This window comes from Streptomyces sp. NPDC028907, from assembly GCF_055564995.1.
The window spans coordinates 281344-336637 of sequence record NZ_JBVHVE010000011.1 but is presented as its reverse complement, the minus strand read 5'-3'; the positions used below and the strand labels follow the sequence as shown (position 1 = coordinate 336637).

Here is a 55294-nt window from a genome sequence, read left to right as displayed (position 1 = left end):
CGACGGGGTTTCACTTGCGCATCGACAGGCGACTCGAAAACGAGTAATGCATCCACCGAGGGCACATACGACGATCGCAGGTGACTTTGATGGACGACTGGCGAGACCACGCCGCCTGCCGCCATGAGGACCCCGACCTCTTCTACCCGATCGGCACGTCCGGACCGACCGTGTTGCAGACGGAGCAGGCGAAGGCCGTCTGCCGGCGCTGCTCGGTCCGGGAGCAGTGTCTGCGCTGGGCACTGGACATGGACCAGTTCATCGGGATCTGGGGCGGCACGAGCGAGACCGAGCGAAGGGCCCTGCGGCAGCGCGCCGGCTGAGCGGCCGGAACCGGCGCGGCCCCCGTCACTCGGGCGCCGCGCCGGCCGGCAGCCGCAGCGTGAACACGGCACCGGCACCGGGCTCGCTCGCCGCGTCGGCCGTACCCCCGTGCGCGGCTACGAGGTGCCGGACGATCGGCAGACCGAGCCCACTGCCTCCGGTACGCCGACTGCGGGACTTCTCGGCACGCCAGAACCTGTCGAAGACGTACGGCAGTTCCTCGGCGGCGATCCCGCTCCCGGTGTCGATGACCTCCAGGACGACGTCGTCGCCGTCGCGTCGGGCGGCGAGCGTGACGGTGCCGTCGTCAGGGGTGTGCCGCAGGGCGTTGGAGACGAGGTTGCCGAGCGCCTGGCGCATCCGGACGGGGTCGGCGTCGAGCCAGCAGGTGCCGACCGCCGTGGTGTCGAGGGTGACGCCGGCGGTGTCGGCGGCGACGCGGTGGGCGGCGGCGACCTGGTCGAGGAGTTCGTCGGCGCGGACGGGCTCGCGATGCAGACGCAGCGTGCCGGCGTCGGCGGCGGCGAGGTCCTGGAGGTCGTCGATGACGCGCTGGAGGACGAGCGCCTCCTCGTGCAGGGCGGCGAGCAGGGTCGGGTCGGGGTCGACGACACCGTCGCGGGTGACCTCCAGCCAGCCGCGGATGTTGGTGAGCGGGCTGCGCAGTTCGTGGGCCACGTCGCTGACCATCGCCTTGCGCTGCGCCTCCAGCCGTTCCCGGCGCTCGGCGAGTTCGTTGAAGGCCGCGGCGAGGATGCCGGTCTCGTCCCGGGTGGTGACGGGGACCCGGGCGTGCAGCTCGGGCGGCTGCTGGGCCGCCTCCGTCAGCGCCCGCAAGGGCCGTACCAGCCGGGTGGCGACCACGGCGGTCACGGCCACGGTGACGGCCAGCACGAGCCCCGCGGCGCCGACGACCTTGGCCTTGTTGGCAGGCGACATGTCGAACCGGACGGCGGTGGTGTCGCCGACGCCGAGGAACAGCTCGGCCACGGGGGCGACGTACGGGTCGAGTTGGGCATGGCGTGCCGCGTCGACGCACCGGTGCGCCTCCCGCACGGCAGCGCGGTCGCCGGGCCCGGCGAGCTTGCCCATGAGGTAACGGGTGCCGAGCCGTTGCTCGGTCACGTCGACCGCGACGAAGTTCTGCGACCGGGGGCTCAGCCCGCGCCGGTCGAGACACTTCCGAGCTCGCTCGGACAGGTCGGACAGGGCCTTGTCCTCGGTCGGTGTCGGTGTGTTGAGCAGGCCGTCGGCGCACTCGTCGGGCACGACCCCGCCCGCCACGGGCCCGTCGTGGTCGGTGACGACCGGCCGGCCGCTCGGCGTCTGGACGACGGTGGTCTCGTAGCCGTTGCGGGCGAAGCACCTCCGCCGCGTCTCGGCGAGCTTCTCCAGCTTGGCCCGCTCCTCGTCGGTCACCCGGTACGGGCCCACCACCCGTGGGTCGACACCACCGCGCTGCGCGCCGCGCTCGGTGAAGGTGTCGACGTGCAGCGGGTCGACGGTGGCGGCGGCGCGCGGCGGCAGGGAGGAGCCGGGCGGGGCGGAGTCGGCGATGGTCCGACGGTCCGTGGTGGTGAGGGCGATACGGCGGCCGGTGCGCGCGGACAGCTCGCGGACCGTCCCGTGGACGCCCTTCCAGTCCGGGTGGGTCGCGGCGTATCCGCTGAGCCGGGCCAGGACGTCCATGTCCTCCGCGAGGACCTGTCCCTGCTCCTCCCGCAGCGCCCGGGTGGTCGTCTCCACGGCCAGCCAGGCCGTCGCCGCCACCGAGCACACGGCGATCAGCACCGAGGCGATGAGCAGCCGTACCGACAGGCGCTTGCGCAGCGGTACCCGCCGGCTCACGCGCGGCCGCCGCTGAGCTTGTAGCCGACGCCGAACACGGTCAGCAGCCGCACCGGCCGGCGCGGGTCGGGCTCGATCTTCCGGCGCAGGTTCATGATGTGGACGTCGACGGCCCGCTCGGTGGAGGCCCGGTCGATGCCCCGGGTGCACTCCAGCAACTGCCGCCGGGAGAAGACCCGTTCGGGTTCGGTGACCATCGCCAGCAGGATCTCGAACTCGGCCGGCGTGCACTCCACCGCCGCCCCGTCGCACCGCACCTCGTGCCGTACGGGGTCGACGGCGAGCCCGGCGGCGCGTACGACGGGCTCCTCCCGCCGGCCGCCGGTCCGCCCGCTGCGTCGCAGCACGGTCCGGATGCGGGCCATCAGCTCGCGTGGGCTGTACGGCTTGGTCATGTAGTCGTCGGCGCCGAGTTCGAGTCCGAGCAGGACGTCGTCCTCCGCCGAGCGGGCCGTGAGCATCAGCACCGGGATGTCGTCGTCCCGGCGCAGCACCCGGCACACCCCGAAGCCGTCGATCACCGGCAGCATCAGGTCCAGGACGACGAGGTCGGGCCTGAGCTGCCGGGCGGCGTCGAGGGCGGCCGGACCGTCGTGGACGACGGTCGCGGTGTGCCCCTCCGACAGCAGGGAGCGGCGTATGAGTTCGGCCTGCATCTCGTCGTCCTCGGCTACCAGCACATGTGCGCACACGCGGCGGATCCTAAGCGGTCGGGGGCGGTGTCAGCGGGCCAGGGAGTCGGCGTCGCCCATGACGACGACGGGATGCCGGTCGGGGTCGAGCGCCAGCAGCAGTTCCCGCATGTGCTCGCGCGCGATGCTGACGCAGCCCTGTGTGGGGCCGCCGTGGTCGACGTGCAGCCATATGCCGCCTCCGCGTCCGGCGCCGAGCGGGCGGGTCCAGTCGAGGGGGGTGGTGCCCGGCTGTCGGTTGTAGTCGATGGCGATGACGTAGTCGAAGGAACCGGCGAGGGGCTCGCCCTCGAAGCCGGTGCCGGTGGCGGTGAAGCCGACACCATGGTCGTACGGCAGCCTGGTGCCGGGGTCGCGGAGCAGACCCCCGGCGTCCGTGAGCGTGAAGACCCCGATGGGCGAACGCAGGTCACCGGCCCGGTGGTGGTCGGTCCAGCCGCGCCGCGCGTTGTGCGCGGGCCACTCGGCGCCGGCCTCCCAGCCGATGTCGCCGCGCTCGTACAGAACGACGGTGGACCGCGATGAGTTCCTGCCATTCCCGGTGACGACGACGGCCTGCCGGGCCTGCGCGGGCACGTCGCCCCAGGTCTTCGGGCCGAGGCCGGGCAGTTGCCGCGGGGCCGCCTCAAGCGCGACGTCGGGCATCGGGGTGGCGGTCGTGGCCGCGCCGGCCGTGGGCCCGCCGGTGTCCGGCGCGTGGTCCGGCATCGCCGTGGCGCCGCCGGCGCACCCGGTCAGCAGCAGGGCGGTGGCGAGCAGGGCGACACGGGACTTGTACGTGATCATGCGTCGACCTTGACCGACACTTGTGAGGAACTCGTCAGCTCCACCGGAAAGGCCCGGCCATGAGCGTCCGTATCCGTCGCGTCTACGAAGCACCCGAGCCCGAGGACGGCGTCCGTGTCCTCGTCGACCGGCTCTGGCCACGCGGTCTGTCGAAGGACACGGCCCGCGTGGACGAGTGGCCGAAGGGGCTCACCCCCTCCACGGAGCTGCGGCGCTGGTACCACGCGGGCGAGGGGTCGTACGAGGAGTTCGCCGAGCGTTACGAGGCGGAGCTGGCCGCCCCCGAGGCGGCCGAACTCGTCGATCGTGTGCGGGAGTTGGCGGGCAAGGGCACGGTGACCCTGCTGACCGCTTCGAAGTCCCCCGACGACAGCCACGCCGCGGTGCTGGCCCGTCTCCTGCAACCCTGAGGCGACGGGCCGTGCACTGGTCTCAGCCGGTCTGCCGTGCCGCGGCCCGTCCCGCCGTGCGGCCCGAGAAGAGGCAGCCGCCGAGGAAGGTGCCCTCCAGCGCGTTGTAGCCATGGACGCCTCCGCCGCCGAAGCCGGCGACCTCGCCGGCCGCGTACAGGCCGTCGATCGGCGTGCCGTCGGCGCCGAGCGCGCGGGAGTCGAGGTCGGTCTGGATGCCGCCGAGGGTCTTGCGGGTCAGGATGTGCAGCTTGACGCCGATGAGAGGGCCGGACGCGGGGTCGAGGATGCGGTGCGGGGTGGCGACGCGTCCGAGGCGGTCGCCGATGTAGCGGCGGGCGTTGCGGATGCCCTGGACCTGCGCGTCCTTGCTGTAGGGGTTGGCGATCTGGAGGTCGCGGGCCTCGATCTGGCGTCGGACCGCCTCGGCGTCGAGGAGCGGCTTGTCCGTCAACTGGTTCATCTTCTCGACCAGTTGCTCCAGGTTCGGGGCGGTCACGAAGTCGGCGCCGTTGCGCAGGAAGGCCGCCACCGGTCCCGGGGCGCCCTTGCCGAGCACCCGCTCCTTGAGGAAGCCGGTGCGGTCCTTGGCGGTGATGTCGGGGTTCTGCTCGGAGCCCGACAGCGCGAACTCCTTCTCGATGATCTTCTGGCTGAGGATGAACCAGGAGTGGTCGTACCCGGCGATGTCGGTGTCGGTGCGCAGGTGCCTGAGGGTGCCGAGGGTGTCGTAGCCGGGCAGGCAGGGGTCGGGCAGTCGGCGGCCGAGGGCGTCGAACCACATGGAGGACGGTCCGGGCAGGATGCGGATGCCGTGGCCGGGCCAGATCGGGTCCCAGTTCTGCAGGCCCTCGGTGTAGTGCCACATTCGGTCACGGTTGACCAGGCGTACGCCCGCCTCCGCGCTGATGTCGAGCATGCGGCCGTCGACGTAGGCGGGGACGCCGGTGACCATCTCGGTGGGCGGGGTGCCGAGCCGTTCGGGCCAGTAGCGGCGGACGATGTCGTGGTTGGCGCCGATGCCGCCGGTGGTGACGACGACGGCCTGGGCGGTCAGTTCGAACTCGCCGACGTGGTCGCGGTTGGAGGCGACGCCCCGGGCCGAGTGGTCGTCGGCCAGGACCGTGCCGCGTACACCGCGCGCCGCGCCCCCCTCGATGACGAGCTCGTCGACCTGGTGCCGGTGGTAGAAGGTGAGCAGCCCGTCGCGCGCGGCCTCCTTGGCGTACCTCACGAACGGTTCCACGACGCCGGTGCCGGTGCCCCAGGCGATGTGGAAGCGGGGGACGGAGTTGCCGTGGCCGTGGGCGCGCAGGTCGCCGCGCTCGGCCCAGCCGACCGTGGGCAGGAACTTGATGCCGTGGCCGTCGAGCCAGGCCCGCTTCTCGCCGGCCGCGAACTCGACGTAGGCGCGCGCCCAGCGCACCGCCCAGGAGTCCTCGTCGTCCACCCGGTCGAACTGCGCGCTGCCCTGCCAGTCGTTCCAGGCCAGGTCGAGGGAGTCCTTGATGCCCAGGCGCCGCTGCTCCGGGGAGTCGACGAGGAAGAGCCCGCCGAAGGACCAGAACGCCTGCCCGCCGAGGTTGGCGGCGTTCTCCTGGTCGACCAGTGCGACCCTGCGGCCCCGGCTGGTCAGTTCGCTCGCGGCGACCAGGCCCGCGAGTCCCGCTCCGACGACGATGACGTCGGCATCCATGGCGACCGTCCCTTCCTCATGTCCTCATGTGCGCTGATGCGGTGGTACCGCTGCCGTCGGTGAGCAGCGCGGTGAGCAGTTGCCCCAGCCAGGCCCGGGCGTGCTCGCCGTCCCGGTCCAGCAGCAGTTGGGTGGTGACGCCGTCGTAGGCGGCGACCACGGCGTGGGCGGCGCCGTCGATGTCGCCGAGCACGGCGGGCAGTGCGGTGTGTCCCCGTGCCCTGGCCAGCCGGTCGGCGATGGCGCCGCGCAGCCGGGCGCGGTGTTCCAGCAGGGCCTGTGCGACGGCGGGGTGGCGCGCGGCGTGCACCAGGAAGTCCGTCTTCACCAGCAGCCAGTCCCGGTCCAGCAGCAGCACCTCGGTGACCCGGTCCACGGCGGCGGGCACGTCCAGGTCCGGCCCGTCGAGGGCGAGGGCGCCGGCCACCTGCTCCGCGATCAGGTCGGCGCGCTGCCGGTAGAGGGCGAAGAACAGCTCGTCCAGGCTGTCGAAGTTGGAGTAGAAGGCGCCCCTGCTGTAGCCGGCGGCCTCGCAGACCTCCTCGATGGAGACGCGGCCGAACCCCTTGGCGGCGAACACGGCGAACGCGGCGTCGAGCAGGTTGGCGCGCGTGCGGACGCGGCGCTTGGTGACGCGCCCGGTCGTTTCCTTCACCGCCATGTCCCGCCTCCGTTCGATACGTGAATGTATCCGATACAGGAATGCATCCAAAGAGCCGGCCGGAAACCGGCGAGACGCCGACCGACAATCGGATAGGAACAGATTTTCGATTCTGGAGTACGCTGGGACCATGGCCACGCACCTCCAGGGCTCCCTGTTCGACCAGACGGACGAGCTGCGGCTCGGTGACCTCGCCGGGATGCGCCGTACACGGCTGGCCCACGGCGCCTGGATCGACGTGCTGCCCGGCTGGCTGAGCGGCGCCGACGTCCTGTTCGAACAGCTCGCCGCCGAGGTGTCCTGGCGTGCCGAGCGGCGCACGATGTACGACCACGTCGTCGACGTACCTCGACTGCTGTCCTTCTACGGCGCCGGCGACGCGCTCCCGCATCCCGTGCTCGCCGAGGCCCGCGACGCGCTGTCCACGCACTACGCCGAGGAACTCGGCGAGCCGTTCACGACGGCCGGGCTCTGCTACTACCGCGACGGCCGGGACAGTGTCGCCTGGCACGGGGACCGGATCGGGCGGGGCGCGCGGGAGGACACGATGGTCGCCATCCTCTCCGTGGGCGCGCCGCGGGATCTGCTGCTGCGCCCGGCGCGGGGCGGCGGCGAGACGGTGCGCCGCCCGCTGGGCCACGGCGACCTCATCGTGATGGGCGGCTCCTGCCAACGGACTTGGGAGCACTCGATCCCGAAGACCACACGCGCCACGGGACCACGCATCAGCGTGCAGTTCCGGCCGCACGGCGTGCACTGAGGCGGAGAGGCGGCCGCTTCGGGCGCGCGGGGGGCCTGCCTCCGGTGGACGGTGCCGGAGGCGGCCCTTCCTCTGGGCGAAGCCCTGCCCGGCGGCCACACTGTCCGCGTGAGCGTCGACACGCAGGTACCGGCCACCGCTCCCCGGCGTGGCGAACTGGACGCGCTGCGGGTCTTCGTCGTCCTGGGGCTGGTGTTCTTCCACTCCGCGCTGGTCTTCTCGCCGGACGACGACTTCTACGTCAAGGACGCGCGGACGACCGAGGCCGTCACCGTGCTCGCCGGGTTCGGGGTCGTGTGGGCGATGCCGATGCTGTTCCTCGTCGCCGGGCTGGGTTCCCGCTACTCGATCCGCCGCCGCGGTCCCGCCCGCTTCACCCGTGAACGGCTGCTGCGGCTGGGCGTTCCGCTGGTCTTCGCGACCGTCGTCCTGTGCCCGCTCCCCCAGTGGCTGCGGCTGCGGGCCGCCGACCCCGGCTACGACGAGTCGTACGGGCGTTTCTGGATGCGCTTCCTCACCGTCCGGCCGGACCCGGCCGACTTCCCGTTCGTCCTGGACGGGGAGCACTTCGAGACCGGTCATCTGTGGTTCGTCGTGCTGCTGCTCACCTTCAGCCTGCTGCTCGCCCCGGTCGCGGCACCGCTCGCGGCCTGTTCGGAGCGGCTGGGGCAGGCGGTGCGGCGGCGTCCTTCCCTGCTCCTCGCACCCCTCCTGCCGCTGGCCGCGATCAACGCGTTCCTGGGCATGGAGGAGGGCTTCGCGGGCTGGAACCGCTGGGCGTACCTGGTGTTCTTCGTCCTCGGGTACGTCCTCGCCGACGACGTACGTGTCCGCGATGCGTTGCGCCGGGTCGCCGTTCCCGTGGGTGTGGCCGGGCTGGTCCTGTTCGCGGGGTCCGCGCCCGGGTTCATGTCACTGGACGACCCGTTCACCGACGCAAGTCCGCTGGGCCTGGTGACGCGGGCCGTGTTCGGGGCGGCCGGGTGGTGCTGGGTCGCCGCGATCCTGGGGTTGCTGGACCGGCCGCGCGCAGGGCGCGAACGCCAGGACCAGCAGGGCGCGGGGCGGTCGCCGTCGCGCGCCATGGTGTACCTGGGGATCGCCGCCCTGCCCGTGTACGTGCTGCACCAGCCGGTCGTGGTCGCCCTCGCGTACGGCGTCGTCGGCTGGTCGGCGCCGATCGTGATCAAGTACGCCGCGATCGTGGCCGGTTCGCTGGTGGTGATCGTCGTCCTGTACGAGTGCCTGGTGCGCAGAACTCGGCTGACGCGGTTCCTGTTCGGGATGCGTCCCGACCCGCCGGTCACGCGCTTTCGGTGATCTGCTTTGCTGTGTCCGTCGGGCACGGACCTCACCACGCGGGACGATCATGCAAGCAGATGTGCGGCAAGTCGCGGACGGCACCTATCTGGTGCACGGCAGCAACACCAACTGGGTGATCCTGTCCGAGGGGGACTCGGTCACGCTGATCGACACCGGCTACCCCGGGGACCGGCCGAGGCTCCTCGCCTCGCTCGCCGAGGTGGGCAGTTCACCGGAGGCCGTCACGGCCGTGCTGATCACGCACGCGCACACGGACCACCTGGGCAACGCCGAGTACCTGAACGCCACGCACGGCACGCCGATATACCTGCACGAGGCCGAAGTGCCGCATGCGCGCCGGGAGTTCCTGCACCAGGTGAACGTCGGGACGGTCCTGAGGAACGGCTGGCGGCCCGGCGTCCTGCCCTGGGCGATCCACGCGATCCGCTCGGGCGGCACCGCGCACGTCCCGGTCACCGCGCCCGAGCCGTTCCCCTCGGCGGGCCCGCTGGACCTGCCCGGCCGTCCCGTCCCCGTGCACACCCCCGGCCACACCAACGGGCACTGCGCCTACCACCTGCCCGACGCCGGGGTGGTGATCGCGGGAGACGCCCTGGTGAGCGGGCATCCCACCTCGCGGATCAAGGGACCGCAGCTGCTGCCCGACATGTTCCACCGCGAGCGCGCACAGGCCGTGGCCTCGCTGGACGTACTCGAAGGCCTCAAGGGGGACGTACTGCTGCCCGGCCACGGTCCCCTGCACCGGGGATCCGTGCAGGAAGCTGCTCTTCAGGCGCGGGAGCGCGCACTTTAGGGTGAGGTGACGATCACCGGCGAGGCGAGGACGAACGGCCCATGGCACTGCAGATCAGCGCGACGAACCCGGAGCACCCCGCGCTCCTGCTGGAGCTGCCCTGGCAGCTGCCGCTGGAGCAGTGGCCGGACGACGTCCTCGTCCCGCTGCCGCGCGGTATATCCCGGCACGTGGTGCGCTACGCCCGGGCCGGCGACGAGGTGATCGCCGTCAAGGAGCTCGCCGAACGCCCGGCACTGCGCGAGTACGAGCTCCTGCGCGACCTGGACCGCATCGGCATCCCGTCGGTGGATCCGCTGGCCGTGGTCACCGGACGCGTCGACGGCGACGGCGGGCCGCTGGAGTCGGTCCTGGTGACCCGGCATCTGGGCGGCTCGATGCCGTACCGCTCGATGTTCGAGACGACGATGCGTCCCGCGACCATGCACCGGCTGATGGACGCGCTGGCCGTGCTGCTGGTCCGGCTCCACCTCGCCGGGTTCGCCTGGGGCGACTGCTCGCTGTCCAACACGCTGTTCCGGCGCGACGCGGGCGCCTACGCCGCGTATCTGGTGGACGCCGAGACGGGCGATCTGCACCCGCAGCTCAGCAACGGCCAGCGCGACTACGACCTGGACCTGGCCCGGGTGAACATCAGCGGCGAGCTGCTGGACCTGGAGGCGTCCGGGGCGCTGCACCCCTCGGTGGACCCGATCGAGTTCGGCACCGAGATCTGTGCCCGCTACCGGAGTCTGTGGGAGGAGCTGACCCGCACCTCGGTGTATCCGGCGGGCAAGTACCACTACATCGAGCGCCGGATCCGCCGGCTGAACGACCTCGGGTTCGACGTGGCCGAGATGCAGATCGAGCACGCCACCAACGGCGACACGGTCACGTTCGTGCCCAAGGTCGTGGACGCCGGGCACCACCAGCGTCAACTGCTGCGTCTGACGGGCCTGGACACCGAGGAGAACCAGGCCCGACGGCTGCTGAACGACCTGGAGAGCTGGATGGCCACCCAGGACGACTACGCCCCGGGTGACCCCCTCGGAGCCCGCCCCGAGGTCCTCGCCCACCGCTGGGTGCGGGACGTCTTCCGACCCACGGTGCGGGCCGTACCGCTGGAACTGCGCGGTTCGATGGACGCGGCCGAGATCTACCACGAGCTGCTCGAACACCGCTGGTACCTGTCCGAGCGGGCGCAGCACGACATCGACCTGGACACGGTGGTCGAGGACTACATCGAGAACATCCTGCCCAAGGCCCGGGAGACGCTTCAGCCGACGGCCGACTGAGCCGGCGGACCGGCTCGGTCGACCAGGCTCAGACCGGCGGTACGACCGCCACCGGGCAGGGCGCGTGGTGCAGGACGCCGTGCGCGACCGAACCGATCCGGGCGCCGACGGCCGTACGGCGGGCGCGCCGCCCGACGACCATCAGCTGGGCCCGTCCGACGACCGACAGCAGCACCTGCCCGGCGCTGCCCATCTCGACGTGCTCGACCACCTGGACGTCGGGGAAGCGCTCGCGCCACGGTCGCAGCGCCTCGCCCAGGGACCTCTTCTCGTAGGGCTCCAGCCCGCCGGCGTCGTCGAGGAGTTTCAGGGAGGCCGGGCTGTAGGCGAACAGCGGCGGCAGCGTCCAGGCCCGTACGGCGCGCACGGTCGCGCCGCGTGCCGCCGCCGTCTCGAACGCGAACCGCAGCGCGGCGGCGCTGTCGTCCGCGTCCCCGTGCTGGCCCACGACGATCTCGCGTCCGGCGGCCTCCGCGGACGCCTGGTCCCCGGCCCGGACCAGTACGACCGGACACCCCGCCCCGGCGATCACCTGCTGTCCGACGGAGCCCAGCAGGAACCCGACGACCGCGGCCTGGCCCCGCGACCCGAGCACCAGCATCTCGGCGTCCGCCCCGGCCGCGACCAGTGTGTCCACGGAGCCGTCGTCGATGACGTCGGTCGTCACCTCCATGCCCGGGTGCCGCTCGGTGACGGAGCGGACGGCCTCCGCGAGGCCCTCCCGCACCCACTGGACCTGGGTGTCCGGGTCCCCCGCGTCGATCGCCTCGTGCGACTGGAACCGCCAGGCGTGCACCACCCGCAGGGCCAGCCCCCGCCGGACCGCCTCCCGGGCCGCCCAGCCGAGAGCGGCGAGGCTCTCCTCGGAGCCGTCCACCCCTGCCGTGATCGGGCGCGTCATTCCGGCTGCCTCCTAGTGTCGTGGTCACGTCGTTCGGGCCCAGTCTTCACTACGCTGCGGCCATGGCTTTGCAGTGGGAGCAGGTGGTCGTCGACTCGGCCGACCCGGTGGCCCTGGGACGCTGGTGGGCCGAGGCGCTGGGCTGGGTCGTGCTGAACGACTCGGCCGAGGAATTCGAGATCCGGCCGGAACCGGACCGCCTGCCCGGCCTGATCTTCGGGCCGGTCCCGGAGGGCAAGACCGTGAAGAACCGCCTCCACCTCGACTTCCGCCCCGACGACCAGAACGCCGAGGTCACCCGCCTTCTCGCGCTCGGCGCGCACCACACCGACATCGGGCAGAGCGGCGACGAGCCGTGGGTGACGCTGACGGATCCCGAAGGCAACGAGTTCTGCGTGCTCGCCCCGCGTCGCGGCTGAAAGGCGTCGCCTCCCACGTACCCGAGCGAAGCGGGCGGATCGAACATACGATGGGCCGGAGTCGGCGCGGCGACGTGGAGACGCCGTGCCCTGGTACCGACCCCGGGGTGGGAGACGTATGGCACAGGCCGCCGACGCAGCGCGGACCGTCATCCTGACCGTGGACGACGACCCGGGCGTGTCCCGGGCGGTCGCCCGCGATCTGCGGCGGCGCTACGGCGCGTCCCACCGGATCGTGCGGGCGGAGTCCGGCGAGTCCGCGCTGGAGGCACTGCGCGAGCTGAAGCTGCGCGGCGATCTCGTGGCCGTGATCCTGGCCGACTACCGCATGCCGCAGATGAACGGCATCGAGTTCCTCGAACAGGCCCTGGACGTCTACCCGGGCGCGCGGCGGGTGCTGCTGACCGCGTACGCGGACACGAGCGCGGCGATCGACGCGATCAACGTCGTCGATCTCGATCATTATCTGCTCAAGCCGTGGGACCCGCCCGAGGAGAAGCTGTATCCGGTCCTGGACGATCTGCTGGAGGCGTGGCGGCGCAGCGACTACCGGCCGGTGCCCAGCACCAAGGTGGTCGGGCACCGGTGGTCGGCGCGGTCGTCGGAGGTGCGGGAGTTCCTCGCCCGCAACCAGGTGCCGTACCGCTGGTACTCGGCCGACGAACCCGAGGGTCAGCGGCTGCTGGCCGCCGCCGAGCAGGACGGAGAGCGGCTGCCGCTGGTGATCACGCCGGACGGCACACCCCTGGTGGCGCCCGAGGCACCCGAGCTGGCCGCGCAGGTCGGGCTCGCCACGACGCCGACGGCGGAGTTCTACGACCTCGTCGTCATCGGCGGCGGACCCGCGGGGCTCGGCGCGGCGGTGTACGGGGCGTCGGAGGGGCTGCGGACCGTGCTGGTGGAGCGGTCGGCGACGGGCGGGCAGGCCGGGCAGAGCTCCCGGATCGAGAACTACCTCGGCTTCCCGGACGGCGTGTCGGGCGCCCAGCTCACCGACCGGGCCCGCCGGCAGGCGGCGAAGTTCGGCGCCGAGATCCTCACCGCGCGCGAGGTGACGGCGCTGGAGGTCAGCGGCGCCGCCCGGGTCGTACGGTTCTCGGACGGCTCGGCGGTCGCCGCGCACAGCGTGATCCTGGCGACCGGCGTGTCGTACCGGCAGCTGGCCGCGCCCGGCTGCGACGACCTGACCGGCTGCGGGGTGTACTACGGGTCGGCGCTGACGGAGGCGCCCGCCTGCCAGGGGCAGGACGTGTACATCGTCGGCGGCGCCAACTCGGCGGGGCAGGCGGCGATGTATCTGTCGCGGGGCGCGAAGTCGGTGACGCTGCTGGTGCGCGGTGAGTCGCTGTCGGCGTCCATGTCGCACTACCTGATCCAGCAGATCGAGGAGGCGCCGAACATCTCGGTGCGCACCCGCACGGTCGTGGAGTCCGCCCACGGCTCCGGCCACCTGGAGCAGCTGACGCTGCGTGACGTGGACAGCGGGCGGACCGAACTGGTCGACGCGCAGTGGATGTTCGTGTTCATCGGCGCGGCCCCGCTGACCGACTGGCTGGACGCGACGGTGCTGCGGGACGAGCGCGGGTTCATCCTGGCCGGGCCCGACCTGACGGCCGACGGGCGGCCACCGGCCGGCTGGGAGCTGGACCGGCCGCCGTACCACCTGGAGACCAACGTCCCCGGCGTGTTCGTGGCGGGGGACGCGCGCGCCGAGTCCGCGAAGCGGGTCGCGTCCGCCGTAGGAGAGGGAGCCATGGCCGTGATGCTCGTCCACCGCTATCTGGAGCAGTCATGAGCGGGCAGTTGATGCCGTGCGACCCGCAGGAGATCGGAGCCCTGTTCCTGTTCGAGAAGCTCACGCCCGAGCAGCTCGGCAGGCTGTGCAGCGCGGGGCGGGTGGAGATGTTCGAGCCCGGCCCCGTGTACACCGAGGGTGATCCCGCGACCTGTTTCTATGTGATGGTCGAGGGCACCGTCGTGTTGTCCCGGCGGGTCGGCGGCGACGACGTGGAGGTCAACCGGACCTCCCAGCGCGGGGTGTACTCCGGGGCCTGGCAGGCCTATCTCGGGGACCGGGTTCCGCAGGTCTACAACAGCTCGATGCGGGTCACGGAGCCGACGCGGTTCTTCGTGCTGCCCGCCGAGACCTTCGCGGAGGTGATCCGCGAGTGGTTCCCGATGGCCCTGCATCTGCTGGAAGGTCTCTTCTTCGGTCAGAAGAGCACCGAGCTGGCCGTCAACCAGCGCGAACGGCTGCTGGCGCTGGGCTCGTTGTCCGCGGGGCTCACACACGAGCTCAACAACCCCGCGGCGGCGGCCGTCCGGGCCACCGCGACGCTGCGGGAGCGCGTCGGCAAGATGCGGCACAAGCTGGCGATCATCGCGCAGGGTTCGTACTCCCCCGAGGTCATGGCCAACCTCATAGACATCCAGGAGCGCACGGCCGAACGGGTCGCGAAGGCACCGACGTTGAGCCCGCTGGAGGCGTCGGACCGGGAGGACGCCGTCACGGACTGGCTGGACGACCACGACATCCAGGACGGCTGGCGGATCGCGCCCGCCTTCGTGCAGGCCGGTCTCGACGAGGACTGGCTGGACCAGGTCGCGGCGGCGGTGGACGAGGAGATCCTGCCGAGCGCGATCGGCTGGCTCAACTACACCGTCGAGACCGAGCTGTTGATGGACGAGATCAACGACTCGACCACCCGCATCTCCCATCTCGTCGACGCCGCCAAGCAGTACTCCCAGCTGGACCGCGCGCCCTTCCGCAACGCCGACGTGCACGAACTCCTCGACAGCACCCTGATGATGCTGTCGGCCAAGATCGGCCCGCAGATCAAGGTGGTCAAGGATTACGACCGTACGCTGCCGAAGATCCCGGCGTACCCGGCGGAACTCAACCAGGTGTGGACGAACCTGATCGACAACGCGGTCTCGGCCATCGACAGCGCGGGCGGCGAAGGGACGTTGACCGTGCGGACGGCCCTCGACCACGACCGGCTGCTGGTGGAGTTCCGGGACACGGGTGTGGGGATCCCGGCCGAGCACCGGGGGCGGATCTTCGATCCGTTCTTCACGACGAAGCCGGTGGGCGAGGGGACCGGGCTCGGTCTCGACATCTCCTGGCGGATCGTGGTCAACAAGCACCACGGGACCATCCAGGTGGAGTCGGAGCCGGGCGACACGCGTTTCCAGGTGCTGCTTCCGCTCACATCGGCCGAGGAGGAGTCCGCATGACCAGCGACCAGGGCGGCAAGGGGATCGACCCGAGCGTGCCGCCGAGCGGCAGCGGGTGCGTCGAGTGCGACGAGGTCGGCGGATGGTGGTTCCATCTGCGGCGGTGTGCGCAGTGCGGGCACGTGGGGTGTTGTGACAGTTCGCCCGCCCAGCACGCGACGGGGCATTTCCGGGAGACCGGGCATCCGTTCGTGCAGAGCTTCGAGCCGGGTGAGAGCTGGTACTGGGACTACGCGTCGAACGAGCTGTACGAGTCGGGGCCCGAGCTGGCCGCGCCGGTGAGCCATCCGGCCGAGCAGCCGGCACCGGGGCCTGCGGGGCGGGTGCCGGCCGACTGGGCGCAGACGTTGCGCGGCTGAGGTTACGCCCGCTCGGCTTCAGCGGTCGGTGTCGCAGTCGAGGGCCGTCAGGTCGACGGCGTCGGCCATCGCCTGCATCCCCTTGTCGTTGGGGTGGATGTGGTCGCCGCCGTCGAGGGCGGGCAGCATGCGTGCGGGGTCGTAGGGGCTGCGCAGGACGCGGTCGAAGTCCGTGACGGCGTCGAACAGGCCGCCGGTGCGGACGAACGTGTTGACCTCCTGCCGTACGGCTTCGGCGGCCGGGTCCCATTCGTGCCAGCCCTTGAAGGGTCCGACGGTCGCGCCGACGACGCACTTGCCGGCCGCGTGCGCCCGCTCGACGATCTCGCGGTAGCCGTCGATCAGGTCGTCGGCCGTGACGCCCGTGTGGGCCTTGATGTCGTTGACGCCCTGGAAGAGGAACACGGTCCGTACGCCCGGCTGGGTGAGGACGTCGCGCTCCAGCCGGTTCAGGGCGCTCTGGCCGGGGCCGTCCGCGAGGACCTTGTTCCCGGAGATCCCTTCGTTGGCCACGCCCTTCACGGCCGTGTCCGTGCGCTGCAGGCGGCGGGCGAGGTAGTCGGGCCAGCGGCGGTTCAGGTCGGCGGTGGACTGCCAGCCGTCGGTGATGGAGTCGCCGAGGGCGGCCACCGCCGCGGTGCCCTCGGGGGCGTGTACGGAGACGGCGTCGAGGTAGAACCAGGAGCCGGTCGGGATGGTCCAGGCGGCGCCGCTCTCCGCGGCGGTGTGGTCGCCCTGGGTCGCGTACGACGACTGCAGGGCCATCCAGTGGCCGCTGGCCGGGCCGCCCGCGTCGGGGCTGTGGAGGCTGACGACGAGGTCGGTCGCGGCGGGCAGCCTGCCGGGCAGCGGGTCGCTCCACACGGTGTCGCCCGCCGGGACGGTGACCGTGCGCGCACCGCCGAAGGTCATCCGGCGGTTGCTGCCGGGCCGCAGTTCGGCGCCCTGTTTCCGGATGCCGGCGTAGACGCTGTCGAGGGTGAGCGGCCGGTCCCCGAAGGCGTTGGAGAGCCGGACCCGGACGCCGGTGCCGCCGACGCTGGTGTGCACGACGAGCCGGTAGCTGCGGCCGGCTACGCCGTCGGCCATCCGGTCGGCGCTCGCGGCCCAGGTGACGACACCGCTCGGCGCGGCGGTGGCCTCGGCGGGCGCCTCGGCGGCCTGGGACTGGCAGGCGACGACGGTCAGCAGGACGACGGCCGACGGAAGCGCGGCCCTCACCGGGTGAGGTCCCGCAGTGTGACAGAGGCGCCGGGCCGCAGGGTGACCGTGCGGGACACCTCGCCGCACACGACCGTCGTGGTGCGGCCGCCGACACTGTGGATCCGCGCCTCCGTCGGTTTCCCGTCGCGCCAACGCAGGTCGACCTCGAAGCCGCCGCGCGCGGCGCCCCCCTCGACGAAGCCCGAACCGGCCCAGGCGTCGGGGAGCGCCGGGAGGAGTTCGATGTGTCCGGGTCGGGAGTACAGCAGCATCTCCATCATCGCGGCCGGGGTTCCGAAGTTGGCGTCGATCTGGAAGATGCCCCGGCCGCGTTCGACCTCGTAGATGTCAAAGAGGTTGGGTGCCGTGCCGTTGCTGCCGCCGGTCGAGGGGCGGAGGTTGTCGACGACCAACTGGTAGGCGTTCTCCGCGTTCTTCAGACGGGCCCAGCACAGGCCGCGCCAGGCGTTGGCCCAGCCGAAGCTCTCCATGCCGCGCGCGGTGAGCAGGGCTGTTGCGCCGGTGACGATGTCGGCGGGGGTGGAGCCGTCGGGGCGGATGCGGTCGCCGGGGAACAGGCCGACGAGCGGGGAGAGGTGCCGGTGCGTGGTCTCGCCCAGGTTGTCGGGGGACATCCACTCCTCCAGCCAGCCGGTGGTCTCGCTGACCTGGGGCAGGTACAGCTTTCTGCGCAGTGCGGCGATCGTGGCCGCGTGGCCCGTGTCGGTCCGCAGTTCGGCCGCCGCGGTGCAGTAGCTGCCGAAGAGCGCCCACACCAGTTCCTGAGCGTAGGTGATGCCCTTGGCGTCGAGCGGGCCGTGCTCCGGGGACCAGTCGCTGTCGGCGATCAGCACCTCCTTCGACGTGCCGGGGAGCGTGGTGGTGAGCAGCCGCGCCTCCCAGAACTCGCAGGCGCCCTTCAGCAACGGATAGATCTTCTTCAGGTGCTCTCGCGACCCGGTGTACTCGTAGTGCTCCCACAGGGTGGCGCACAGCCAGGCGTTGCCCGCCGGGTGCCACCACCAGCCGCCTCCGCCATGGGGGTTGGTGGAGATGGCGACGGTCCAGCCGGCGTTACGGCCGGTGGAGTTGCGGTAGCGGTTGCGCGGGTCGTTGAACAGGCGGCGGGTGGTGTCGGTCCAGGACGGCAGCTGGGCGAGGCAGTAGTCGGTGAGGGCGTCGAAGCACGGGGACAGGCCGGTCCGGTCGGCCATCCAGTAGTTCATCTGGAGGTTGATGTCGGTGTGGTAGTCGCCCATCCAGTCCGGGTCGTTGCCGTCGAGCCACAGCCCTTGCAGGGCGAGAGGCAGGCTTCCTCGCGATCCGGAGATCATCAGATAGCGGCCGAAGTGCACGTAGGCCGCTTCGAGTTCCGGGTCGGGCACGCCGTCCCGGGCGCGCGCCCGGAGCCGTTCCCAGGTGTCCAGGGAGCGCTGCTCGGCGGACGACGTGCCGAGCGCGAGGTCCATGCGCCCGAACAGGGCCTGGTAGTCGGCGACATGGGTGCTCAGCAAGGTGTCCACCGAGTGGGTGGCGGCGTCGCGGACCTTGGTGCGGGCGAGCCGGTGCGGATCGAGGGACGGATCGCGGTAGTCCCTCGCCGCGTCCGGCGCGTAGTCGGTGCCGCCGCTCACCACCACGGTCAGGTCCCGACACCCGGCGAAGTCGATCCGCGAGCCGCTGACGGTGACCCGGCCGCCGGAGCCGTACGCGGTGACGGCTGCCCCGTAGCGCAGCCCGTTCGGCAGGGCCGCGCCGAACGACACCGAGGCGTCCTCGCCGTGCGTGCCCTCCAGCACGACGGTGCCGGTGTGGCGACCGCCGCCGCTCTGCGTGAAGTGCAGGACGATCACGTCGTCGGGCCGGCTGGCGAAGATCTCCCTCCGATACGTCACCCCGGAGCGCGTGTACGACGTGGTCAGCAGCCCCTTCGCCAGGTCGAGGGTGCGGCGGTAGCCGTGGACGGCGGACAGGTCGTGGTCGGGGAGGTCGACGGTGAGGCGGGCGAGCAGCGTGAAGGAGCCGAAGTCATCGCGGCCGTAGGGGAACTGACCGTCGGCGTCGAGGGTGTCGTTGAGGCCGCCGGTCCACATCGTGGCGTCGGTGATCAGGAGGAGTTCGCGGCCGGGGTCGCCCGCGACGAGGGCGCCGAGGCGGCCGTTGCCGACGGGCAGACCCTGCTCGATCATGGAGTGCTCGTCGGCGGGGGCCTGCCACCAGAGCCGGTGACGTGAACTCCCTTGACCGACTGTCGAGTTCGCGGGACGCATGGGCGCGGCCGACGCGGTGAAGGCGGGCAGCGCGGTGAGGGCTCCGCTCGCCGCGGCGAGGGCGAGCAGGCCGCGTCTGGGCAGGCGGGGGGTGGGGGTGGTGTCCATGGCGGGCTCCTGGCGGTCGTGGGCGGGCGCCGTGGGTGTGTTCAGGACGACTTCGGTACGTCGATCCGGTCGATGTCGGGCGCGTAGCCGCTGCCGCTGTCGAAGGTGATCGTGTTGGCCCCGGCCTTCAACCTGACCGGCACATGGACGCTGTTCACCGTGGCCCAGTCGCCCGTGGACGCGAACTTGTGCGAGGTGGCGCCGCCTTCGCCCGCGGACACCAGGATCGACCGGGAGTCACCGCTGACGTAGGCGACCTTGATCTGGTAAGTGCCGGCCTTGGGCACCACGACGTCATGGACGGTGACCTTGCCGCCGGTGTAGAGGTTGCCGACCTTGCGGCCGTCGGAGCAGGCGGCGCAGTCGGCGACGGAGGCGTTGCCGCTCAGGGTGCCCGCCTCGGCCTCGTGGGCGGTCCAGGCCAGGTCCGTGCCGCGCGGGGTGACGGTGAACAGGCGGGAGCCGTGCGCGGGGAGGGCCTCGGTGATCCTGTCGGTGTGGCTGCCGAGGTTCTCCTTGTTCCACACGTCGCGCACCGAGGCCCTTCCCTTGAAGCCGAGGGTGGACCAGTTCGCGGTCACGGCGGCCGGTGCGTCGGAGAGGTTGAACAGGGCGACGGTGTAGGTGCCGTTCGGGTTCTTCGCGGCCCACACCTGCTGCGGGTCGGAGGCGGTGACGGGCTCGGCGGGCGGGGCGCCGCTCTGGTTGATCGCGATGACCTCGCGGTCGGTCAGCAGCTTCAGGCCGTAGGAGTCGAGCCTGGTGAGGTCGTCGCCGGTGAAGAGAGGTGACTTGGCTATCGCCCAGAGGGTGGCGTAACTCTGCCGCTCGGCCCTGGTGAGGCCGTCCATCTCACCGTTGCCGACGTTGAGGGAGTCGAGGTCGTTCCAGCCGCCGGGGCCCGCGTGGCCGGTCCAGGCGGGGGCGTCGTCCCAGCGGTCGTCGACCGAGTTCTCCCAGCTGACCAGGGTGTTGCAGTAGCACTCGACGTCGGTGTCGATGCGCCAGCCGTTGGAGTACTTCTTCCAGTCCTCGACGTGCCCGTAGTCCAGGGACCAGGACAGCTCCAGGTGGATCGGGCGGCCGGCGGTCTTGATGGCCTGCTGCCAGGCGGCGACGTCGGCGACGTTGTTGTAGTTGTCGCCGCTCTTGAACGAGCCGGGGCCGACGCCGTCGAGCTTGAGGAAGTCGTAGCCCCAGTCGGCGAAGAGCTGTGCCTGGGAGTCGATGTACTTCTGCGCGCAGGGGTCGGAGAAGTCGATCTTGTATGCGCTGTCCCAGCCGTTGGTGGTGCGCAGGTCGTCGTGGACGATGTCGGCGGTCGTGCAGCCTTCGGCGTTCCAGACCGGCGTCTTCCCGTCGCCGTACGCCCCCTTCTCCAGGCCGACCGGGAGGTAGATGCCGGCCTTGAGGCCCTTGGCGTGTATGCGGTCGGCGACGGCTTTCATGCCGCTGGGGAAGCGCTCGGGGTCGGCCTGCTGCCGGCCGTACTGGTCGAACCGCGGCTTCCAGGACCAGTCCATCCACCAGCCGGCGTCGATGTTGACGTACTCGTAGCCGTACTTCTTCAGCTTGGCGGCCATGGCGTCGGTCTGCTTGAGGACGTTCGCCTCGGAGAGGTAGCTGTAGTCGCCCTTCGGGTTGAGGCCCGGGTACTTCGACGACTGCATGGTCCAACTCGTCCAGCCCATGTAGGGCTTGGCGGCCACCGAGGTGGTGGCCGGGGGCGTGTTGGTCTCGGCCCGGGCGGTGGGGACGGCGGCGGTGACACCGGCGGCGAGGGCCAGGACCACCACGGCTCTCAGGCTGCGTGCGGGCAGGGCGGAGTACGAGGATGACCGCATGGGTCGTACCTCCAGGGTGTGTTTCAGCGGCTCTACCGCTGCTGGTCGGCTCTGATGAAGGACTGGATCGCGGTGGCCGCGGCCCCGCGCGCCCACTCCTCGAAGGGCAGCGGGCGGATCTGTACGTCGCACTCGGCGGCGGAGCCGAACGCGGCCGCGGTGAACGTGTCGCGGATCTGATCCGCGAACAGGTCGTAGGCGGCGAGGCCCTCGCCGGAGATGATCACCCGCTCGGGGCCGAGCAGGTTGGCCACGGTGGCGATACCCCGGCCGATGGCCTCGCCCGCGCGCGCGTAGGCCTCGCGGGCAGCGGTGTCGCCCTGGTGGGCCAGTTCCACGGCGGCGGCGGTGTCGGCGACGTCGACGCCCGTGGTCTCCCGGATCCGGCGGACGATCGCGGCGTCCCCCGCGATGGCCTCCACGCAGCCCCGGTTGCCGCAGTGGCAGGGCGGGCCGGCCGGGGCGACGGTCACATGGCCGATCTCCCCGGCCACGCCCTGCGCCCCGGCGACCACCCGGCCGTGCACCACGAGCCCGCAGCCGATGCCGGCGCCGACCGTCACCACGGCGAAGTCGGACAGTCCCACGCCGGCGCCGAACCACTGCTCGGCGACGGTGAGTGCCCGTACGTCGTTGTCGACGGTGACCGGCAACCCGGTGGTCGCGGCGGCGAGTTCGGCGAGGGGCACGTCCCGCCACTCCAGGAAGGGTGAGTAGCGGACGACGCCGGCGCCGCGGTCCACGTCGCCGGAGACGGCGATGCCGAGGCCGAGGACCGGTACGCCCGAGTCGGCTGCCTTGGTGAGGAGTCCGCTGGTGAGCTCGGCGACCGAGGCCAGTACCTCCTTCGGCTCCCGGTCCGGGAGCGGGGCGTGCCGGGCGACACGGATGCGGCAGCACAGGTCGGTGAGCACGCCGATGATCTCGTCGCCGGTCACCTTGACGCCGATGAACAGCGCCCGTCCCCCGTCGACCCGCACCGGGTTGGCGGGGCGGCCGAGGGCCGGGCGGGCCGGTTCGTCCGCGTCCTCCACCAGATAGCCGGCCTCGATCAGGGGGCGTACCGCCTTGGTGACGGCGGCCGGGGACAGTCCCGCCCGCCGGGCCACCTCGAGTCGGGTCAGCGGCCCGTGGGACAGGACCGTGGTGAAGATCTGCGAGGCGGCCGGCGTGTTCGCCGGGAAGGTCTCGGCGCGGCGGGTCGAGGACATGCCCGGAACCTAAGGCACTTATTTTCCGCCGTCAATAAAAGAAGCGGAATTCGTTCACGACCGCTCCGGTCGGCGATCGAGGACTCCTACTCGGTGATCAATGTCTGTCCAACTGTGCGTCGTCTGTGGCGATGTGACGGGATGCGAGAAGGTTGCCCCGCACGAAGGTGATCGTTCTCGTATGGGCGACACGTCGACAGGAACGGGAGGAAGCCGGATGGTCTCAGCAACGGTGGTCAGGGGTACGGCGATGGCGACGGCCCTGGTGTCGCTCCTGGCGGTGCCCGCACACGCCGTGTCCGGGGCCGGGAAACCCGGCGCCACCACGGTCGAGGCCAAGGTCGGCGCCAAAGCGGGTGCCCTGCCCGCCCCGGACGTCACCGGCGTGTGGAACGTCCTGCGCACGGCGCGGCGGCAGGGCGCGCCCGGCGCCATCGCCCGCCTCGACGACCACGACTCGGTGCACTGGGCGGCCGTCGGTGTGGCCGATCGCAAGACGCGGCGCGCCATCAGCAACGCCGACCGGTTCCGCATCGGCAGTGTCACCAAGGTCTTCTCGGCCGTCGTCCTGCTGCAACTGGCCGACGAGAAGAAGCTGAAGCTCGACGCCCCGGTCAACCGCTATCTGCCGGGGCTGCTACCCGACGACCGCATCACGGTGCGGCATGTCCTCAGCCACCGCAGCGGCCTGTACGACTACACCAACGACATGTTCGCGCGGACGGTTCCCGGCTTCGAGGCGGTCCGCGGCAAGGTCTTCAGCTACCGGCAGCTGGTGAACCGTTCCCTGAGCAAGCCCCGGACCACCGGGCCCGGCGGCGCGTACTCCTACTCCAACACCAACTTCGTCGTCGCCGGCATGCTCATCGAGAAGCTGACCGGGCACTCGGTGCGGACCGAGTACCAGAACCGGATCATCGAGCCGCTGAAGCTGACCGACACGTTCTATGTGCACCCCGGCAAGAAGATCCCCGGCCGGCACACCCGCGGCTATCTCACTCCGGACGCGGCGGGTGCCGCACTCGTCGACGCCACCGAGCAGACGGTGTCCTGGGCGCAGAGCGCGGGTGCCGTCATCTCCAGCACACGGGACCTCAACACGTTCCTGTCGGCGCTGCTCGGCGGCCGGCTGACGTCCAAGGCGCAGCTGGCCCAGATGCAGCGGTGGGTGCCGGCGGGCAGCACACAGGCGTACGGGCTCGGCCTGCGGCGCCGGGACCTGTCGTGCGGGGTGTCCGTGTACGGCCACACGGGCGCCGTCCAGGGCTACTACACGTACGCGTTCGCGTCGAAGGACGGCAAGCGCAGCCTGGCCGCGCTCGCCAACGCCTCCAACAACGGCGCGCTGCACAACACGATGCTGACCACGCTGGAGTCGGCGTTCTGCGGCAAGCAGGCGAAGAAGTCGGGACGGGCCACCACGCCCGTCGAGCGGCACGAGGACATCGCACCGGGAAACCCGCTGGACCCTGACGAGGACTGAGGGCGCGCCTCGGCCGGGAACCCTCGAGATCCGGTGCGCGTTGTGCGGACATCCCCACCGGATCTCGAACCACCGACCAGGACGGCCCGATGAGCGAGTTGGTTCCCGGGGGCAATCTGCCCCTTCCGGGCGGCAGCGTGACCGTCCGGGTGCCCGGCCCCTTCGACGTGTCCGCGCTCATCACCGACGACAGCGGCAAGGTCCGGGGCGACGCCGACTTCGTGTTCTACAACCAACCGTCCGCGCCGGGCGCCCGGCTGCACGGCGACGCGCTGACCGTCGACCCGCCGCGCCTGCGCTCGGGTGCGACGCGGGTCACGGTGGTCGTCAGCCCAGCCGACCCCGGCACTCCCCTGGGCCGGCTGCCCGCCCCCGCGCTCCAGGTCACCGACTCCGGCGGCCGCCCGCTCGCCCGGTTCGCCCCGCCGCGCCCACGGCAGGAGACGGTGCTGCTGCTCGCGGAGCTCTACCGGCGTGGTGGCGGCTGGAAGCTGCGGGCCCTCGGGCAGGGATACGCGGACGGGCTGGCGGGCCTCGCGCGCGACTTCGGAGTGGACGTCGTCGAGGACGCGACGCCGACTCCGGCCGGCCAGACACCCGCCCCTCCCCCACCCGCTGGCTCCTCCGCTCTCACGGCCGCCCCCGTGCCCGGCGCCCCGCCGATGCCCACCGCACGGCCCACGATGCACACCCTGTCCGCCATCACCGCCCCGCACGCCCCGTTCCCCGACCGCGACGGCTTCCTCGACCTGGCCAACTCCGCCCGTACCGCCGCCGGTTCACCGCCTGTCGCGCTCGACGCCCGCCTCGCCTCCGCCGCGCAGGCCCACGCCTCCGCCATGGCCGCGGCAGGCCGGCTCGGCGTGGAGGGCCCTGACGGCCTCTCCGTGTACCAGCGCGTCACCGGCGCCGGGTACGCGTACCTCACTGTCGGCGAGCACCTGGTCTCCGGCCCGCGCACTCCCGCCGAGTTCATCGCCTACTGCCTGCGCACCGAACAGCCCCGCCGCACCCTGCACGACCCGGCCTTCACCCACGCCGCCGTCGCGTACGTCTGCGGCGGCCGCTCGGGCGACACGTACTGGACGGCGCTGTGGGCCAGACCGCTCGCGCCGGGCGACCTGCCGCGCACCGCGACCGAGGTCGTCGACCTGACCAACCGTGAGCGGGCCCGGGCCGGGCTGCATCCCCTGTCCGTCGACCCCGCGCTGACCACCGCCGCACAGGCCTACAGCACCGACATGGCGGCCCGCTCCTTCTACTCCCACACCTCGCCCGAGGGCACCCAGCCCTGGGACCGGGCGGCCGCCGCGGGCTCCCGGATGCGCACGATCGGTGAGAACATCGCGTGCGGCCAGCGCTCCCCCGGTGAGGTCGTGGAGGGCTGGATGAACAGCCCGGGCCATCGCGCCAACATCCTCAAGCGCGACTTCACCCACATAGGGATCGGCTTCGCGGGCGGCGGCCCGGCGGGCACCTACTGGACCCAACTCTTCGGCGGCTGACCGCCCATGGACGGCGACACGCCGCGATCTAGGCGGAAGGGAGCAGTCCGGGACAGGATGCCCCCATGAAGGGTGACCTCTTTTCCAGCGAGCACATGGTCCAGCCCGCCACAGCGCCGGGCATGACGATCGAGAACGCCAAATGCATCAAGTACGCGGTGAACGGCGAGATGCACGCCCGTCAGGGCGCGATGGTCGCCTACCGCGGCAACCTGCAGTTCGAGCGCAAGGGCCAGGGCGTGGGCGGCATGCTCAAGCGGGCCGTGACCGGTGAGGGGCTGCCGCTGATGGCGGTGCGCGGCCAGGGCGAGGCATGGTTCGCGCACGAGGCGCAGAACTGCTTCGTCGTCGACGTCGACCCCGGCGACGAGTTCACGGTCAACGGCCGCAACGTCCTGTGTTTCGACGCCTCGCTGTCGTACCGGATAGCGACGGTGAAAGGCGCCGGCATCACCGGCGGCGGCCTGTTCAACAGCGTCTTCTCGGGCCACGGCAAGCTGGGGCTGGTGTGTGAGGGCAACCCCCTCGTCATCCCGGTCTCGCCGCAGTATCCGGTGTACGTCGACACGGACGCGGTGGTCGGCTGGACCGCCGGCCTGAACACCTCGCTGCACCGTTCGCAGTCCCTCGGCTCAATGCTGCGCGGCGGTTCCGGCGAGGCCGTTCAGCTGATGCTGGAGGGCCAGGGGTATGTCGTCGTACGGCCCAGCGAGGCGACGCCCCAGAAGGCCCAGCAGCACTGATGCCGACCCGTGAGGTGATCTGCGCCTCACGAGCAACCCCGTCCGCCCGACCGACGTCTTGATCGACAACAGGTGAAGCCCTGGCCGCCCTTTCCGGCCAGGGCCGGTTTTCAACACTCTATACATGCCATGTATACCCGTGACGTATACGCATCATCTATACACACAGGGTAGAGACGGCGTGTATATCGATCGAGAGGCATCGATGTACGGCAAGGCATTCGCCCCGGAGTACCAGGGCTCCCTGACCAAGCTGTCCGTGAACTCCTCGCTGACGGACGTCCTGGCCGCCGGCACCGAGCAGCTGAGAGCGGCCGAGCGGGCCGGACAGCACGGCGAGGCGGCGCGTTCGGGGCTGGCGGTCGCCGAGGCGCACCGTCGCCTCGGCCAGGTCGGGGACGCGGAGCGGGCGTGGAAGGCGAGCTACCGCGCCGCCCGGGCGGCCGGTGACAGCGCGGCGATGGCCTGGGCGCTGTGGAGCGGGGGCACACTGGCCCGGCAACGCGGTGCGTTCCCGCTGGCCAGGCGGCTGCTTCAGCTCGCGGCGGACCTCGGTGAGCGCGGCGGCGACATCGTCGTACGCGGCTACTCGCTCGCCGGTCTTGCCGAGACCGGCCGCATCCAGGGCGACTACGAGGCCGTCCACCGGCTGCACGAACAGCTGCTGGCCGAGGCCCGGCGGCGCGGCGAGGCACGGCACACCGTGTGGGCACTGGAGGGCATCGCCCAGATCCATCGCAACACCGGCTCGTACGACACGGCGTACGACCTGTTCGAGGAGGCGGCCGAGATCGCCGCGCGCGCCGAGGACCGGCGCGGCCACGCCTGGGCGCTGCGCGGGCTCGCCGACATCGTGTCCGTACGCGACGGCGACACGGAGCGGGCGCTGGAGCTGCTGTCCGAGGCGGAGGCCGGCTGCCGCGCGATGAAGCTGTCCAGCGCGCTGGCCTACAACCACAAGATGCGCGGCAACGTCCTGTACCGGGCCGGTCGTCACGCCGAGGCCCGGGGCCTTTACGAGCAGGCGCTCGCGGAGTTCCGCGCCATGAGCGAGCCGCGCGGGGAGGCGCTGTCCCGGTTGGGGCTGGTCAAGGCACGGGCTCGGCTGGGCCGCGACCGCGCCGAGACCCTCGCTGAACTGGCCGAGCTGGCGGGGGTGCTGGAGCGGATCGGGCTGCGGCACGCCCGGGAGATGGTGGCGCGGGCGCAGGAGGAGTTCGGCGCCGTGGAGGGGGTCGCGGACGATGTCGCGGAAGGTGCCGGCGAGCGGGCCGTGGCGGGTGCCGGGGCGGTGGCCGCACGGTGACGACGTCTCCCTCCGCAGTACAGGCGCCCGCCGACGCCCGCCACGTCCTCGACCGCTGCCGCGCTCTGGTGCGGCCCGCGCTGCGGGAGGCCGTGGGGCGGACGCATCCGTGGGTCGGTGAGATGGCCGCCTACTCCTTCGGCTGGTGCGAGGTGGGCGGCACACCGGCCGTCGCCTCCGGCGGGAAGGGCATCCGGCAGGCCTTGGCCGTGCTCGGTGCCGAGGCGGCCGGTGCGCCCGGGCGGGTCGCGGTGCCCGCGGCGGTCGCGGTGGAGCTGGTGCACGCCTTCTCCCTGCTGCACGACGACATCATGGACGGCGACACCTCCCGGCGCGGCCGCCCCACGGTGTGGAGGGCGTACGGCACCGGGCCGGCCGTCCTCGCGGGTGACGCGCTGTTCGCGCTGGCCGTCGAGACGCTCGCGACGGCACCGGAGGGATCGCGGGCGGTACGGCTGCTGTCCGTGGCCTTGCAGGATCTGGTGCGCGGGCAGGCCGACGACCTGCTGTTCACGACACGTCCCTGGACGGGGCCGGAGCGCGTACGGCCGGACGAGTACCGGGCGATGGCCGAGCACAAGACGGGCGCCCTGCTGGGCTGCGCCGCCGCGCTGGGCGCCCTGCTCGGCGGCGCGCCGCCCGCGGCCGTCACCGCCCTCGACCGTGCCGGTCGGCATCTGGGCGTCGCCTTCCAGGTGGTGGACGATCTGCTGGGGATCTGGGGCGATCCCGAGGTCACCGGCAAGCCGGTGTACGGCGATCTGCGCGAGCGCAAGAAGACGTTCCCGGTGCTGGCGGCGCTCGACTCGCCCGCCGGGGGTCGCCTCTCCGGGCTGCTGGAGTCGGCTGCCGCGGATCCCGGTGAGGTGGCCGCGCTGGTCGAGGAGGCGGGCGGGCGCTCGGCCGGGCTCGCGGAGGCACGGCGTCATGTGACCGCTGTGGAGGCCGCTCTGGCCCATGTGCCGTTGGAGGCGGAGCCCGTCGGGGAGCTGCGGTCGCTGCTTGACTTCCTGGTCCGGCGTGATCTGTGAAAGCACAGTTCACAGGCTGGCGAGTGATCGTGGTGTCATCTTGGCGCCCTCGGTGAAACCGAGTTGACCGCGGCCCCCTCCCGAGTCAGGGTGCCAGACGGCGCGGACCCCGCCCCCACGCCGGAGAGGTGACTGCCATGATCGGGATCTCGGACGTCGAGGCCGCGGCCGACCTCATCGCCGGCCATGTCGTACACACGCCGACCGTGCCCAGCCCCGGTCTGTCGGCGCTGCTCGGTGTGCCGGTGACGGCGAAGCTCGAACTCCTCCAGCGCACCGGCTCGTTCAAGGCCCGCGGCGCGACGGCCAAGCTGCTGTCACTGAGCGACGCCCAGCGTGCGGCGGGGGTGGTCGCGGTCAGCGGGGGCAACCACGGCATCGCCCTCGCGATGACGGCCGCCGCCCTCGATGTGAAGGCCACCGTGGTGATGCCGCGTTCGGCGCCGGTCCGCGCCGTCGAGATCGCCCGGGACGCCGGGGCGTCCGTGCGGCTGACCGACGACATGGACGGGGCGTTCTCGCTCGTCACCCGGCTGCGGGACGAGGGACTGACGCTCGTCCACCCCTTCGACGACCCCCTGGTGATCGCCGGCCAGGGCGCCGTCGGCCTGGAACTCGCCGACGACGCCGGTGAACTCACCGACGTGATCGTCAGCGTCGGGGGCGGCGGGCTCATCGCGGGCGTCGCCATCGCCCTGCGGGCCCGACGTCCGGACGTGCGGATCTGGGGTGTGGAGACCGAGGGCGCGCAGGCCATGTCCGAGGCGCTGGCGGCGGGCGGGCCGGTGCCGGTTCCACTGTCGTCGATCGTGTCCACGCTGAGCGCGCCGGCCGTGTCCGGGCTGACCTACGACCATGTGTCCGCCCTGGTCGACGAGGTGCTCGTGGTACCGGACCGGGAGGCGGTGCGCGGCGTGCTCGATCTCGCCGAGCACGCCAAGGTGTGGACCGAGCCGGCCGCCGGCTGTCTGCTGCCCGCGGCCCGGCACGTCCTGGCGCGGGTCGGGGACGGCGCCCGGCTCGGTTTTGTCGTGTGCGGCGGCAACGCGACGACCCGGGACGTGCTGCGGTGGGCGGCTGATTTCGGACTCAGCTGAAATGTTTCGGCTCAATTCCCTCAACTTTTCGCCAGGTTACTCGTGCGTCAGGAGCAAATGAAAAGAAACGCCCTTTGGTTGGGGATTTCGTTGAACGCTTCCCGTGACGCCTCTCGTACTTCCTGTGAGAAATGAGAGCCAGGGGTTCAACGAGGGATGGCCATGGTCAAGGCGCGCGTCTCCACAGCCGAGTTGGTCGCCGGAAGGTATCGGCTCGTCGATGTCGTCCATCGCGAGACGAATCGCGTCAGCTACTACGGCGAGGACACGGAGACCGGGCGTGCGTGCCTCCTCACCCAGATCGGGCTTCCCGACGACCCGAGCCCCGACGAAGGGCGTCGGGCCACCTCGCGCATCCTGCGCACCTCCGAGCGGATCGGACTGCTGCGCCCGGACTCGGTCGCCACGGTCGTGGACGCGATCGAGGAGGCCGGGAGCCTGTGGACCGTCACCGAGTGGATCGACGGCATCCCGCTCGGCGAACTCCTCGCCCAGCAGGGCCCGTTCAACCATGTGCGGGCCGCCCGCATCAGCCTCGAACTGCTCGACGTGCTGGAGGCCGCGCATGTCGCGGGCATCACGCACGGCGAGCTGAGCCCGGGCCAGGTGTTCGTGCGTGACGAGGGCCCGGTCGTGGTCACCGGCTTCGGGCTGGCCGGCGCGACCCTCGCACCGAGGGTCGCCGCACCGTCGTACGCCTCACCGGAACAGGCCCGTGACGAACGCATCGGCCCGGCGTCCGACCTGTGGGCGCTCGGCGCGATCCTCTACACGATGGTCGAGGGGCGCCCGCCGTACCGTGAACGTGACCGGCCCGAAGCCACGTTGAAGGGCGTGGACCGGCTTCCGCTGCGTGCCCCGGTGCGGTCCGGGCCGCTCACCCAGGCCGTGCAGGGGCTGCTGCGCAAGGACTCCCGGGAGCGGCTGAGCCGGCCCGCGGTCCGGGACGCGTTCGTCCGCGTCCTGAACGAGGTCCCCGAAACCCCGCTCCAGGCGGCGCCAAGGCTGCGGGGCCGACGTGTCGTGGCGCCCGGCTGGAGCAGACGTGCCATGGTCGTCGGCACCGCGCTGGCACTCGTCACGGTCGCGGCCGCGGTCCTCGTGGTGACCACCCAACGGCCCGACGACTCGAGTCCCTCGGCGGCGGACACCACGCCCGCCCCGTCCACCTCCGCGGGAGCGCAGACCGGGCCGTCCCCGACACCTACGCCTACGCCTACGCCTACGCCGAGCGCGTCCCCCACTCAGGAGGCGACAGAGCCGGAGAGGCCCACCGCCTCGCCCTCGGGCACGGCGGATCTGCCTCCCGGATACACGACGTACACGTCACCGGACGGATTCTCCGTCGCCCTGCCCGACGGCTGGACCGCGGTGCGCACCAAGCGGGCCGGGGACGTGGCGTACCGGGTGACCTTCGGCGCCGACGACGATCCGCGCAAGCTGGCGGTCACCTACAGCGAGGCTCTCGGTCCGGACCCCGTGGCCGTCTGGCGCGACGACGTCCAGCCCCTGCTGGAGGAGCAGGCCGGGTTCGAGCGGATCGGCGACATCGAGGCGACCACGTACCAGGGGTACAAGGCCGCCGACATGCAGTGGCTCTCCGAGAAGGACGGCACCCAGGTCCGTACCTTCGGCCGCGGCTTCCTCATCGAGGACCACCGCGGCTACTCCCTGCGCTGGACGACCCCGGAGGCCGACTGGGACGACCCCGACAACCGCGAGGCCCTCGACGTCGTGCTGCGGACCTTCAAGGTCTCGAAGGACTGATCACACCGACGCGCGCGGTGCGCACATCGCCCGCAGCGGCAGGCTGTGCAGCGGCTCCGTGCGCCAACGCGCCGTGAACGAACGGTCCTTGAGCGAGCAGGTCACGTCCAGGTGGTGCGGGGTCTCCAGGAAGGCGATGTCCACGACGAGGGTGTCGGCGTCGGTCCAGCCGCCGCTCACCGCGGTGGGCACGGGGCCCTCGTTGACGGTCCAGCCGGTGTCCCCGAACGGCAGCCGCAGCGGGTGACCGTCCTCGGTGAGCGTGACGGCCCAGCCGTCCGTGTCGCGTGCGAGGTCGATCGCGGTCAGCTTGGGCAGGTGCCCGCAGGCGCCGCCGTCCGGGGTGAACGCGGCGGCGGACCATGCCTCGGCGCCCTCGGGTGGTGCGGGATCGCCGGTGGCGGGCGGCAGCGCGAGGCCCGCCAGCCGCTCCGCCAGGGCCGCGTCCGCCGCCTCGGCGCCGGTGCGGGGTGCCGGCCGGAACGCGGGCACCAGATGCTCCCAGACCAGGTTCAGCAGGCCCTGCATGTTCAAGGTGTCCGCGGTCGTCGCGATCACGGCGTCCTGCTCGGGCAGCACCACGCAGAACTGCCCGTACGCGCCGTCACCGCGATAACCGTGCCGGGACATCCAGAACTTGAAGCCGTACCCCCGCTGCCAGTCCTCCCCGCCCATGACACCGGCGTTCGGAACCTGGGTGCGCGTGGCCTCGGCCACCCACCACTCGGGCAGCAGCCGCTCGCCCTCCCACACCCCGCCCCGCAGGTACAGCAGGCCGAGCCGGGCGAGCGCGTCGGTGGTGGCGTGCAGCCCGCTGAAGCCGAGCTCCCGGCCCCCGCGGTCGCTCAGCCACGCGATCTCGCCGATGCCGAGCGGGTCCAGCAGACGCGGCCGCAGATAGTCGGTCAGCGACTGGCCGCAGGCCCGCTGGACGATCGCGGACAGGGTGAAGGTGGCGGACTGGTTGTACGCGAAGACGGTCCCCGGATCGCGGGGCGGCGGGATCAGGAGGAAGCCGCGGACGAGGTCCTCGCGGTCGCGGCCGTGCGCCTCGAAGAAGGTGTCGCCCTCGTGACCGCTCGCCATGGACGCCACATGCCGTACGAGCATCGCGCGGCTGCGCGGATCGGTGATGTCGGCGTCGAACTCGGGGAAGTACGAGATCACCGGGTCGTCGAGCCGTATCAGCCCCTCGCCGGCGGCGATCCCCGCGGCGGTCGCGGTGAAGCTCTTGCTGATCGAGTACAGGAGATGAGGGCGCTCGGGGGTGTACGGCGCCCACCAGCCGGACGCGACGAGGCGGTCGTGCCGCAGGATCATCAGGCTGTGCGGCTCGATGTCGGGTGCGGCGTCGAGGGCGTCGAGGAAGGCGAGGACACCAAAGGCGTCGACGCCCTGGGCGGCGGGGGCGCTGGAGGGCAGCGGACGGACAGACATACGGGCATCCTCTCCCGATCCCCGGGCGGTTGCCGAGGGGCTTTCGCAGCCGGGAGCGAGGGGCCGTTCTGATCGGCCCTGCGGCTTCCCGTCCCCCGCGTACCGTTTTCACCACCCGTGTCCGGGGACTCGGCCCTCATGGTGCAGATCGGATACACGATGATGACCGAGCAGGCCGGCCCCCGTGAGCTGGTGGAACACTTGGTCCGCGCCGAGGAGGCGGGCTTCGACTTCTCCGTGACCTCGGACCACTACTTTCCGTGGCTGCGTTCGCAGGGTCACTCGCCGTACGCGTGGAGTGTGCTGGGCGCCGCCGCCCAGGCCACCTCGCGGATTCCGCTGATGACCTATGTGACGTGTCCGACGTTCCGCTACCACCCGGCCGTGGTCGCGCAGAAGGCGGCCACGCTGCAGCTGCTGTCGGAGGGCCGGTTCCGGCTGGGGCTCGGCTCGGGCGAGAACCTCAACGAGCATGTCGTGGGCGGTGGTTGGCCGGCCGTGGACGTGCGGCACGAGATGCTTCAGGAGGCGGTGGAGATCATCCGGGCGCTGTTCGAGGGCGGACATGTGAACCGTCGCGGCCCGCACTTCGACGTGGAGTGGGCCCGGCTGTGGGACCTTCCGGACCAGCCGCCGCCCATCGGCATCGCCGTCTCCGGGGACCAGTCGTGCGAGCTCGCGGGCAAGCTCGGCGACCTGGTGATCGCCACGGAGCCCAAGGCCGAGCTGCTGGCGGCGTTCGACCGGCACGGCGGCGCGGGCAAACCGCGCGTGGGTCAACTGCCGGTCTGTTTCGACCCCGACCGGGACACCGCGATCAAGCGCGCGCACTCCCAGTTCCGCTGGTTCGCCGGCGGCTGGAAGGTCAACGCGGAGCTGCCCCACCCGGACTCCTTCGAGGCGGCGACCCAGTTCGTCACCCCGGACGACGTCGCCGACTCGATCCCGTGCGGCGACGACCCGGACGCCTTCGTCGAGGCCGTGCGCCCGTATGCCGAGGCGGGTTTCACCGAGATCGCCCTGGTGCAGATCGGCGGCGACACACAGGTGCCGTACATCGACTGGGCGGAGAAGACGCTGCTGCCGGCGCTGCGGGACGCGCTCGGCTGACCGGGCGGGTGCCATAAGCTGCCGGTCCGCACTTCTGCCGTCCGCGCAGCCCTCAACAGGAGAGTCTTCCGTGACACTGGCGTTCGTCCCGCCCGAGACGTCCCCCTCGCCCCAGGCCCCGCTGTCCGACCTCGTCGCCCGTGACGCCCGTGAGTTCGGCGTCTACGCGCGGACCGGAGGATGGGCCTTCGGCCTGATGGTGGCGCGCAGCGTGCGGCCCGGTGGGCAGGGCGCGGGCGAGACGCCGAAGGTGTCGGCGAAGGAGTTCGCCGAACTCGCCGGCTGCTCCCCCGACCGCGTGATGCGCTACTACAAGGCCTGGGACCGGGCCGCCGACGACGGTCTCGTCCCGCACTTCGAGGCGCTCGCCCCGGGCCAGGAGGTGGAGCTGCCCGACGCCGACGTGTGGCTCGGCTACTACGTCTCCCGCAACAGCGCGACGTCCGAGCGGGGCACCGCCATCTCCGAGGCCGCCGAGGCCGAGGGAATCCGCCCGACGAAGGCCCTGGAGGTCGCCGAGAACCCGACGGCGCTGCGTGCCGCGATCCTCGCCGACCCCTCGACCGCCCGCGCGGCCCGCCAGGCGCTGCTGGACCGGGTCCGCGAGGACCCGGACCTGCAGGCCGAGTTGGCGCGGGACGTCGTACGCACCGACGATCTGAAGAAGGCCGTCGCGACGGAGAGCCGCGCGGCGGACCGGATCGGTTACGTGCGTCAGATCGCCGAGTCCGGCCAGATCAGGACCCCGGCCGGGCAGACCGTCGACGCTCCGGTCGACGTGCGCCAGGAGGCCGAGCGGCATCTGTCGCTCATCGAGGAGCTGGAGGACGACGAGGACACCGGCGAGTGGGCCACCGAGGCCTACGACACCATGAAGACCCTCGTCGCCGAGAGCGTGGAGGCCGACCCGGAGCTGCGGGTGCAGGAGCGGCGGACGAAGTTCTACAGCAGCCTTCAGAAGGCGACGAAGGTCTTCGAGGAGCTGACCTTCGACGATGTGCAGGAGTACGTCGAGGACGACATGGTGCAGCGGCTGGAGGAGCTCCAGCGGGCCATCTCCACATGCATCACGGCGCTGCGCGGAGCGCAGGGCGGCGCGGCGCGGGAGCGGTAGCCCCGCTCACGTCTCGTCTCGCGCCGTCGCTCACTCCGAGTAGCGGCGGCGCGTCCACATCGGCAGGACGAACCAACACAGCAGGTACCAGACGACCACGCCGGTGACGAGCCAGGGGACGTAGCCGTCGTGGGTGGCGACCCTGAGGATCAGCAGGAGCGAGGACGCCGTGGTGGCGAGGAGCAGGATCAGACCGACGAAGGTCAGCCGGGAGGCCCACGTCACGGCCTGCGGCTTGATGCGCCGCCCGGACACCAGACGGTGCAGGGAGACCGGGCCGATCATGGCTCCGGTGGCTGTGGCGCCCAGGACGACCGTCACGATGTAGATCGTCTGGTCCGTATCGCCCAGCGTGGCGTACTTCGGGGTGAAGACGACCGTGAGCAGGAAGCCGAACAGGATCTGAACGCCCATCTGGGCCACGCGGAGCTCTTGGAGGAGCTCACCCCACATGCGGTCGGCCCGCTCGTCCTCGCTCTCGTCGCGGCCGGTCCGTCTTGCCTTCTCCGTCATGCGGGACGGGTAACCCCGACCTTGAACGCTCAAACGAGAAGGCTCCGGGAGCAGCGGCGTGCCGCTACCGGAGCCCACGCGGCTACCAGCGGGCCTCCACCTGGTCCTTGATCCGCCGGTCGTAGAGGTCCCGGACGGCAGCCAGCGTGTCCGCGGACAGCTCCGGCAGCGCGGCGGCGGCCGCGTTGGCTCGGGCCTGCTCGGGCGAGCGGGCGCCGGGGATCACGGTCGTCACGCCGGGCTGCTGGATGATCCAGCGCAGCGCCAGCTGGGCGGGGGTGAAGCCCTCGGGGGCGAGGGCGGCGAACTCGACGGCCGCCTCGACACCCGAGTCGTAGTCGACGCCGGAGAAGGTCTCGCCCTGGTCGAAGGACTCGCCGTGCCGGTTGTAGGTGCGGTGGTCGTTCGCGGGGAAGACGGTGTCCTTGGTGTACTTGCCCGACAGCAGGCCGGAGGCGAGCGGCACGCGCGCGATGATGCCGACGCCCGCCTTCTCGGCGGCGGGCAGCACCTCGCGCAGCGGCTTCATGCGGAACGGGTTGAGGATGATCTGCACACTGGCCACGCCCGGCCGGGCGATCGCGGTCAGCGCCTCCTCGCAGGTCTCCACACTGACGCCGTAGTGGGCGATGCGCTCCTCCGCGACCAGTGTGTCCAGGGCGTCGAACACCTCGTCCGTCGAGTAGACGGGCGTCGGCGGGCAGTGCAGCTGGACCAGGTCGATGCGGTCCACGCCGAGGTTGCGCCGCGAGCGGTCGTTCCAGGCGCGGAAGTTGTCGAGAACGTAGTTCTCGGGGATCTGGTCGACACGGCGGCCCATCTTGGTCGCCACGAAGACGTCCAGGTCCGGCCTGCCGCGCAGGAAGGCGGCGATGGTCTGCTCGCTGCGCCCGTCGCCGTACACGTCGGCCGTGTCGAAGAAGGTCACCCCCGACTCGACGGCCGCCTCCAGCACCGCCAGGGCTTCCTTGTCGTCGACGTCTCCCCAGTCGGCGCCCAGCTGCCACGTCCCCAGACCGACGACGGATGCCCGCTGACCCGACCTACCGATTACACGCTCGTCCATGGCGTCAGTGTGTCATTGGTCGTCCACCTGCGCGGAACGGGCCCCTCCGCGCCGTTACCTGTGAATCCGTCACTCACAGGGGTGAATCGGATCGACAGGCCCGCGGTGACTGTCAAGCCGGTCTCTAGCGTGACCCCGTGAACGACGACTTCAGCCGCAGGGGCTTCCTCCGCGCCGCCGCCCTGGCGGCCGCACCGACTCTTCTCCCGGCGGATCCGGCCCTCGCCGCCCAGGAGTTGCCGGACTTCCCGACGGACGTGGCGCTGTACCGCTCGGCGTATCGCAACTGGGTCGGCGAGATCACCGCCGACGGGCTGTGGGCCTGCGCTCCGGACGGCCCGGCCGAAGTACTGGCCGTCGTCAACTGGGCCTGGCGGTACGGCAGGAGAGTCCGCGCCCGGGGTTCCTCGCACGGCTGGTCACCGCTGACGATCACGCCGGACACGACGTCCGACGCGCCGGTCCTCCTCGTCGACACCGCCTCCCGACTCACCGGCCTCTCCCTGGAGTCGCCGACCTCGGTGCGCGCCGGCGCCGGTGTCACCCTGGAGGCCCTGCTCACCTATCTGGAGGAGCACGGCCTCGGCGTCACCGCCGCACCCGCGCCCGGCAACCTCACGCTCGGCGGCGCCCTGGCCATCGACGCGCACGGCACGGCCGTACCGGCACGGGGCGAGCGGCGGCTGCCCGGGCACACGTACGGCTCGCTGAGCAATCTCGTGCTGTCGCTGACGGCCGTCGTCTGGGACGAGAGCGCCGGCGCGTACGTGCTGCGGAGCTTCGACCGTGCCGAGGCGGACTGCGCCGCCCTGCTCACCCATCTGGGCCGCGCCCTGGTCACCGAGGTGGTGCTGCGGGTGGGCGCGAACAGCAACCTGCGGTGTGTCAGCCGTACGGACATCCCCGCCGGCGAGCTCTTCGCCGCACCCGGTGACGAAGGACGCACTCTCGCGAGCTTCCTCGACCGGGCCGGGCGCGTCGAGGCGATCTGGTTCGCCTTCACCGACTTCCCGTGGCTGAAGGTGTGGAGCGTCTCCCCCACCCGGCCGCTGACCTCGCGGCATGTGCGGACGCCGTACAACTACCCGTTCTCCGACAGCGTTCCGACCCCGGTCGCGGAGCTGGTCGGGCGGATGGTGTCGGACGGGGCCTGGTATCTGGCGCCGGTGCTGGGCAACGTGCAGTACGACGTGGCCGCGCTCGGGCTGGTGGCGACGCTGTCGGCGGACATCTGGGGGCCGTCCAGGAACACGTTGCTGTATCTGCGGCCGACGACGCTGAGGATCGGCACGAACGGCTACGCGGTGCTGACCGGCAGGGCCCAGGTGCAGCGTGTGGTCGCCGAGTTCACCGCCTTCTACCGGGAACGGCTCTCGGCGTACGCCGACCGGGGGCAGTTCCCGGTCAACGGGTCGGTGGAGATCCGGGTGACGGGGCTCGACGATCCGGCGGACGTCGGCGTGGACGGGGCGCGGACCCCGTTGCTGTCGGCCCTCGCGCCGCGCGATGACCGGCCCGAGTGGGACACCGCCGTCTGGCTGAACATCCTGACGCTGCCCGGCACCCCGCACGCGGAGGCGTTCCTCAGCCAGATGGAGCGGTTCCTGCTGCGCACCTTCGACGGCGAGTACGCCATGACGCGGGTCGAGTGGTCGAAGGGCTGGGCCTACAGGCGGGACGCCGCCTGGAGCGACGGCCAGGTGCTGGGCGCGGTCGTGCCCAGCACCTTCGGGGAGGACGGGTGGAGCGAGGTTGCCACCGCCCTGGACCGCCTCGACCCGCACGGTGTGTTCGGCAACGCCTTCCTCGACCGGCTGTTCCGGTGAGGCCTGGTCAGTCGCGGGAGGCCAGGGTCCTGGCGTGCACGGTGCGCGCGACCTTCACGCCGATCCACTGCTTGAGCCGCCGCCAGGCCTGCGACTGTCCGGCCGCCCGGTCGAGCCGGTAGTACAGCTGCGGCGGGACATAGGGCAGCAGGGGCGAGTGGCGCTGGCCGAGCAGGGCGAACATCTGCTGCGGGGGCAGATGGATGTAGCGGGGCAGGTTCTCGTACCAGCGGGCGCTGTAGTGGGCCGCGCTCTGGATGGCCAGCAGTTCCTGCTGGCGCCGCTGTTGGTAGTGGGCGAGGGCCTGCGGGAGGGCGGTGTGCTCGTGCAGCGCTCCGGCGAGGGCGGCGGCGTCCTCCACGGCGAGGGTGGTGCCGGCGCCGATGGAGTAGTGGGTGGTGTGGGCGGCGTCGCCCAGCAGGACGAGGTTGTCGCGGTACCAGATGCGGTTGGTCAGGGTGCGGAAGGTCTGCCACTGCGCCTTGCCCTCGGCGCCGGAGCGGCCCATGAGGGGGTGGCCGTCGAGAACACCGGCGAAGACCTTTTCCAGCACGGTCAGGGCTTCGGCCTCGGACGCGGTGTCGAAGCCGAGGCCGGTCCAGGTCTCGGGAGCGCACTCGACGACGAAGGTGCCGGCGTCGGGGCCGCAGCCGTAGCCGTAGCACCAGATCCAGCCGTGGCCGGACTCGACGAAGGAGAAGGTGAAGGCCTCGAAGTTCTTGCTGGTGCCGAGCCAGATGTAGCGGTTGCGGCCGGCCCTGCTCTCCGTACCGAAGTGGTCGGCGTAGCGGGTGCGCAGAGCGCTGTGGACGCCGTCGCTCGCCACGACCAGGTCGGCGGCGGGCAGGTTCCCCGGCGTGATCTCCTGCTCGAACTTCAGCCGTACGTCCAGTGCGCGGGCGCGTTCGGCGAGGATCTCCAGCAGCCGGTGGCGGCCGATGCCGTATCCCGCGTCGCCGGGTCTGCGGGTCGTGCGGCCCCGGACGTGGGCGACGCCCTCGCTCCAGCGGACCGAGCTCTCCTCGATGGTGCGGGCGGACACGGGGTCGTGTTCGCACAGTCTGTCGAGCAGTCCGCGCCAGTACGTGACGCCCCAGCCGTAGGTGGAGCCTTCCGGGCTGCGTTCGTACACGGTGATGTCGTGGGACGGATCCCGCAGCTTCAGCAGGATCGAGAGATACAGGCCGGCGGGCCCGCCACCGACGCAGGCGACCTTCACGCGCACCCCTAGAAATGGTCTAAAACGGTCATATCACCCCGCAGGGTAGCAAGGCGGGGCCCTCTGACCGCGGCATTCGGGATCGCGCCAGTTTCGACCGGTGAGACAGACCACTCGCACCCCGCCCGTCCGCGAAGGATCACCGCGAACGCGTTCCCCAGGGGAAGGAATTCCCCCTTCCGGCATCCGCGAGGGGCCCTCACGGCAAGATCATCTTCGTTCAAGTCTGCACGACATGTAGGCACTTGTCCGGATCGCGGCCAACCACTCCCGAACGATTTCTCCCGCTCTCGTCCGGCCCGGTAGGCATGCGGAGTCGTCAACCGAACGAACCCAGGAGGTCCGCATGCCGGAACTCAGCCGTCGCCGCGCGCTCACCGCCGCGGCCGTCCTCGCCACCGCCGCCGGTGTCCCGGCGGTCACCGCCCGCACCGCGTCCGCCGCCGGACCCGAACACCACGCCCTGCCGTCCTTCGACGAGGTCTACAGGGGCCGCCGGATACACGGTGGGCCGTCCTCCGGGGGCGGCCACCACCATCACGGTGGCGGATACGCGGTGTTCGTCGACGGGGTGGAGCTGCATGTGATGCGCAACGCCGACGGCAGCTGGATCAGCGTCGTCAGCCACTACGACCCGGTCCCCACCCCGCGTGCCGCGGCCCGTGCCGCCGTGGACGAGCTACAGGGCGCCGAGCTGCTGCCCTTCCCCGCCAACTGACCCACCCCACCCGCACCTTGGAGCACGCTCTACCATGACCGTCCGCAAGAACCAGGCCCTGCTCACCGCCGACGAGAAGCGCCGATTCGTCGCCGCCCTTCTGGAGCTGAAGCGCAGCGGCCGCTACGACGCGTTCGTCACCACGCACAACGCCTTCATCGTCGGTGACACCGACAACGGGGAGCGCGTCGGCCACCGTTCACCGTCCTTCCTGCCCTGGCACCGCAGATTCCTGCTGGAGTTCGAGCATGCCTTGCAGGAGGTGGACGCCTCGGTGGCGCTGCCGTACTGGGACTGGAGCACCGACCGTTCCATACGGTCCTCGCTGTGGGCGCCCGACTTCCTCGGGGGCACCGGGCGCAGCCGCGACGGACAGGTGATGGACGGGCCGTTCGCGGCGTCGGCCGGCGACTGGCCGATCAACGTACGGGTCGACGGCCGTACGTTTCTGCGCCGCTCGCTCGGCACCGCCGTTCGGGAGTTGCCGACCCGGGCCGAGGTGGAGTCCGTGCTCGCCATGCCGGTGTACGACATGGCTCCCTGGAACAGCGGGTCGGACGGCTTCCGCAACCACCTCGAAGGGTGGCGCGGCGTCAACCTGCACAACCGGGTCCATGTCTGGGTCGGCGGACAGATGGCGACCGGCGTGTCGCCGAACGACCCGGTGTTCTGGCTGCACCACGCCTACATCGACAAGCTGTGGGCGGACTGGCAGCGCCGGCACCCCGGCTCCGGATATGTGCCGGCCGCCGGGACACCGAACGTGATCGACATCAACGACACGATGAAGCCCTGGAACGACGTGCGCCCGGCCGACCTGCTGGACCACACCGCGCACTACACGTTCGACGCGGCCTGAGTCCCGTCGGGCTCATCGTCAGACCTCCGCGGTACGGCACTCCGGGTGGCCCCAGCCCTGGGGGTTCTTGGCGATGGGCTCGCCCGCCGCGTAGCCGCGCCCGCACACGCAGCGGCCGGGGAACTTGGCCTTGATGGTGCGCGAGGAGCTGCCGTTCTTCCGGGGCGCCGCCGCCTTGCGGCGGGGGGCCTTGGCCGACGGGGTGTCCGGGGAGGGCGGCGGCTCCGGGGAGCCGAGGCCGCTGCCGGCGGGCTCCTGCACGACGGCGGCCTGGCTGGCGGCGCGGTCGGCGAAGTCGTTGAGCGCGTCGCCGTCGACCTGGTGGGCGGGAACGTAGCGGAACTCGACGGTGCGGCCGTCGAGCAGTTCGTCGATGCGCACGACCAGGTCCTGGTTGGCGACCGGCTTGCCGGCCGACGTCTTCCAGCCGTTGCGCTTCCAGCCGGGCAGCCAGGTGGTGACGGCCTTCATGGCGTACTGCGAGTCCATGCGGATCTCCAGCGGTACGCCGGGGTCGGTCGCCGCGAGCAGGCGCTCCAGCGCGGTGAGTTCCGCGACGTTGTTGGTGGCCCTGCCGAGCGGCCCCGCCTCCCAGCGGGCCGGGGTCTCCGTCTCGTCGGCGATGACCCAGGCCCAGGCCGCGGGCCCGGGGTTTCCCTTCGAAGCCCCGTCGCACGCGGCCACAACACGTTCAAGCATGTGCCGATCATGCCATGGGCGGGCCGGGCGCCCGGTCGGGGAGTCGGTCAGGAGACGTCAGTGAGCTCCGGCATGTCGCCCTCGGTGGTGCTGGTGTCGATCACCGAGAAGTTCGCGCCCTGGGGGTCGCTCAGCGCGGCGAACCGGCCGAACGGGCTGCTCATCGGGCCGAAGCGCAGGACGGCGCCGAGCTTGGTGGCCTTGGCGACGGCGTCGTCGCAGTCGGGGACGTTGAAGTAGACGTTGATGTAGGGCGGGACCTCGGGCGGGAAGTCGTCGGTCATCCTCATCCGGCCCAGGGCCATGGTCTCGCCGCCGAGGGTGTAGAGCCGGAAGTCGATCGCGTCGTCCTGCATCTGCCGCTGGCCGTAGCCGAAGACGGCGGGGAAGAAGGTGTCGGACTTCTCCGGGGCGCGGGTGAAGATCTCCGCCCAGCAGAAGGCGCCGGGTTCCCGCATGTCCGCGTCGAAGCCCTCGTGGGTGCCGCCCTGCCACACCCCGAAGACGACACCGCCGGGGTCGCGGGCCAGGCACATGCTGCCGAAGTCGCCGACCGCCATCGGCTCCATCAGGATCTCGCCGCCGTTCTCACGGATCCTGGCGGCGGTGGCGGCGACGTCGGGGGACGCGAGGTAGAGGCACCACTGCGACTGGCCCTCCTGGCCCGGCATGGGCGGGACGACCGCGGCCGCCGCCTTGCCGCCCGCGTAGGCCTGCGTGTAGTTGCCGTACTCCGACGACTCCTCGCCGAACGTCCAGCCGAGGACGTCGCCGTAGAAGCTCTTGGCCCCCTCGACGTCGGTGAACATCGCGTCGGCCCAGACGGGGGTTCCTTCAGGTTTCACGGCCATGGCTGGGGCCCTCTCCCGGATCGGTGAGTTGTCCGGATTCTTACGCTAGTCACCGGGGAGGCGGGTCGCGCGCCGAATGCCCGGTTCCGTTCCAGACTGGGGAGGGACGCGACCGGTCGGCTGACGGGACACGGTATGGCGGACGGGACGATGCGCGCGTGGTCGGTGGTCGAGCCGGGGCCGCTCGGGGCGGGCCCGCTGCGGCTGGTGGAGCGGCCGGTTCCGGTACCGGGGGACGACGAGCTGCTGGTGCGGGTGCGGACGTGCGGGGTGTGCCGCACGGATCTGCATGTCACCGAGGGTGATCTGCCGGTGCACCGGCCGGGGGTGACGCCCGGGCACGAGGTCGTCGGCGTGGTCGCGGGGTGCGGGGCGGCGGTGCACGGCTTCGACGGCGGGGAGCGGGTCGGGGTGGCCTGGCTGCGGCGGACCGACGGGTCCTGCGGCTACTGCGCGCGGGGCGCTGAGAACCTGTGCCCGGCCTCGGCGTACACGGGCTGGGACGCCGACGGGGGATACGCCGAGTACACGACCGTGCCGGCCGCGTTCGCCTACCGGCTGCCGGAGGGGCTGGACGACGTGTCGTGCGCGCCGCTGCTGTGCGCCGGGATCATCGGGCATCGCGCGCTGCGACGGTCGGCGCTTCCTCCCGACGGGCGGCTCGGGCTGTACGGCTTCGGGGGCAGCGCTCACCTGTGTGCGCAGGTGGCGATGGCCGAGGGCGCCACCGTGCACGTCCTCACGCGCGGGGCGGCCGCGCGGCGGCTCGCGCTCGAACTGGGTGCCGCCTCGGCCCGGGGCCCGTACGAGACGCCGCCGGAGCCACTCGACAGCGCGATCCTGTTCGCGCCGGCCGGCGAGCTGGTCCCGGTGGCCTTGCGGGCCCTCGACCGGGGCGGAACGCTGGCGGTCGCCGGCATCCACCTCACCGACGTCCCCGCGCTGCGCTACGACAGCGAGCTCTTCTACGAGAAGCAGCTGCGCAGCGTCACCTCCAACACCCGCGAGGACGGCCGGGAGTTCCTGTCGCTCGCCGCCGAACACTCCGTGCGCGCCACCACGCACACCTATCCGATGTCGCGGGCCGACGAGGCGCTGCGGGATCTCGCGGCAGGGCGCTTCGACGGGGCCGCAGTGCTGGTGAACGATCTGTCCTGAGGCTCGCCCGCGCCCCTCGCGCCCGCACGTCGAGGCGAACGCGACCGGCGCGAGAGAACGGGCGCGTGTGCCCTCTGCTTCCAGGGGGTGTTTGCACCACCCAGCTGATCAAACCGCCCCCTTCGCGCCGTACCGGGCCCACCACCTGCGCTGTTTGGCTTGTCCCTGCGGCGCGTACGGCTCACCCGTGCCAGAAGGCACACCTCGTCACGCGCCCAGAGGTTGTCGTCGTCATCACCCGTCAGTCCACTCGTCGTCACCGATCACTTCGCTCACTCCTGATCACCCTCCAGGGAGAGATACGTGTCCGTACCCGAGAGCGTCACCGGACCCGCAGCCGAGGACCCGGCCCCCGCAGCCGACGGACAACTCACCAGTCTCAGCACCCACGCGGCACGCCAGCTCACGACGACCACCAAGTCCGAACCGCAGATGCAGGCCATCTCTTCGCGATGGCTGCTCAAGATGCTGCCGTGGGTGGACGTCAAAGGCGGCACCTACCGGGTCAACCGGCGTCTCCAGCTGCGCGTGGGACGCGGCCGGGTGCAGTTCGAGCAGAACGGCGCCTACGACATCAAGGTCATCCCGCAGACGCTCACCGAACTCCCGGTGCTGCGCGGCTACTCCGACATCGACGTCCTGAAGGAGATCGCGACCCGTTTCCGGGTGCGCGAGGTGCGGGCCGGCCAGGTCCTGGTCGAGGCCGGGCAGCCGGTCACCGAGGCCTATCTCGTCGTGCACGGCCGGTTCACCCGCTTCGCCGAGGGCAAGTACGGCGAGGAGGAGATCCTCGGGGTCGTCACCGACGGCGACCAGATCGGCGACGAGGCCATCGGCCAGCCGGACCCGCTGTGGCTCAGCTCGGTGCGGGCCGAGACGGCGGGCGTGCTCCTGGCCCTCCCCTGGGCCGTGGTCACGGAGTTCACCGACCGGGTGCCGTCCCTGGCGGCGCACCTGGAGGCGTACGCCGAACGCCAGAACCTGCCCATGAACCGCAAGGGCGAGGCCGACGTCCCGGTCCAGGCCGGCCATGTCGGCGAGCCGACCATCAACGGGGGCTACGTCGACTACGAACTCGCACCGCGCGAGTACGAGTTGTCCCTCACCCAGACGGTCCTGCGGGTCCACACCAGGGTCGCGGACCTCTTCAACGACCCGATGAACCAGACCGAGCAGCAGCTCCGACTGATCGTCGAGGAGATCCGCGAACGCCAGGAGTGGGAGCTGGTCAACAACCGGGAGTTCGGGCTGCTGCACAACGCGGACTACGGGCAGCGCATCCCGACCTTCACGGGTCCGCCGACCCCGGACGACATGGACGAACTGCTGTCCATGCGCCGCAAGACCAAGCTGTTCATCGCCCATCCGAAAGCCATCGCGGCCTTCTTCCGGCAGTGCAACCGGCGCGGCCTGGTGCCCGGCACCGCGAACGTCGACGGGCACGAGATCCCCGCCTGGCGCGGTGTCCCGATCTTCCCGTGCAACAAGATCCCGATCAGCCCGCAGCACACCAGCAGCATCATCGCGCTGCGCACCGGCGAGGGCGACCAGGGCGCCATCGGGCTGTACCAGACGGGGATCCCGGAGGAGTACCAGCCGGGTCTGAACGTGCGGTTCATGGGCATCGACACCAACTCGATCATCCGCTACCTCGTCACCGCCTACTACTCGATGGCGATCCTCGTGCCCGACGCGGTCGGGATCCTGGAGAACGCCCAGATCGGCCGGACGGCCGAGTGACCGCGTGGAGCGCCCGATGAGCACGTCCTCCGCCGGCTTCACCATGCCGGGACCGCCGAACATCGCGAGCACGCTCCGCACCCAGCGGCGCGGCGGGGCGATTCCGGGCCTGCGGTACCGGCAGGTCGCGCCCGCCGACCCCGAGAAGGCCGCGGAGGTCGACCGCAGACTGGAGGACTGGGCCCGGCGCCTCGATCTGTTCCCCGAGGCGTGGCAGGGCGACTTCTCGGGGTTCCAGTTCGGGCGGGCCGTGGTGCTGCAGCATCCTCAGGCGCTGGATCTGGAGCGGCTGACTGTCGCCGGCGAGTTGCTGCTCGCCGAGAACGTCGTCGACTCCTGCTACTGCGAGGAGGACGAGGGCCGCGGCGGGTCGCGGCGGGGCCTCGGGGGTCCGCTGATCCTGGCCCAGTCGGCGCTCGACCCGTTCCACGGGATTCCCGAGCTGGAGGAGGAGTGGCGGGAGGGCGTGCGGGCCGACGGGCCGTTGCGTTCGTACCACTTCGCCCTCCAGGACTACGCCGCCTTCGCCACGCCGAGCCAGACCGACCGTTTCGTCCACGACATCGCCCGGCTGCATCTGGGCTATCTCGCGGAGGCCGCCTGGATGGAGACCCGGTACCTCCCGCAGGTCTGGGAGTACCTGGTGATGCGGCAGTTCAACAACTTCCGGCCCTGTCTGTCGATCGTGGACGCCGTGGACGGCTACGAGCTGCCCGAGCCGGTGTACGCCCGCCCCGAGATCCAGCGGGTCACGGCGCTCGCCTGCAACGCCACCACGATCGTCAACGACCTCTACTCCTTCACCAAGGAACTCGCGAGCGACCCCGACCATCTGAACCTGCCCCAGGTCATCGCCCGCAACGAGCGCTGCGGTCTCAAGGCGGCCTATCTGAAGGCCGTTCAGATCCACAACCGGATCATGGAGGCGTTCGAGGAGGAGTCGGCCGTGCTGTCGGCCACCTCACCGCTCGTCGAGCGCTATGTCCGCGGCCTGTCCGACTGGGTGGCCGGCAACCACGAGTGGCACGCCACCAACAGCCACCGCTATCACCTGCCCAACTACTGGTAAAGCGCGATCGAATGACAGAGCGTCACAAGCACCAGCACGAGGAGTCTCAGTTGACCATCGCCCCCGAAGCCGGCACCAAGGCGGTCCAGGTGCCGACCCAGTCGACGTACCAGACCCGTGTCGCGGACTACTGGAACGCCGAGGAGAACCCGGTCAACCTCGAACTCGGAAAGCTCGACGATCTCTACCACCATCACTACGGCATCGGCGCCGCCGACCGGTCCGTGCTCGACGAACCCGACCCCGAGCTGCGGCGGGAGCGCATCACCACCGAACTGCACCGGCTGGAGCACGCCCAGGCCGAGCTCCTCGCCGATCATCTCGGACCCCTGACCCCCACCGACCGCGTCTTCGACGCCGGCTGCGGGCGCGGCGGCGGCAGTGTCACGGCGCATCTGCGCTACGGCTGCCACGCCGACGGCGTGACCATCTCGGAGAAGCAGGCCGAGTTCGCCAACGCGCAGGCCCGCAAGCGGGGCATCGACGGCCGGGTGCGCTACCACCACCGCAACATGCTGGACACTGGGCTGCCGTCCGGGGCGTACGCGGCGTCCTGGAACAACGAGTCGACCATGTACGTCGAGCTCGACCTGCTGTTCGCCGAGCACGCCCGGCTGCTGCGCCGCGGCGGCCGCTATGTGACGATCACCGGCTGCTACAACGACACCTACGGGCGGGCCTCCCGCGAGGTGTCCCTCATCAACGCGCACTACATCTGCGACATCCATGCCCGCTCGGAGTACTTCCGCGCCATGGCCCGCAACCGGCTCGTCCCGGTCCATGTGGAGGACCTCACCGAAGCGACCATCCCTTACTGGGAGTTGCGCAGCGAGGCCGATCACCTGGTGACGGGCATCGAGGAGACGTTCCTGAACGCGTACCGCAACGGCAGCTTCCAGTATCTGCTGATCGCTGCGGACCGCGTCTGAACGACCCGTCTGCGCACGACCGTCGGACTCGCGTCGGCCATGGTGTTCCGTGGCCGACGCGGGTCTTCCGCCCGCGGCCCGGCTGTGCTTGCCTGGGGAACCTTTTTCGGTGCCCGGGGCGGGAGTTGCCGTATGCGGAAGCCGTGGATCGTGGGAGTGGGCCTGCTGATGGCCGCCGTGCTGCTCGGCGCGTGCGGGGACCCGGCGTCCGGGCCGCAGTCCGCGCCGCCCCCGGACCTGCCGCGGCCGTCGGTCACGACGCAGCAGCGGGCGTCCGCCTCGCCGAGCACGGGCACGGGCACGGGCGCGGGCACGGGCACGGACGTTTCTGCGAAGGCGCCCAACGTGCTGTACCTGGGCGACTCGCTCGCCATGGAGGCGCAGAAGGTGCTCGGGCAGGAGCTGCGCCGGGGCCTGCGGGCCACGTACAGCAGCGCCCCGTACTCGGGAACCACCCTGTGCGACTACCTGGAGGGCACGGGCGAGCGGTCCCTCGTGCCGGTCGCGGACAAGGCGGCCACTCTGGTGCGCCGGCTGCGGCCGGACTTCGTGGTGCTCCAGTTCTGGGGCAACGCGTGGGGCTATACGCCGTGCATGGACGGGATCACCTACGACGCCTCGCCCGAGAAGTACTTCGCGCGGTACGCGGCCGACATGGACCGGCTCGCCGACCAGATCGCCGCCGCCGGTGACGCCCGGATCGTCTGGGTGCTCCAGGGCCCGGACCCGATCACTCCCGACCGGGTCCGGCGCGTCAACGCCCTCTACGAGAAGCGGGCCGCCGCCTCGGGCGACCTGGTCGCCGACGCCGGCCGGGCGGTGAGTGCGGCCGGGGCGCGCTACTCCTGGGTGCGGGACCTGCCGTGCACGGCGTACGAGCGCGCCCACGACGGGTACTGCACCCAGCCGGACCGCGACCGTACGGCCCTGCACCGCGACGACGACTACCTGCACTTCTGCCTGGCGCCCACGACGTCCACGCCGAAGCCCTGCCCGGTCCGCTCCCCCGGGATCCTGCGGATCGCCCTGGAGATCACCCGGGCGATCCGCGAGAACCCGTAGGGCACAGGTCACTCGCCCGCGTAGGCCTTGTCCAGGGCGGCGATGTCGAACTTGTGCATCGCCATGAACGCCTTGGTCACGCGGGCCGCCTTCTCCGGGTCCGGGTCGGTGACCATCGCGTCGAGCCGGTCGGGGACGACCTGCCAGGAGACGCCGAACCGGTCCTTGAGCCAGCCGCACGGGCCGGGCTCGCCGCCGTTCTCGGTGAGCTTGGCCCAGTAGTAGTCGATCTCCTCCTGGTTCTCGCAGAAGATCATGAACGAGGTCGCCTCGGTGAACTTGAACTGGGGGCCGCCGTTGAGCCCGAGGAACCGGTGGCCGTTGGCCGTGAACTCGACGGTCATCACGCTGCCGGCGGGCTGCATCGCGCCCTCGGGGTAGCGCGCCACCTTGCCGACGCTGGAGTTCTTGAAGATCGAGACGTAGAAATGGGCGGCCTCCTCGGCCTGGCCGTCGAACCAGAGACACGTGGTGAAACCGTCGGATGCCATGAGTACCTCCTGGGCGAGCGGAACGCTGTCACCTGTGTCGACCGATCCTCGCCCCGGAACTCATCGCTCTGCCCGTGGCGAATCTGCCAGGGGCAGAGAATCAGCCTTCCGGCCTCTTCCGCGGTCAAGAGTGGAGTCGACGGCATCCGCGCCACGACGAGGAGAACCGATGACACCACTGACCACGCTCGCTCCGCGGGCGCAGGAGGGCGACACCCCGCCCACCCGCTTCGACGACCAGCTCGCGTCCCAGCTGCTGGCCCAGCGCATCGTCCTGCTGGGCACCCAGGTCGACGAGGTCTCGGCGAACCGGGTCTGCGCCCAGCTGCTGATCCTGTCCGCGGAGGACCCGCGCACCGACATCGCCCTGTACATCAACAGCCCCGGCGGCTCGGTGCACGCGGGGCTCGCCATCTACGACACGATGCGGCTGATCCCGAACGACGTCTCGACGCTCGCCATGGGCTTCGCGGCCAGCATGGGCCAGTTCCTGCTGAGCGTGGGCGCCGGGGGCAAGCGGTACGCGCTGCCGAACGCGCGGATCATGATGCACCAGCCGTCGGCGGGCATCGGCGGGACCACCGCGGACATCGAGATCCAGGCGGACAACCTGGAGTTCACTAAGCGGACCATCGAGCGGATCACCGCGGAGCACACCGGCCAGAGTCCGGAGACCATCTCCCGGGACGGGGACCGAGACCGCTGGTTCACGGCCGAGGAGGCCAGGGAGTACGGCATGGTGGACCGGGTGGTGGAGTCCCTCGCGGACGTCCGCCCGGCTTCCTCCCGACGACGGATGGGGCTGTGACATGGGGAGCTACACGATTCCGAACGTCGTCGAGCGCACCCCGCAGGGCGAGCGGTCCTACGACGTGTTCAGCCGGCTGCTGTCGGAGCGGATCATCTTCCTCGGCACGGAGATCGACGACGGCGTCGCCAACGTCGTCATCGCGCAACTGCTCCACCTGGAGTCGGCGTCGCCGGAGAGCGAGGTCGCGATCTACATCAACTCTCCCGGCGGCTCGTTCACTTCGCTCATGGCGATCTACGACACCATGACGTACGTGCAGGCGCCGATCTCCACGTTCTGCGTGGGCCAGGCGGCGTCCACCGCGGCCGTACTGCTGGCCGGAGGGGATCCGGGGCGCCGGTTCGTGCTGGAGCACGCGCGGGTGCTGCTGGGGCAGCCGGCCAGCGGCGGGCGCCAGGGCACGGTCTCCGATCTCGCCCTCCAGGCCAAGGAGATGGTCCGGATCCGCGCCCAGGTCGAGGAGGTGCTGGCCCGGCACACGCACCACGACATCGCGACGCTGCGCGCGGACATGGACCGCGACAAGGTGTTCACCGCGCAGGAGGCGGTGGCGTACGGGCTGGCCGACGAGGTGGTGAGCCGGCGCCTCGTGCGGGTCTGAGGCGCCGGCGCGTCGCCCTCAGGCCGCCAGGCACATCCCGTCGTACGACGAACCGGTCCTGGCCCGGCCGGCGCGGCTGCCGCCCGGCACCTGGCGGCTGGTGAGCCGGACCAACTCGCCCTGCGCCAGCGACAGCAGGTCGCCGAGGCCGAGGCCGAGGGCGTGGGCGGCGGCCGCGAGGACCTCCGAGGAGGCCTCCTTGCGGCCGCGCTCGACCTCCGAGAGGTACGGCATGGAGATGCGGGCGGCGTCGGCCACGTCCTTGAGGGTGCGTTCCTGGGCGAGCCGCTCACGGCGCAGGACGTCGCCGACGAGGTCGCGCCACAGGGGTTCCCTGGCCACGGGGCCGGGCCGTGGGGAGGCGGGCGGCGCGGGTGCGGGCGGCGGCGTGGCCACGGGGGTGGTCGGCGCGTGGGCGGCCGGTGGGCGGGCGGCCGGTGGGCGCAACGGAATGACGCGGGCTTCGTTCGGCGCTTGATTGCTCACTTTCCCAGCCTATGAGCGGGGGACGCGAGGGGAAGGGATCAGCGTTCCGCCCTGGGGGAAATCGCGGTCCGGGCCCGGCCCGTCACGCGTCGCTCAGCGCCAGCACCGCGCGCACCAGCTTGCCGACCGGCACGCGCTCGACGACGACCTCGGCGGCGAGCGCGTGGACTATCTCCAGGCCGTGCCGGCCGACGCGTTCGGGATCCTTGGGGTAGCGGCGGGGCAGGGCGGCGCTGCTGTCGTACACGCAGACCGTCACCGCGTCGTCGGTGCCCTCCAGGTCCAGGATGTACGGGCCGTTGCTGTGCCGGTCGGCGTTGGTGACCAGCTCGCTGACCACGAGGAGCACCTTGTCCTCGGCGGGCTGTGCGATGGTGGCGCACCACTCGGTCCTGAGCCGGCCGAGGAAGAGCGCGGCGAAGGACCGTGCCTCGGCGATGCATCCCGGTTCGCCGCTGTAGTGCGCCGCCCGCCGTAGCGGTTCCACGGGCACGTCGAAACCAGTCGGAATCACTGCCCCGTCCACGTGCTCGATCATGCGTTTCTCTCTCGGAAGCCGGACTGGCCGGACACTGCTGCACCAGTCCTCGTACCCAGAGCGGAGCCGCGCAGTCACCGTGCAGGTGGCGCCGTACGTCACAGCGGCGGGGAGGACTCAGGTGTGCCGCCGGACGTCGACTGTGACTCCGTGGTCATCTCCTCGTCCGGGGGCTCCTGGGACGACGTGGTGGTCTCGGGCGACTCGGGCTCCGTCGTCGGCTCGTCGGACGTGGGTTCGTCGGTCGTGGTCTCGTCCTTGGTGGTCTCGTCCTTGGTCGTCTCGTCCTTCGTGGTCTCGTCCTTGGTGGTCTCGTCCTTCGTCGGCTCGTCCTTCGACGGCGTCGTCGGGGTGATCGACGCGGGGGAGCTCGGCGAGGTGGGCTTCGACACGCTCACCGACGGAGAGGGCTTCACCGGGCGCTTGGTCTTCTTGTCCTTGTGGGCGTCGTCACCGCGGTGGCGGGCGACCCACTCGTCGTGGTCGTGGTCGTAGATGACGAACTCCTTGACCACCTTCGGCGCGGGGGTGACCACCACGACGTTCGAGGGGCGGTACGCCGGCCAGGAGTCGCCCTTCTCCTTGAGCGTGCCCTGCCGGGCGACGGGCTCGGTCAGCGGGTTGCCGCAGGCGCAGCGCACCCGGGGTACGCCGCGGTCGTCCACCAGGACCGCCGTGCCGGTCTGCAGGACGGCCTGGTAGCTGTCGGCGGCACCGGCGCGGTAGCCGTGGTTGGTGACGCGGGTGTCCATGCGGAGCTGAACGGGGGTGAGCGAGCGCAGATAGGAGGGAACGTCGGAGGCCTCGACGCCGGCGACCGACGCGAACGCCCTGTTCTTCTCCGGGGCCTGCTGAAGGTACTTGATCTGCTTCTCCACGTCGCAGCTGGCGACGTTGCGGGTGCCGCCGTAGAGGCCGGGTGCGCCGCCGTCGACGCCGATCACCGCGTTCGAGGGGGCCGACTCGGTGGCCGGGGACGGGGTGACGGGCGGGGCGGAACTGTCCGTCGCCGTGGACTCGGTGAACGGATCCGGGCCGGTGCTGCCCGCGGCCTGGAGGAAGACCTCCCCCTGTGCGCTGTCACCGGTGCCGCCGTCGCCGCGGGAGAGGACGACGGCGAGGACCACCGCGGCCACGACAACGGTGGAGAGGATGGCGATGCGGGGTACGGACTTCCACCAGGGCTGGTGGGGCTCGGGGCTCGGGGCGCCGGCGCCGCTGCCGGACGGGGGCGGCGCGGGCGGGCCCGAGGGCGGCTGGGAGGGGCCCGACAGGGGGCCCGAGGGCGGTCCTGAGGGACGGCCGGACGACGGAGGTTCGACGCTCACGAGGCCTTCTTCCCGACGCAGGATTCGAGCGGGATGCCCGGCGTGGAATTCCTGCGACGCCTTTGCCTGCTGCCACTTTCGCCTTTGCTGCTTTTGCTACTTCTGTCACCTTTGGGCAGCTCTCCCATTCTGTGCTCCGGTGGCGGGCCGTACGCAAGCCGACGCGGACGGACCTCTCGGCGGGCGAGCGGCTGAGGCGCTGCTTAGCGTGGTCAAGGTGAGCGTGCTGACCCCTTCCCGTCCCGCCGTGGCCGCCCATGGCTGGGTGCGGGCCTTCGTCACGGTGCTGGCCGGGCTGGTCGCGATGGGGGTGGTCGCCGCACTCGGGCTGTGGGCGGCGGGGGCGGCCGACCTCCCCGACAACGCCTTCCCGCGCGTCGTCGCGGCGAGCGTGGTCACGGCGGTCGGCGGCACGGTCGAACTGTCGGGGGACGCCGGAGGGCTGGCCGAGCCCGACGTCGGGCTGAGCGTGATCCCGCTGTCCGTCACGCTCTCCGGAGCGCTCGTCCTCGCCGCCGGCTTCCTGCGGCCGCTGCGGCACCGGGCGGTCGCGGGCGCCGGGGAGCTGGCCGGGTGGGCCGCCAGGCTCGCCGTGCTGTGGCTGGCGGCACTGCTGGGGCTGTCCTTCTCCGCGCGCCAGACCTTCTCCCTCTCCCTCGACGAGCTCGGGCCGGACGTGCTCGCCGACATCGGCGACCTGTTCGGCGTCTCCCCTCAGGTCGGCTTCACCACGGACGTCGCGTCGACCGTCCTGTTCGGTCTGCTGTGGCTGCTGGGCGTGCTGGTGCTGGCCCTGCTGGTCTCGCGCGGGGCTCCGCTGCCGGGCCGGCTGCTGCGTTTCCAGGAGTCGGTGCGGCCGGCCGCGTACGCCATGGTGGCGCTGCTGCTCACGTATGTCGTACTCGGTGTGGTCATCGGCGTGATCGTCGCGGCGACCCGCGGGCACCCGACCGAGACCTTCGCGGCGATCCTGCTCGGTCTGCCGAACCTGGTGTGGCTCGCCCTGACGATCGGGCTCGGCGCGACCTGGGACGGCAGGGTGGACGGCCCCTTCGGCCTGCCCATGCCGCACGTGCTCGACCAGGTGCTGCGCGGCGGCGACGTCACCGAGCTGAACCTGAGCACCCTCTCCGAGCACGACGGCAGGGTGTGGTGGCTGGTCGCCGTCGACGCGGTGCTGCTGCTGGCCGCCGCCTTCGTCATGGCGAGGCGCTCACCGGCCCGGATCCGCCTGTGGCGGCACGCCGTGCACATGGCGGTCGCCCTGGCCCTCACGGTCCTGACGGTCTGCCTCCTCGTCCACACCTCCGCCCACTACGGCCTGTCGATCCTCGGCATCGGCGACCTGGGCGGCGGCCTGGCCGGCGAACTCCTCCTGAGACCGCGCATATGGTCCGCCATCGGCCTGGCACTGCTCTGGGGGCTGGTCACGGGGTTCCTCGGAGCGTTGCTGGCCCGGCCACTACGCCATCGGGGCGAGGTCGCGGCGCGCGGAGAAGGATGAAGGGCTCGGTCCCTGACGAGCGCGGCTGCGCGGCAGTGACCGCCGCACGGACGAGCCGCCCGGCGGTCACTGCCGAAAGACCGGTTCCGCCCAGCGTGGCGGTGGCTTCGGAGGGTTCTTCCCGAGGGCTTCCGGGACTTCCACGACCTTGTGGTCCACAGCCGTCGCCGGACGGCCGCCCGCCTGGCCGCCGGTGACCGCGGCGCGCAGGTCGGAGACGAAGGCGAGGCAGGAGTCGTGGCGGTCGTCGGGGCTCTTGGCCAGGGCGCCCGCGAAGACGGTGTCGACGGGTGGGGCGAGGTCGGGGCGGGCCTCGGTCAGGGGTGGGGGGTCGTCGTACTGGTGGGCCCAGAGCAGGGCCATGTCCTCGTCGCGGCGGAACGGCGGGTGACCCGTCAGGCACTCGTAGACCACGCAGGCGAACCCGTATACGTCGCAGCGGGCGTCGACCGGCTTGCCCGAGATCTGCTCGGGGGCCACGTAGTCGAGGGTGCCGACGAACTGGCCGACGGTGGTGAAGCCGGTCAGGGACAGGGACTTCTTCGTCAGGCCGAAGTCGGTGAGGTAGGCGTGCTCGGGGTGGTCGCTGTCGGTGCCGCGGGCGACGAGGATGTTGCCGGGTTTCACGTCCCGGTGGACCAGGCCGTTCTCGTGCGCCGCGTCGAGCGCGGAGGCGACCTGCGCGGCGATCCGCAGGGCCGTCGCGGGCGTCAGCGGACCCTGGCTGTCGAGCAGATGGCGCAGGTCGCTGCCGGAGACGTAGCGCATGGCGATGTACAGCACGCCGTCCGTCTCGCCCGCCTCGAAGACGGGCACGATGTGCGGATGGTCGATCGCGGCGGCGGCCCGGGACTCGTGGGTGAAGCGGCGGCGGAAGGTGTCGTTGCGGGCGAGTTCGGGCGCGAGGAGCTTCAGCGCGACCGTGCGTTCCAGGCGCAGGTCCTTCGCGCGGTAGACCACGGCCATACCGCCCCGGCCGATCTCACGCTCGATGCGGTAGCCCGCGACCTGGCGGCCGATCAGCTCGGAGGGCCGGCCGGAGAAGAGGCTGGTGTCACGGGCCATCGGGTGTCACGACCCTGGTCGGGGCATGGCCGTGGTCGGCGGCGGCCCG

At 71.5% G+C, this 55294-nt stretch carries 52 protein-coding genes (1 of these 52 cut by a window edge); 30 read left to right on the top strand and 22 right to left on the bottom strand.

Annotated elements, in window-relative coordinates; genetic code table 11:
- The first annotated feature begins 89 nt into the window (after nt 1-89).
- Nucleotides 90-323: a WhiB family transcriptional regulator gene (locus ACZ4UU_RS31560; protein WP_062717002.1), complete on the top strand. Its 234-nt coding sequence runs from the start codon at nt 90-92 to the stop codon at nt 321-323.
- 25 nt (nt 324-348) lie between these two features.
- On the opposite strand, the gene ACZ4UU_RS31555 is transcribed toward ACZ4UU_RS31560, so the two are convergent.
- From ACZ4UU_RS31555 to ACZ4UU_RS31545, 3 genes are read right to left on the bottom strand one after another with little or no spacing between them, the layout of a single operon-like run.
- Nucleotides 349-2172, bottom strand: coding sequence for a sensor histidine kinase (locus ACZ4UU_RS31555; protein ID WP_471906794.1), 1824 nt, complete (start codon nt 2170-2172; stop codon nt 349-351).
- Complete coding sequence (locus ACZ4UU_RS31550) at nt 2169-2864, bottom strand: response regulator transcription factor (protein ID WP_471906793.1); 696 nt, start codon at nt 2862-2864, stop codon at nt 2169-2171. Before ACZ4UU_RS31550 ends, ACZ4UU_RS31555 begins: the two co-directional genes overlap by 4 nt.
- Before the next feature lie 30 nt (nt 2865-2894).
- Nucleotides 2895-3650 (bottom strand): hypothetical protein, encoded by a 756-nt coding sequence (locus ACZ4UU_RS31545; protein WP_471906792.1) that lies wholly within the window; start codon nt 3648-3650, stop codon nt 2895-2897.
- 59 nt (nt 3651-3709) lie between these two features.
- On the opposite strand from ACZ4UU_RS31545, the gene ACZ4UU_RS31540 reads away from it, so the two are divergent.
- Nucleotides 3710-4060 carry a DUF488 domain-containing protein gene (locus ACZ4UU_RS31540; RefSeq protein WP_471906791.1) on the top strand — a complete coding sequence of 117 codons (351 nt, stop codon included), beginning with the start codon at nt 3710-3712 and terminating at the stop codon, nt 4058-4060.
- Between the two features lie 22 nt (nt 4061-4082).
- Here ACZ4UU_RS31540 and ACZ4UU_RS31535 read toward each other — a convergent pair whose 3' ends face one another.
- Both ACZ4UU_RS31535 and ACZ4UU_RS31530 read right to left on the bottom strand, forming a co-directional pair.
- Entirely contained in the window at nt 4083-5756 is a 1674-nt protein-coding gene (locus ACZ4UU_RS31535) for an FAD-binding dehydrogenase (RefSeq protein WP_471906790.1), read from the bottom strand.
- A 16-nt stretch (nt 5757-5772) separates the two neighbouring features.
- Complete coding sequence (locus ACZ4UU_RS31530; protein ID WP_471906789.1) at nt 5773-6417, bottom strand: TetR/AcrR family transcriptional regulator; 645 nt, start codon at nt 6415-6417, stop codon at nt 5773-5775.
- A gap of 130 nt (nt 6418-6547) precedes the next feature.
- On the opposite strand from ACZ4UU_RS31530, the gene ACZ4UU_RS31525 reads away from it, so the two are divergent.
- The 4 genes from ACZ4UU_RS31525 to ACZ4UU_RS31510 all read left to right on the top strand — a co-directional run bounded on the left by ACZ4UU_RS31525 (nt 6548) and on the right by ACZ4UU_RS31510 (nt 10567).
- Complete coding sequence (locus ACZ4UU_RS31525) at nt 6548-7177, top strand: alpha-ketoglutarate-dependent dioxygenase AlkB (protein ID WP_471906788.1); 630 nt, start codon at nt 6548-6550, stop codon at nt 7175-7177.
- 108 nt (nt 7178-7285) lie between these two features.
- Complete coding sequence (locus tag ACZ4UU_RS31520; protein ID WP_471906787.1) at nt 7286-8497, top strand: acyltransferase family protein; 1212 nt, start codon at nt 7286-7288, stop codon at nt 8495-8497.
- A gap of 49 nt (nt 8498-8546) precedes the next feature.
- Entirely contained in the window at nt 8547-9293 is a 747-nt protein-coding gene (locus ACZ4UU_RS31515) for an MBL fold metallo-hydrolase (protein WP_471906786.1), read from the top strand.
- Between the two features lie 41 nt (nt 9294-9334).
- Nucleotides 9335-10567 carry a DUF4032 domain-containing protein gene (locus ACZ4UU_RS31510; RefSeq protein WP_471906785.1) on the top strand — a complete coding sequence of 411 codons (1233 nt, stop codon included), beginning with the start codon at nt 9335-9337 and terminating at the stop codon, nt 10565-10567.
- 28 nt (nt 10568-10595) lie between these two features.
- On the opposite strand, the gene ACZ4UU_RS31505 is transcribed toward ACZ4UU_RS31510, so the two are convergent.
- Nucleotides 10596-11468, bottom strand: a complete 873-nt coding sequence (locus ACZ4UU_RS31505) for a universal stress protein (protein ID WP_471906784.1) — start codon at nt 11466-11468, stop codon at nt 10596-10598.
- A gap of 62 nt (nt 11469-11530) precedes the next feature.
- Between ACZ4UU_RS31505 and ACZ4UU_RS31500 the strand changes: the two genes are divergently transcribed.
- The 4 genes from ACZ4UU_RS31500 to ACZ4UU_RS31485 all read left to right on the top strand — a co-directional run bounded on the left by ACZ4UU_RS31500 (nt 11531) and on the right by ACZ4UU_RS31485 (nt 15483).
- Complete coding sequence (locus tag ACZ4UU_RS31500; RefSeq protein ID WP_471906783.1) at nt 11531-11887, top strand: VOC family protein; 357 nt, start codon at nt 11531-11533, stop codon at nt 11885-11887.
- Nucleotides 11888-12005: 118 nt separating this feature from the next.
- A complete protein-coding gene (locus ACZ4UU_RS31495; RefSeq protein WP_471906782.1) occupies nt 12006-13682 on the top strand; it encodes an NAD(P)/FAD-dependent oxidoreductase in 1677 nt (558 codons plus the stop codon).
- Complete coding sequence (locus ACZ4UU_RS31490; protein WP_471906781.1) at nt 13679-15124, top strand: ATP-binding protein; 1446 nt, start codon at nt 13679-13681, stop codon at nt 15122-15124. Before ACZ4UU_RS31495 ends, ACZ4UU_RS31490 begins: the two co-directional genes overlap by 4 nt.
- A complete protein-coding gene (locus tag ACZ4UU_RS31485; RefSeq protein WP_471906780.1) occupies nt 15121-15483 on the top strand; it encodes a UBP-type zinc finger domain-containing protein in 363 nt (120 codons plus the stop codon). Before ACZ4UU_RS31490 ends, ACZ4UU_RS31485 begins: the two co-directional genes overlap by 4 nt.
- A gap of 18 nt (nt 15484-15501) precedes the next feature.
- On the opposite strand, the gene ACZ4UU_RS31480 is transcribed toward ACZ4UU_RS31485, so the two are convergent.
- The 4 genes from ACZ4UU_RS31480 to ACZ4UU_RS31465 are packed head-to-tail and all read right to left on the bottom strand — an operon-like array spanning nt 15502 to nt 22119.
- Nucleotides 15502-16704, bottom strand: coding sequence for an SGNH/GDSL hydrolase family protein (locus ACZ4UU_RS31480; protein WP_471906779.1), 1203 nt, complete (start codon nt 16702-16704; stop codon nt 15502-15504).
- Nucleotides 16701-19064 (bottom strand): glycosyl hydrolase family 95 catalytic domain-containing protein, encoded by a 2364-nt coding sequence (locus ACZ4UU_RS31475; protein WP_471906778.1) that lies wholly within the window; start codon nt 19062-19064, stop codon nt 16701-16703. Before ACZ4UU_RS31475 ends, ACZ4UU_RS31480 begins: the two co-directional genes overlap by 4 nt.
- 41 nt (nt 19065-19105) lie before the next feature.
- On the bottom strand, nt 19106-20908 hold the full coding sequence (locus ACZ4UU_RS31470) for an alpha-galactosidase D (protein WP_471906777.1): 1803 nt from the start codon (nt 20906-20908) through the stop codon (nt 19106-19108).
- Nucleotides 20909-20940: 32 nt separating this feature from the next.
- Nucleotides 20941-22119 (bottom strand): ROK family transcriptional regulator, encoded by a 1179-nt coding sequence (locus ACZ4UU_RS31465; RefSeq protein WP_471906776.1) that lies wholly within the window; start codon nt 22117-22119, stop codon nt 20941-20943.
- 217 nt (nt 22120-22336) lie between these two features.
- On the opposite strand from ACZ4UU_RS31465, the gene ACZ4UU_RS31460 reads away from it, so the two are divergent.
- From ACZ4UU_RS31460 to ACZ4UU_RS31430, 7 genes are all read left to right on the top strand, one after another.
- Nucleotides 22337-23602, top strand: coding sequence for a serine hydrolase domain-containing protein (locus ACZ4UU_RS31460; RefSeq protein ID WP_471906775.1), 1266 nt, complete (start codon nt 22337-22339; stop codon nt 23600-23602).
- An 89-nt stretch (nt 23603-23691) separates the two neighbouring features.
- The gene (locus ACZ4UU_RS31455; RefSeq protein ID WP_471906774.1) at nt 23692-25107 is read left to right on the top strand and encodes a CAP domain-containing protein; all 1416 of its coding nucleotides are present in this window, start codon (nt 23692-23694) and stop codon (nt 25105-25107) included.
- Nucleotides 25108-25172: 65 nt separating this feature from the next.
- Nucleotides 25173-25850 carry an AIM24 family protein gene (locus tag ACZ4UU_RS31450; protein WP_471906773.1) on the top strand — a complete coding sequence of 226 codons (678 nt, stop codon included), beginning with the start codon at nt 25173-25175 and terminating at the stop codon, nt 25848-25850.
- 205 nt (nt 25851-26055) lie between these two features.
- The gene (locus ACZ4UU_RS31445) at nt 26056-27156 is read left to right on the top strand and encodes a tetratricopeptide repeat protein (protein ID WP_471906824.1); all 1101 of its coding nucleotides are present in this window, start codon (nt 26056-26058) and stop codon (nt 27154-27156) included.
- On the top strand, nt 27153-28187 hold the full coding sequence (locus tag ACZ4UU_RS31440; protein ID WP_471906772.1) for a polyprenyl synthetase family protein: 1035 nt from the start codon (nt 27153-27155) through the stop codon (nt 28185-28187). Before ACZ4UU_RS31445 ends, ACZ4UU_RS31440 begins: the two co-directional genes overlap by 4 nt.
- A gap of 137 nt (nt 28188-28324) precedes the next feature.
- Nucleotides 28325-29284, top strand: coding sequence for a threonine/serine dehydratase (locus ACZ4UU_RS31435; RefSeq protein WP_471906771.1), 960 nt, complete (start codon nt 28325-28327; stop codon nt 29282-29284).
- A gap of 156 nt (nt 29285-29440) precedes the next feature.
- Complete coding sequence (locus ACZ4UU_RS31430; RefSeq protein WP_471906770.1) at nt 29441-31051, top strand: serine/threonine protein kinase; 1611 nt, start codon at nt 29441-29443, stop codon at nt 31049-31051.
- Here ACZ4UU_RS31430 and ACZ4UU_RS31425 read toward each other — a convergent pair whose 3' ends face one another.
- Nucleotides 31052-32488 carry a serine hydrolase domain-containing protein gene (locus ACZ4UU_RS31425; protein ID WP_471906769.1) on the bottom strand — a complete coding sequence of 479 codons (1437 nt, stop codon included), beginning with the start codon at nt 32486-32488 and terminating at the stop codon, nt 31052-31054.
- A 138-nt stretch (nt 32489-32626) separates the two neighbouring features.
- Here ACZ4UU_RS31425 and ACZ4UU_RS31420 point away from each other — a divergent pair, with 138 nt between their 5' ends.
- Together ACZ4UU_RS31420 and ACZ4UU_RS31415 are read left to right on the top strand one after the other, a co-directional pair.
- Entirely contained in the window at nt 32627-33598 is a 972-nt protein-coding gene (locus ACZ4UU_RS31420; protein ID WP_471906768.1) for an LLM class F420-dependent oxidoreductase, read from the top strand.
- Between the two features lie 70 nt (nt 33599-33668).
- The gene (locus ACZ4UU_RS31415; RefSeq protein WP_471906767.1) at nt 33669-34712 is read left to right on the top strand and encodes a hypothetical protein; all 1044 of its coding nucleotides are present in this window, start codon (nt 33669-33671) and stop codon (nt 34710-34712) included.
- Between the two features lie 30 nt (nt 34713-34742).
- Here the strand turns inward: ACZ4UU_RS31415 and ACZ4UU_RS31410 are convergent, their stop codons facing one another.
- Both ACZ4UU_RS31410 and ACZ4UU_RS31405 read right to left on the bottom strand, forming a co-directional pair.
- Nucleotides 34743-35225 (bottom strand): DUF6328 family protein, encoded by a 483-nt coding sequence (locus ACZ4UU_RS31410; protein ID WP_471906766.1) that lies wholly within the window; start codon nt 35223-35225, stop codon nt 34743-34745.
- Nucleotides 35226-35307: 82 nt separating this feature from the next.
- Complete coding sequence (locus ACZ4UU_RS31405; protein WP_471906765.1) at nt 35308-36291, bottom strand: aldo/keto reductase; 984 nt, start codon at nt 36289-36291, stop codon at nt 35308-35310.
- A 137-nt stretch (nt 36292-36428) separates the two neighbouring features.
- Between ACZ4UU_RS31405 and ACZ4UU_RS31400 the strand changes: the two genes are divergently transcribed.
- Entirely contained in the window at nt 36429-38117 is a 1689-nt protein-coding gene (locus ACZ4UU_RS31400) for a cholesterol oxidase substrate-binding domain-containing protein (protein ID WP_471906764.1), read from the top strand.
- Between the two features lie 7 nt (nt 38118-38124).
- On the opposite strand, the gene ACZ4UU_RS31395 is transcribed toward ACZ4UU_RS31400, so the two are convergent.
- On the bottom strand, nt 38125-39342 hold the full coding sequence (locus ACZ4UU_RS31395) for an FAD-dependent monooxygenase (RefSeq protein WP_471906763.1): 1218 nt from the start codon (nt 39340-39342) through the stop codon (nt 38125-38127).
- 340 nt (nt 39343-39682) lie between these two features.
- Here ACZ4UU_RS31395 and melC1 point away from each other — a divergent pair, with 340 nt between their 5' ends.
- Both melC1 and melC2 read left to right on the top strand, forming a co-directional pair.
- Nucleotides 39683-40054: an apotyrosinase chaperone MelC1 gene (gene melC1, locus ACZ4UU_RS31390; protein WP_471906762.1), complete on the top strand. Its 372-nt coding sequence runs from the start codon at nt 39683-39685 to the stop codon at nt 40052-40054.
- Between the two features lie 34 nt (nt 40055-40088).
- Nucleotides 40089-40913, top strand: a complete 825-nt coding sequence (melC2, locus tag ACZ4UU_RS31385) for a tyrosinase MelC2 (protein WP_471906761.1) — start codon at nt 40089-40091, stop codon at nt 40911-40913.
- An 18-nt stretch (nt 40914-40931) separates the two neighbouring features.
- Here the strand turns inward: melC2 and ACZ4UU_RS31380 are convergent, their stop codons facing one another.
- Both ACZ4UU_RS31380 and ACZ4UU_RS31375 read right to left on the bottom strand, forming a co-directional pair.
- Nucleotides 40932-41612: a ribonuclease H family protein gene (locus ACZ4UU_RS31380; protein ID WP_471906760.1), complete on the bottom strand. Its 681-nt coding sequence runs from the start codon at nt 41610-41612 to the stop codon at nt 40932-40934.
- Nucleotides 41613-41659: 47 nt separating this feature from the next.
- The gene (locus tag ACZ4UU_RS31375) at nt 41660-42463 is read right to left on the bottom strand and encodes a VOC family protein (protein ID WP_471906759.1); all 804 of its coding nucleotides are present in this window, start codon (nt 42461-42463) and stop codon (nt 41660-41662) included.
- 150 nt (nt 42464-42613) lie between these two features.
- On the opposite strand from ACZ4UU_RS31375, the gene ACZ4UU_RS31370 reads away from it, so the two are divergent.
- From ACZ4UU_RS31370 to ACZ4UU_RS31350, 5 genes are all read left to right on the top strand, one after another.
- Nucleotides 42614-43621 (top strand): zinc-binding alcohol dehydrogenase family protein, encoded by a 1008-nt coding sequence (locus ACZ4UU_RS31370; protein WP_471906823.1) that lies wholly within the window; start codon nt 42614-42616, stop codon nt 43619-43621.
- Between the two features lie 303 nt (nt 43622-43924).
- A complete protein-coding gene (locus tag ACZ4UU_RS31365; RefSeq protein WP_471906758.1) occupies nt 43925-45361 on the top strand; it encodes a family 2B encapsulin nanocompartment shell protein in 1437 nt (478 codons plus the stop codon).
- 16 nt (nt 45362-45377) lie between these two features.
- Nucleotides 45378-46430, top strand: a complete 1053-nt coding sequence (locus tag ACZ4UU_RS31360; protein WP_471906757.1) for a family 2 encapsulin nanocompartment cargo protein terpene cyclase — start codon at nt 45378-45380, stop codon at nt 46428-46430.
- A 50-nt stretch (nt 46431-46480) separates the two neighbouring features.
- Complete coding sequence (locus ACZ4UU_RS31355; RefSeq protein WP_471906756.1) at nt 46481-47359, top strand: geranyl diphosphate 2-C-methyltransferase; 879 nt, start codon at nt 46481-46483, stop codon at nt 47357-47359.
- A 132-nt stretch (nt 47360-47491) separates the two neighbouring features.
- Entirely contained in the window at nt 47492-48421 is a 930-nt protein-coding gene (locus ACZ4UU_RS31350; protein ID WP_471906755.1) for an SGNH/GDSL hydrolase family protein, read from the top strand.
- A gap of 8 nt (nt 48422-48429) precedes the next feature.
- Here ACZ4UU_RS31350 and ACZ4UU_RS31345 read toward each other — a convergent pair whose 3' ends face one another.
- Nucleotides 48430-48912, bottom strand: a complete 483-nt coding sequence (locus ACZ4UU_RS31345; protein ID WP_383452635.1) for a VOC family protein — start codon at nt 48910-48912, stop codon at nt 48430-48432.
- Nucleotides 48913-49081: 169 nt separating this feature from the next.
- On the opposite strand from ACZ4UU_RS31345, the gene ACZ4UU_RS31340 reads away from it, so the two are divergent.
- Together ACZ4UU_RS31340 and ACZ4UU_RS31335 are read left to right on the top strand one after the other, a co-directional pair.
- Nucleotides 49082-49720, top strand: coding sequence for an ATP-dependent Clp protease proteolytic subunit (locus tag ACZ4UU_RS31340; RefSeq protein ID WP_471906754.1), 639 nt, complete (start codon nt 49082-49084; stop codon nt 49718-49720).
- A gap of 1 nt (nt 49721) precedes the next feature.
- Complete coding sequence (locus ACZ4UU_RS31335; protein ID WP_471906753.1) at nt 49722-50324, top strand: ClpP family protease; 603 nt, start codon at nt 49722-49724, stop codon at nt 50322-50324.
- Between the two features lie 18 nt (nt 50325-50342).
- On the opposite strand, the gene ACZ4UU_RS31330 is transcribed toward ACZ4UU_RS31335, so the two are convergent.
- From ACZ4UU_RS31330 to ACZ4UU_RS31320, 3 genes are all read right to left on the bottom strand, one after another.
- Entirely contained in the window at nt 50343-50810 is a 468-nt protein-coding gene (locus ACZ4UU_RS31330; RefSeq protein ID WP_471906752.1) for a helix-turn-helix domain-containing protein, read from the bottom strand.
- An 82-nt stretch (nt 50811-50892) separates the two neighbouring features.
- Nucleotides 50893-51348: an ATP-binding protein gene (locus ACZ4UU_RS31325; protein WP_471906751.1), complete on the bottom strand. Its 456-nt coding sequence runs from the start codon at nt 51346-51348 to the stop codon at nt 50893-50895.
- A 98-nt stretch (nt 51349-51446) separates the two neighbouring features.
- Entirely contained in the window at nt 51447-52676 is a 1230-nt protein-coding gene (locus ACZ4UU_RS31320) for a DUF6777 domain-containing protein (RefSeq protein ID WP_471906750.1), read from the bottom strand.
- 217 nt (nt 52677-52893) lie between these two features.
- Between ACZ4UU_RS31320 and ACZ4UU_RS31315 the strand changes: the two genes are divergently transcribed.
- Nucleotides 52894-54180, top strand: a complete 1287-nt coding sequence (locus ACZ4UU_RS31315; protein ID WP_471906749.1) for a streptophobe family protein — start codon at nt 52894-52896, stop codon at nt 54178-54180.
- A gap of 66 nt (nt 54181-54246) precedes the next feature.
- On the opposite strand, the gene ACZ4UU_RS31310 is transcribed toward ACZ4UU_RS31315, so the two are convergent.
- Nucleotides 54247-55245 (bottom strand): serine/threonine-protein kinase, encoded by a 999-nt coding sequence (locus ACZ4UU_RS31310; RefSeq protein WP_471906748.1) that lies wholly within the window; start codon nt 55243-55245, stop codon nt 54247-54249.
- On the bottom strand, nt 55235-55294 hold the 3' end of the coding sequence (locus ACZ4UU_RS31305) for an SH3 domain-containing protein (RefSeq protein ID WP_471906747.1). The gene runs 486 nt beyond the window's last position; the window shows 60 of its 546 coding nt (coding positions 487-546); its start codon lies beyond the right edge, outside the window; it ends in the stop codon at nt 55235-55237. Before ACZ4UU_RS31305 ends, ACZ4UU_RS31310 begins: the two co-directional genes overlap by 11 nt.

Bases quoted from the DNA above. Each gene is read 5' to 3' on its own strand.
- ACZ4UU_RS31560 (WP_062717002.1), top strand. From the start codon at position 90: ATGGACGACTGGCGAGACCACGCCGCCTGCCGCCATGAGGACCCCGAC.
- ACZ4UU_RS31545 (WP_471906792.1), bottom strand. From the start codon at position 3,650: ATGATCACGTACAAGTCCCGTGTCGCCCTGCTCGCCACCGCCCTGCTG.
- ACZ4UU_RS31540 (WP_471906791.1), top strand. From the start codon at position 3,710: ATGAGCGTCCGTATCCGTCGCGTCTACGAAGCACCCGAGCCCGAGGAC.
- ACZ4UU_RS31535 (WP_471906790.1), bottom strand. From the start codon at position 5,756: ATGGATGCCGACGTCATCGTCGTCGGAGCGGGACTCGCGGGCCTGGTC.
- ACZ4UU_RS31530 (WP_471906789.1), bottom strand. From the start codon at position 6,417: ATGGCGGTGAAGGAAACGACCGGGCGCGTCACCAAGCGCCGCGTCCGC.
- ACZ4UU_RS31525 (WP_471906788.1), top strand. From the start codon at position 6,548: ATGGCCACGCACCTCCAGGGCTCCCTGTTCGACCAGACGGACGAGCTG.
- ACZ4UU_RS31515 (WP_471906786.1), top strand. From the start codon at position 8,547: ATGCAAGCAGATGTGCGGCAAGTCGCGGACGGCACCTATCTGGTGCAC.
- ACZ4UU_RS31510 (WP_471906785.1), top strand. From the start codon at position 9,335: ATGGCACTGCAGATCAGCGCGACGAACCCGGAGCACCCCGCGCTCCTG.
- ACZ4UU_RS31505 (WP_471906784.1), bottom strand. From the start codon at position 11,468: ATGACGCGCCCGATCACGGCAGGGGTGGACGGCTCCGAGGAGAGCCTC.
- ACZ4UU_RS31500 (WP_471906783.1), top strand. From the start codon at position 11,531: ATGGCTTTGCAGTGGGAGCAGGTGGTCGTCGACTCGGCCGACCCGGTG.
- ACZ4UU_RS31495 (WP_471906782.1), top strand. From the start codon at position 12,006: ATGGCACAGGCCGCCGACGCAGCGCGGACCGTCATCCTGACCGTGGAC.
- ACZ4UU_RS31490 (WP_471906781.1), top strand. From the start codon at position 13,679: ATGAGCGGGCAGTTGATGCCGTGCGACCCGCAGGAGATCGGAGCCCTG.
- ACZ4UU_RS31485 (WP_471906780.1), top strand. From the start codon at position 15,121: ATGACCAGCGACCAGGGCGGCAAGGGGATCGACCCGAGCGTGCCGCCG.
- ACZ4UU_RS31475 (WP_471906778.1), bottom strand. From the start codon at position 19,064: ATGGACACCACCCCCACCCCCCGCCTGCCCAGACGCGGCCTGCTCGCC.
- ACZ4UU_RS31470 (WP_471906777.1), bottom strand. From the start codon at position 20,908: ATGCGGTCATCCTCGTACTCCGCCCTGCCCGCACGCAGCCTGAGAGCC.
- ACZ4UU_RS31465 (WP_471906776.1), bottom strand. From the start codon at position 22,119: ATGTCCTCGACCCGCCGCGCCGAGACCTTCCCGGCGAACACGCCGGCC.
- ACZ4UU_RS31460 (WP_471906775.1), top strand. From the start codon at position 22,337: ATGGTCTCAGCAACGGTGGTCAGGGGTACGGCGATGGCGACGGCCCTG.
- ACZ4UU_RS31455 (WP_471906774.1), top strand. From the start codon at position 23,692: ATGAGCGAGTTGGTTCCCGGGGGCAATCTGCCCCTTCCGGGCGGCAGC.
- ACZ4UU_RS31450 (WP_471906773.1), top strand. From the start codon at position 25,173: ATGAAGGGTGACCTCTTTTCCAGCGAGCACATGGTCCAGCCCGCCACA.
- ACZ4UU_RS31445 (WP_471906824.1), top strand. From the start codon at position 26,056: ATGTACGGCAAGGCATTCGCCCCGGAGTACCAGGGCTCCCTGACCAAG.
- ACZ4UU_RS31435 (WP_471906771.1), top strand. From the start codon at position 28,325: ATGATCGGGATCTCGGACGTCGAGGCCGCGGCCGACCTCATCGCCGGC.
- ACZ4UU_RS31430 (WP_471906770.1), top strand. From the start codon at position 29,441: ATGGCCATGGTCAAGGCGCGCGTCTCCACAGCCGAGTTGGTCGCCGGA.
- ACZ4UU_RS31425 (WP_471906769.1), bottom strand. From the start codon at position 32,488: ATGTCTGTCCGTCCGCTGCCCTCCAGCGCCCCCGCCGCCCAGGGCGTC.
- ACZ4UU_RS31420 (WP_471906768.1), top strand. From the start codon at position 32,627: ATGGTGCAGATCGGATACACGATGATGACCGAGCAGGCCGGCCCCCGT.
- ACZ4UU_RS31410 (WP_471906766.1), bottom strand. From the start codon at position 35,225: ATGACGGAGAAGGCAAGACGGACCGGCCGCGACGAGAGCGAGGACGAG.
- ACZ4UU_RS31405 (WP_471906765.1), bottom strand. From the start codon at position 36,291: ATGGACGAGCGTGTAATCGGTAGGTCGGGTCAGCGGGCATCCGTCGTC.
- melC1 (WP_471906762.1), top strand. From the start codon at position 39,683: ATGCCGGAACTCAGCCGTCGCCGCGCGCTCACCGCCGCGGCCGTCCTC.
- melC2 (WP_471906761.1), top strand. From the start codon at position 40,089: ATGACCGTCCGCAAGAACCAGGCCCTGCTCACCGCCGACGAGAAGCGC.
- ACZ4UU_RS31380 (WP_471906760.1), bottom strand. From the start codon at position 41,612: ATGCTTGAACGTGTTGTGGCCGCGTGCGACGGGGCTTCGAAGGGAAAC.
- ACZ4UU_RS31375 (WP_471906759.1), bottom strand. From the start codon at position 42,463: ATGGCCGTGAAACCTGAAGGAACCCCCGTCTGGGCCGACGCGATGTTC.
- ACZ4UU_RS31370 (WP_471906823.1), top strand. From the start codon at position 42,614: ATGCGCGCGTGGTCGGTGGTCGAGCCGGGGCCGCTCGGGGCGGGCCCG.
- ACZ4UU_RS31360 (WP_471906757.1), top strand. From the start codon at position 45,378: ATGAGCACGTCCTCCGCCGGCTTCACCATGCCGGGACCGCCGAACATC.
- ACZ4UU_RS31350 (WP_471906755.1), top strand. From the start codon at position 47,492: ATGCGGAAGCCGTGGATCGTGGGAGTGGGCCTGCTGATGGCCGCCGTG.
- ACZ4UU_RS31345 (WP_383452635.1), bottom strand. From the start codon at position 48,912: ATGGCATCCGACGGTTTCACCACGTGTCTCTGGTTCGACGGCCAGGCC.
- ACZ4UU_RS31340 (WP_471906754.1), top strand. From the start codon at position 49,082: ATGACACCACTGACCACGCTCGCTCCGCGGGCGCAGGAGGGCGACACC.
- ACZ4UU_RS31335 (WP_471906753.1), top strand. From the start codon at position 49,722: ATGGGGAGCTACACGATTCCGAACGTCGTCGAGCGCACCCCGCAGGGC.
- ACZ4UU_RS31325 (WP_471906751.1), bottom strand. From the start codon at position 51,348: ATGATCGAGCACGTGGACGGGGCAGTGATTCCGACTGGTTTCGACGTG.
- ACZ4UU_RS31310 (WP_471906748.1), bottom strand. From the start codon at position 55,245: ATGGCCCGTGACACCAGCCTCTTCTCCGGCCGGCCCTCCGAGCTGATC.